The sequence below is a fragment of the Streptomyces sp. NPDC002851 genome, from assembly GCF_053591935.1.
The window spans coordinates 1-55,167 of sequence record NZ_JBSFUT010000022.1; the positions used below are offsets into that span (position 1 = coordinate 1).

The 55,167-nt window shown below is 71.2% G+C and carries 53 protein-coding genes (1 of these 53 only partly in view); 22 read left to right on the forward strand and 31 right to left on the reverse strand.

What is annotated here, in order from left to right:
* Positions 1 to 85: 85 nt before the first annotated feature.
* Positions 86 to 937 carry a hypothetical protein gene (locus ACWD10_RS22765; protein ID WP_451093770.1) on the reverse strand — a complete coding sequence of 284 codons (852 nt, stop codon included), beginning with the start codon at positions 935 to 937 and terminating at the stop codon, positions 86 to 88.
* Between the two features lie 171 nt (positions 938 to 1,108).
* Here ACWD10_RS22765 and ACWD10_RS22770 point away from each other — a divergent pair, with 171 nt between their 5' ends.
* The 6 genes from ACWD10_RS22770 to cseC all read left to right on the forward strand — a co-directional run bounded on the left by ACWD10_RS22770 (position 1,109) and on the right by cseC (position 6,361).
* The gene (locus ACWD10_RS22770) at positions 1,109 to 1,798 is read left to right on the forward strand and encodes a phosphatase PAP2 family protein (protein ID WP_451093772.1); all 690 of its coding nucleotides are present in this window, start codon (positions 1,109 to 1,111) and stop codon (positions 1,796 to 1,798) included.
* Between the two features lie 52 nt (positions 1,799 to 1,850).
* On the forward strand, positions 1,851 to 2,768 hold the full coding sequence (locus ACWD10_RS22775) for an A/G-specific adenine glycosylase (RefSeq protein ID WP_451093774.1): 918 nt from the start codon (positions 1,851 to 1,853) through the stop codon (positions 2,766 to 2,768).
* Positions 2,769 to 3,079: 311 nt separating this feature from the next.
* Positions 3,080 to 3,655 carry a SigE family RNA polymerase sigma factor gene (locus ACWD10_RS22780; RefSeq protein WP_451093776.1) on the forward strand — a complete coding sequence of 192 codons (576 nt, stop codon included), beginning with the start codon at positions 3,080 to 3,082 and terminating at the stop codon, positions 3,653 to 3,655.
* 8 nt (positions 3,656 to 3,663) lie between these two features.
* Complete coding sequence (locus tag ACWD10_RS22785; RefSeq protein ID WP_451093998.1) at positions 3,664 to 4,287, forward strand: hypothetical protein; 624 nt, start codon at positions 3,664 to 3,666, stop codon at positions 4,285 to 4,287.
* A 9-nt stretch (positions 4,288 to 4,296) separates the two neighbouring features.
* Entirely contained in the window at positions 4,297 to 5,016 is a 720-nt protein-coding gene (cseB, locus tag ACWD10_RS22790; RefSeq protein ID WP_451093778.1) for a two-component system response regulator CseB, read from the forward strand.
* Between the two features lie 13 nt (positions 5,017 to 5,029).
* Positions 5,030 to 6,361: a two-component system sensor histidine kinase CseC gene (gene cseC, locus ACWD10_RS22795; protein ID WP_451093780.1), complete on the forward strand. Its 1,332-nt coding sequence runs from the start codon at positions 5,030 to 5,032 to the stop codon at positions 6,359 to 6,361.
* Positions 6,362 to 6,389: 28 nt separating this feature from the next.
* Here the strand turns inward: cseC and ACWD10_RS22800 are convergent, their stop codons facing one another.
* The 3 genes from ACWD10_RS22800 to ACWD10_RS22810 all read right to left on the reverse strand — a co-directional run bounded on the left by ACWD10_RS22800 (position 6,390) and on the right by ACWD10_RS22810 (position 9,031).
* Complete coding sequence (locus ACWD10_RS22800) at positions 6,390 to 6,824, reverse strand: VOC family protein (RefSeq protein WP_451094000.1); 435 nt, start codon at positions 6,822 to 6,824, stop codon at positions 6,390 to 6,392.
* 62 nt (positions 6,825 to 6,886) lie between these two features.
* Positions 6,887 to 7,279 carry a helix-turn-helix transcriptional regulator gene (locus ACWD10_RS22805; RefSeq protein WP_451094002.1) on the reverse strand — a complete coding sequence of 131 codons (393 nt, stop codon included), beginning with the start codon at positions 7,277 to 7,279 and terminating at the stop codon, positions 6,887 to 6,889.
* Between the two features lie 159 nt (positions 7,280 to 7,438).
* Positions 7,439 to 9,031 carry an MDR family MFS transporter gene (locus ACWD10_RS22810; RefSeq protein ID WP_451093782.1) on the reverse strand — a complete coding sequence of 531 codons (1,593 nt, stop codon included), beginning with the start codon at positions 9,029 to 9,031 and terminating at the stop codon, positions 7,439 to 7,441.
* A 166-nt stretch (positions 9,032 to 9,197) separates the two neighbouring features.
* Between ACWD10_RS22810 and ACWD10_RS22815 the strand changes: the two genes are divergently transcribed.
* Positions 9,198 to 9,782, forward strand: a complete 585-nt coding sequence (locus ACWD10_RS22815) for a TetR/AcrR family transcriptional regulator (RefSeq protein WP_451093784.1) — start codon at positions 9,198 to 9,200, stop codon at positions 9,780 to 9,782.
* A gap of 56 nt (positions 9,783 to 9,838) precedes the next feature.
* On the opposite strand, the gene ACWD10_RS22820 is transcribed toward ACWD10_RS22815, so the two are convergent.
* On the reverse strand, positions 9,839 to 10,510 hold the full coding sequence (locus ACWD10_RS22820; protein WP_451093786.1) for a M23 family metallopeptidase: 672 nt from the start codon (positions 10,508 to 10,510) through the stop codon (positions 9,839 to 9,841).
* 538 nt (positions 10,511 to 11,048) lie between these two features.
* Entirely contained in the window at positions 11,049 to 13,568 is a 2,520-nt protein-coding gene (locus ACWD10_RS22825) for an ATP-dependent Clp protease ATP-binding subunit (RefSeq protein ID WP_451093788.1), read from the reverse strand.
* A 446-nt stretch (positions 13,569 to 14,014) separates the two neighbouring features.
* On the opposite strand from ACWD10_RS22825, the gene ACWD10_RS22830 reads away from it, so the two are divergent.
* Entirely contained in the window at positions 14,015 to 14,662 is a 648-nt protein-coding gene (locus ACWD10_RS22830; RefSeq protein ID WP_451093790.1) for an SCO3374 family protein, read from the forward strand.
* Here the strand turns inward: ACWD10_RS22830 and ACWD10_RS22835 are convergent.
* The 10 genes from ACWD10_RS22835 to ACWD10_RS22880 all read right to left on the reverse strand — a co-directional run bounded on the left by ACWD10_RS22835 (position 14,641) and on the right by ACWD10_RS22880 (position 23,292).
* Positions 14,641 to 14,973, reverse strand: a complete 333-nt coding sequence (locus tag ACWD10_RS22835; RefSeq protein ID WP_451093792.1) for a histone-like nucleoid-structuring protein Lsr2 — start codon at positions 14,971 to 14,973, stop codon at positions 14,641 to 14,643. The genes ACWD10_RS22830 and ACWD10_RS22835 overlap by 22 nt on opposite strands.
* 224 nt (positions 14,974 to 15,197) lie before the next feature.
* Positions 15,198 to 15,740 carry an amino-acid N-acetyltransferase gene (locus ACWD10_RS22840; RefSeq protein WP_451093793.1) on the reverse strand — a complete coding sequence of 181 codons (543 nt, stop codon included), beginning with the start codon at positions 15,738 to 15,740 and terminating at the stop codon, positions 15,198 to 15,200.
* 9 nt (positions 15,741 to 15,749) lie between these two features.
* The gene (locus ACWD10_RS22845; RefSeq protein WP_451093795.1) at positions 15,750 to 16,148 is read right to left on the reverse strand and encodes a BlaI/MecI/CopY family transcriptional regulator; all 399 of its coding nucleotides are present in this window, start codon (positions 16,146 to 16,148) and stop codon (positions 15,750 to 15,752) included.
* A gap of 97 nt (positions 16,149 to 16,245) precedes the next feature.
* A complete protein-coding gene (locus ACWD10_RS22850; protein WP_451093797.1) occupies positions 16,246 to 16,446 on the reverse strand; it encodes a hypothetical protein in 201 nt (66 codons plus the stop codon).
* Between the two features lie 14 nt (positions 16,447 to 16,460).
* Positions 16,461 to 17,150, reverse strand: a complete 690-nt coding sequence (locus ACWD10_RS22855; RefSeq protein ID WP_451093799.1) for a hypothetical protein — start codon at positions 17,148 to 17,150, stop codon at positions 16,461 to 16,463.
* A 158-nt stretch (positions 17,151 to 17,308) separates the two neighbouring features.
* Positions 17,309 to 18,106: a type III pantothenate kinase gene (locus ACWD10_RS22860; protein ID WP_451093801.1), complete on the reverse strand. Its 798-nt coding sequence runs from the start codon at positions 18,104 to 18,106 to the stop codon at positions 17,309 to 17,311.
* A complete protein-coding gene (gene nadC, locus ACWD10_RS22865; RefSeq protein ID WP_451093803.1) occupies positions 18,106 to 19,107 on the reverse strand; it encodes a carboxylating nicotinate-nucleotide diphosphorylase in 1,002 nt (333 codons plus the stop codon). The genes ACWD10_RS22860 and nadC overlap by 1 nt, the downstream gene beginning before the upstream one ends.
* 5 nt (positions 19,108 to 19,112) lie before the next feature.
* The gene (locus ACWD10_RS22870; RefSeq protein WP_451093805.1) at positions 19,113 to 20,990 is read right to left on the reverse strand and encodes an L-aspartate oxidase; all 1,878 of its coding nucleotides are present in this window, start codon (positions 20,988 to 20,990) and stop codon (positions 19,113 to 19,115) included.
* Positions 20,987 to 22,156, reverse strand: coding sequence for a pantoate--beta-alanine ligase (panC, locus tag ACWD10_RS22875; RefSeq protein WP_451093807.1), 1,170 nt, complete (start codon positions 22,154 to 22,156; stop codon positions 20,987 to 20,989). Before panC ends, ACWD10_RS22870 begins: the two co-directional genes overlap by 4 nt.
* The gene (locus ACWD10_RS22880) at positions 22,153 to 23,292 is read right to left on the reverse strand and encodes a Rossmann-like and DUF2520 domain-containing protein (protein WP_451093809.1); all 1,140 of its coding nucleotides are present in this window, start codon (positions 23,290 to 23,292) and stop codon (positions 22,153 to 22,155) included. Before ACWD10_RS22880 ends, panC begins: the two co-directional genes overlap by 4 nt.
* A gap of 146 nt (positions 23,293 to 23,438) precedes the next feature.
* On the opposite strand from ACWD10_RS22880, the gene ACWD10_RS22885 reads away from it, so the two are divergent.
* On the forward strand, positions 23,439 to 24,719 hold the full coding sequence (locus ACWD10_RS22885; RefSeq protein ID WP_451093811.1) for a threonine aldolase family protein: 1,281 nt from the start codon (positions 23,439 to 23,441) through the stop codon (positions 24,717 to 24,719).
* 186 nt (positions 24,720 to 24,905) lie between these two features.
* Here the strand turns inward: ACWD10_RS22885 and ACWD10_RS22890 are convergent, their stop codons facing one another.
* Positions 24,906 to 25,121, reverse strand: coding sequence for a hypothetical protein (locus ACWD10_RS22890; RefSeq protein ID WP_451093813.1), 216 nt, complete (start codon positions 25,119 to 25,121; stop codon positions 24,906 to 24,908).
* Between the two features lie 192 nt (positions 25,122 to 25,313).
* Between ACWD10_RS22890 and ACWD10_RS22895 the strand changes: the two genes are divergently transcribed.
* On the forward strand, positions 25,314 to 26,426 hold the full coding sequence (locus ACWD10_RS22895; RefSeq protein WP_451093815.1) for a DUF5937 family protein: 1,113 nt from the start codon (positions 25,314 to 25,316) through the stop codon (positions 26,424 to 26,426).
* Between the two features lie 31 nt (positions 26,427 to 26,457).
* Here ACWD10_RS22895 and ACWD10_RS22900 read toward each other — a convergent pair whose 3' ends face one another.
* Together ACWD10_RS22900 and ACWD10_RS22905 are read right to left on the reverse strand one after the other, a co-directional pair.
* Complete coding sequence (locus ACWD10_RS22900) at positions 26,458 to 27,129, reverse strand: response regulator transcription factor (protein ID WP_451093817.1); 672 nt, start codon at positions 27,127 to 27,129, stop codon at positions 26,458 to 26,460.
* 75 nt (positions 27,130 to 27,204) lie between these two features.
* Positions 27,205 to 28,407, reverse strand: a complete 1,203-nt coding sequence (locus ACWD10_RS22905) for a sensor histidine kinase (protein WP_451093819.1) — start codon at positions 28,405 to 28,407, stop codon at positions 27,205 to 27,207.
* Positions 28,408 to 28,577: 170 nt separating this feature from the next.
* Between ACWD10_RS22905 and ACWD10_RS22910 the strand changes: the two genes are divergently transcribed.
* The gene (locus ACWD10_RS22910; RefSeq protein ID WP_451093821.1) at positions 28,578 to 29,609 is read left to right on the forward strand and encodes an SAM-dependent methyltransferase; all 1,032 of its coding nucleotides are present in this window, start codon (positions 28,578 to 28,580) and stop codon (positions 29,607 to 29,609) included.
* A gap of 77 nt (positions 29,610 to 29,686) precedes the next feature.
* Here ACWD10_RS22910 and ACWD10_RS22915 read toward each other — a convergent pair whose 3' ends face one another.
* The gene (locus ACWD10_RS22915) at positions 29,687 to 30,838 is read right to left on the reverse strand and encodes an NADH-quinone oxidoreductase subunit D (protein WP_451093823.1); all 1,152 of its coding nucleotides are present in this window, start codon (positions 30,836 to 30,838) and stop codon (positions 29,687 to 29,689) included.
* 44 nt (positions 30,839 to 30,882) lie between these two features.
* Between ACWD10_RS22915 and ACWD10_RS22920 the strand changes: the two genes are divergently transcribed.
* Entirely contained in the window at positions 30,883 to 31,488 is a 606-nt protein-coding gene (locus ACWD10_RS22920) for a PH domain-containing protein (protein ID WP_451093825.1), read from the forward strand.
* Between the two features lie 2 nt (positions 31,489 to 31,490).
* Complete coding sequence (locus ACWD10_RS22925; RefSeq protein WP_451093827.1) at positions 31,491 to 32,981, forward strand: PH domain-containing protein; 1,491 nt, start codon at positions 31,491 to 31,493, stop codon at positions 32,979 to 32,981.
* 155 nt (positions 32,982 to 33,136) lie between these two features.
* On the opposite strand, the gene ACWD10_RS22930 is transcribed toward ACWD10_RS22925, so the two are convergent.
* The 4 genes from ACWD10_RS22930 to ACWD10_RS22945 all read right to left on the reverse strand — a co-directional run bounded on the left by ACWD10_RS22930 (position 33,137) and on the right by ACWD10_RS22945 (position 37,176).
* A complete protein-coding gene (locus ACWD10_RS22930) occupies positions 33,137 to 34,540 on the reverse strand; it encodes a hypothetical protein (RefSeq protein WP_451093829.1) in 1,404 nt (467 codons plus the stop codon).
* Positions 34,541 to 34,709: 169 nt separating this feature from the next.
* A complete protein-coding gene (locus ACWD10_RS22935) occupies positions 34,710 to 35,651 on the reverse strand; it encodes an ABC transporter substrate-binding protein (protein WP_451094004.1) in 942 nt (313 codons plus the stop codon).
* A gap of 125 nt (positions 35,652 to 35,776) precedes the next feature.
* Positions 35,777 to 36,454: an ABC transporter permease gene (locus ACWD10_RS22940; RefSeq protein WP_451093831.1), complete on the reverse strand. Its 678-nt coding sequence runs from the start codon at positions 36,452 to 36,454 to the stop codon at positions 35,777 to 35,779.
* Positions 36,451 to 37,176, reverse strand: coding sequence for an ABC transporter permease (locus ACWD10_RS22945; protein WP_451093833.1), 726 nt, complete (start codon positions 37,174 to 37,176; stop codon positions 36,451 to 36,453). Before ACWD10_RS22945 ends, ACWD10_RS22940 begins: the two co-directional genes overlap by 4 nt.
* Before the next feature lie 125 nt (positions 37,177 to 37,301).
* Between ACWD10_RS22945 and ACWD10_RS22950 the strand changes: the two genes are divergently transcribed.
* Entirely contained in the window at positions 37,302 to 38,489 is a 1,188-nt protein-coding gene (locus ACWD10_RS22950; RefSeq protein WP_451093835.1) for an ABC transporter ATP-binding protein, read from the forward strand.
* A 33-nt stretch (positions 38,490 to 38,522) separates the two neighbouring features.
* Here ACWD10_RS22950 and ACWD10_RS22955 read toward each other — a convergent pair whose 3' ends face one another.
* Positions 38,523 to 39,650 carry an alpha/beta hydrolase gene (locus ACWD10_RS22955; RefSeq protein WP_451093837.1) on the reverse strand — a complete coding sequence of 376 codons (1,128 nt, stop codon included), beginning with the start codon at positions 39,648 to 39,650 and terminating at the stop codon, positions 38,523 to 38,525.
* 223 nt (positions 39,651 to 39,873) lie between these two features.
* Here ACWD10_RS22955 and ACWD10_RS22960 point away from each other — a divergent pair, with 223 nt between their 5' ends.
* From ACWD10_RS22960 to ACWD10_RS22985, 6 genes are all read left to right on the forward strand, one after another.
* Complete coding sequence (locus ACWD10_RS22960; protein WP_451093839.1) at positions 39,874 to 41,706, forward strand: phosphatidylglycerol lysyltransferase domain-containing protein; 1,833 nt, start codon at positions 39,874 to 39,876, stop codon at positions 41,704 to 41,706.
* A gap of 67 nt (positions 41,707 to 41,773) precedes the next feature.
* Positions 41,774 to 42,730, forward strand: a complete 957-nt coding sequence (folP, locus tag ACWD10_RS22965; RefSeq protein WP_451093841.1) for a dihydropteroate synthase — start codon at positions 41,774 to 41,776, stop codon at positions 42,728 to 42,730.
* Entirely contained in the window at positions 42,727 to 43,227 is a 501-nt protein-coding gene (locus ACWD10_RS22970) for a nuclear transport factor 2 family protein (RefSeq protein WP_451093843.1), read from the forward strand. The genes folP and ACWD10_RS22970 overlap by 4 nt, the downstream gene beginning before the upstream one ends.
* A gap of 189 nt (positions 43,228 to 43,416) precedes the next feature.
* Positions 43,417 to 43,776, forward strand: a complete 360-nt coding sequence (gene folB / locus ACWD10_RS22975) for a dihydroneopterin aldolase (RefSeq protein WP_451093845.1) — start codon at positions 43,417 to 43,419, stop codon at positions 43,774 to 43,776.
* The gene (gene folK / locus ACWD10_RS22980) at positions 43,773 to 44,369 is read left to right on the forward strand and encodes a 2-amino-4-hydroxy-6-hydroxymethyldihydropteridine diphosphokinase (RefSeq protein WP_451093847.1); all 597 of its coding nucleotides are present in this window, start codon (positions 43,773 to 43,775) and stop codon (positions 44,367 to 44,369) included. The genes folB and folK overlap by 4 nt, the downstream gene beginning before the upstream one ends.
* Before the next feature lie 58 nt (positions 44,370 to 44,427).
* On the forward strand, positions 44,428 to 44,916 hold the full coding sequence (locus ACWD10_RS22985; protein WP_451093849.1) for a DUF3180 domain-containing protein: 489 nt from the start codon (positions 44,428 to 44,430) through the stop codon (positions 44,914 to 44,916).
* Between the two features lie 104 nt (positions 44,917 to 45,020).
* On the opposite strand, the gene folE is transcribed toward ACWD10_RS22985, so the two are convergent.
* From folE to dacB, 6 genes are all read right to left on the reverse strand, one after another.
* Positions 45,021 to 45,626 (reverse strand): GTP cyclohydrolase I FolE, encoded by a 606-nt coding sequence (gene folE, locus ACWD10_RS22990; protein WP_451093851.1) that lies wholly within the window; start codon positions 45,624 to 45,626, stop codon positions 45,021 to 45,023.
* 179 nt (positions 45,627 to 45,805) lie between these two features.
* Complete coding sequence (ftsH, locus tag ACWD10_RS22995) at positions 45,806 to 47,860, reverse strand: ATP-dependent zinc metalloprotease FtsH (protein ID WP_451094006.1); 2,055 nt, start codon at positions 47,858 to 47,860, stop codon at positions 45,806 to 45,808.
* A gap of 164 nt (positions 47,861 to 48,024) precedes the next feature.
* Positions 48,025 to 48,564, reverse strand: a complete 540-nt coding sequence (gene hpt, locus ACWD10_RS23000) for a hypoxanthine phosphoribosyltransferase (RefSeq protein ID WP_451094008.1) — start codon at positions 48,562 to 48,564, stop codon at positions 48,025 to 48,027.
* 43 nt (positions 48,565 to 48,607) lie between these two features.
* Positions 48,608 to 49,822: a tRNA lysidine(34) synthetase TilS gene (gene tilS, locus ACWD10_RS23005; protein WP_451093853.1), complete on the reverse strand. Its 1,215-nt coding sequence runs from the start codon at positions 49,820 to 49,822 to the stop codon at positions 48,608 to 48,610.
* A gap of 240 nt (positions 49,823 to 50,062) precedes the next feature.
* Entirely contained in the window at positions 50,063 to 51,193 is a 1,131-nt protein-coding gene (locus tag ACWD10_RS23010; protein WP_451093855.1) for a zinc-dependent metalloprotease, read from the reverse strand.
* A gap of 102 nt (positions 51,194 to 51,295) precedes the next feature.
* On the reverse strand, positions 51,296 to 52,750 hold the full coding sequence (dacB, locus tag ACWD10_RS23015) for a D-alanyl-D-alanine carboxypeptidase/D-alanyl-D-alanine endopeptidase (protein WP_451093857.1): 1,455 nt from the start codon (positions 52,748 to 52,750) through the stop codon (positions 51,296 to 51,298).
* Between the two features lie 184 nt (positions 52,751 to 52,934).
* On the opposite strand from dacB, the gene ACWD10_RS23020 reads away from it, so the two are divergent.
* Positions 52,935 to 53,426, forward strand: a complete 492-nt coding sequence (locus ACWD10_RS23020; protein WP_451093859.1) for an inorganic diphosphatase — start codon at positions 52,935 to 52,937, stop codon at positions 53,424 to 53,426.
* Between the two features lie 146 nt (positions 53,427 to 53,572).
* Positions 53,573 to 55,167: the 5' portion of a threonine/serine ThrE exporter family protein gene (locus ACWD10_RS23025; RefSeq protein ID WP_451093861.1), read on the forward strand. Its footprint extends 64 nt past the window's final position; only the first 1,595 of its 1,659 coding nucleotides appear in the window; the start codon lies at positions 53,573 to 53,575; its stop codon lies off the right edge, out of view.

The window sequence follows — 55,167 nt, forward strand, 5'->3', positions numbered from 1 at the left end:
AGGGACGGCGCCCAGGAGTGGTCGGGCTACCTTCCGGCCCGCGAAGACCCGGGAGACGGGCCCTAGGCCTGTCGGCCGGGCGCCGTCAGCTCTCCTCGAGGACGAACGACGCCTGCACCGCCGGGAACCCGGCGGCCTTCGCCTCGGCCAGATACGTACCGGGCTTCGCCGACCCCGGGGCGGGTGTGGCGCACTGCGGCTCGCTCGCCTTGCGGTCCCACTTCACGGGGTGCGTGATCTGCTCCCCGGCCGGAACCCGGAGCAGCAGGCTGCCGGGACCGCTCGGGCAGTCCTCGGAGGACCACATCTCGTCGTCCACTTCGGCCTGAGTGATCGTCAACACCGTTTTCTTCGGACCGAGATCGACCTTGCAGTCGGCGCCCGAGGTGTTCTCGGCGATCAGTTCCAGGGTGGGCTTCTCCCCGGGCTCGTACGCATTCTTCTTACTGCGCAGGCTCAACTTCACGCTGCTCGGGGTGCAGTTGGGGAGCGACGACCCGCTGGGCAGCCGCGTTCCGGAACCGGAACCGCCGTCGCCGGAGCCGCCACCGGCACCGGACCGGGAACCAGAACCAGAGCCAGAACCACTCGAACTCCCGCCGCTGGCACCGGAGTCCGCCCCGCCGCCCGAGCCACTGCCACCCCCGGCACCGCCGCCCGAACCCGAGCCGGAACCCGAACCGGAGCCCGCCTCGTCACGCCCGCCCGGCGCGTCACTGATCGCCGGACCGGAACCGGATTCTCCGGGAGTGATGGAGGGCGCGGGCCCCTTACCGTCGGAGCCCCCGGCGCTGTTGTCGCGCCCGCCGCTCCCCGGACCGGACAGGGCCCACGCGGCGAGCAGCGCCAACAGCGCGATCAGACACAGCACTACGGCCCTCCGACGCCAGTAGATGGAGGAGGGAAGCGGCCCGATCGGATTGCGCAGAGATCCCACGGCTCAAACCTTACGAGAGATCCGCCCCAACTCCCGCCCCCACCCACCGCCGTGGGCCGCAAACGTTACGGATCATCAGTTCCTACAACGCCTCGCACACGCCTCCCGCACCCCCCGGCCCCGTAAGGGGCCCGGACTCCGCACCCGTACTTATCCCGGATCATGGAAGGCATGGATGCGCACACGCCCGTCGACACCTCCGGCCTCTACCGCGACATCCTCGGCTTCGCGCACGACACCCCGACCTGGGTGCAGCACGTCGCCGAGGTATGGACGGAGCTGGGGCTCCTGCTCTTCGGAGTGCTCTTCGTCGTCGTGTGGTGGCGGGCCAGGGGCCAAGGTGCCCGGGCCATGGCGATAGCCGTGCTCGCCCCGCTCGCCACCGCCTTCGCCTATGTCTGCAGCGAGTTGATCAAGTCGGGGGTCGACGAGGAGCGTCCCTGCCGCGCCGTCGCGACCGCCGCCGCTCCGCTGACCGCCTGCCCGCCGCACGGCGACTGGTCGTTCCCCAGCAACCACTCCACCATCGCGGGCGCGGCCGCCGTCGCCCTGCTGCTCACCGCGCGCTCGCTCGCCTGGCTGACCGTGCCGATGGCCCTGCTCATGGCCTTCTCGCGGGTGTTCGTGGGCGTCCACTATCCGCATGACGTCGCGGCGGGCCTGCTGCTCGGCGCCGTACTCGCGTATGCGGTGGTCCGCCTGGCAACGCGGCCCATGACGCGCCTGACCGACACGATGCGCGGCTCGTCGACAGCGGCGGTCCGGTGGTGCGCGGGCCCGGGCCCGGGCGCGGACACGGGCCGCCCCGCCCCCGGCGTCAACTCGGCACCGGCCCCCGCACACCCCGGCTCCCGCCGGTGAACGGCACGGCGCCCCCACCGGGCCCGGCCACCGTGGGAGGATCGGCCCTGCCATGACTGCGACCGCACGCACCCCAGAATCCGACGCCCACGACTCGCTCCACAGCCTGCACACCCCGGTGATCGCGTGGTTCGACGAGAACGCGCGCGACCTGCCCTGGCGCCGCCCCGACGCCGGGCCCTGGGCCGTGATGGTGAGCGAGTTCATGCTGCAGCAGACCCCGGTGAGCCGGGTCCTGCCGGTGTACGAGCAGTGGCTGGCCCGCTGGCCACGCCCCGCCGACCTGGCCAAGGAGCCGCCCGGCGAGGCGGTCCGCGCCTGGGGCCGGCTCGGCTATCCGCGCCGCGCCCTGCGCCTGCACGGCGCCGCCCTCGCCATAACGGAGCGGCACGGCGGCGACGTACCGGAGCGCCACTCCCAGCTGCTCGCGCTGCCCGGCATCGGTGAGTACACCGCGGCCGCCGTGGCCTCGTTCGCGTACGGGCAGCGGCATGCGGTGCTCGACACGAATGTCCGCCGGGTGTTCGCCCGGGCGGTCACCGGCGCGCAGTACCCGCCGAACGCGACCACCGCCGCCGAGCGGAAGCTCGCCCGGGCGCTGCTGCCCGAGGACGAGAGCACCGCCGCCCGCTGGGCCGCGGCCTCCATGGAGCTGGGCGCCCTGGTCTGCACCGCCAAGAACGAGAACTGCGCGCGCTGCCCGATCGCCGCGCAGTGCGCCTGGCGCCTCGCCGGGAAGCCCGCGCACGAGGGGCCCGCGCGCCGCGGCCAGACGTACGCGGGCACCGACCGGCAGGTGCGCGGCAAGCTGCTCGCCGTCCTGCGGGATGCGGTCGCGCCGGTGCCGCAGGCCGTGCTCGACCGGGTGTGGGACGAGCCGGTGCAGCGGGCCCGGGCGCTCGACGGCCTGGTGGCCGACGGCCTGGTGGAACCGCTGCCGGGCGGCCGCTACCGGCTGCCGCTGAGCTGACGTACGAAGGACGGTCCGGGAGCCGCGCACAGCGGCTCCGTTCGGCGTCCGTGCCGCGTCCTTGCGGCGTCCGTGCGGCGCCCGTACGGCTTCCATACGCCGCCCCTACACCGCCCAAAACCCGCCTGATCAGGCAAAACGTAGGCCGTTCTTAGCCGTCCCTTACCTCTGTTACACAACCGAGGGACAGCCGTGCTCCGGCCGAAGGCTCCTTCGCAAAGCCCCGTTACACCGCCTCCGTAGCTTCTGGGATGTACCGGAGAGCACTCCGGCACCAGTTCTTATGCAGGTCAGGATCGGAGGCGGTGGAGATGGCGCACGGAGAGGTGCTCGAGTTCGAGGAGTACGTTCGGACCCGGCAGGACGCCCTCCTGCGCAGCGCCCGTCGTCTCGTACCGGACCCGGTCGATGCCCAGGATCTGCTGCAGACGGCGCTCGTGCGGACGTACCACCGCTGGGACGGGATAGCCGACAAGCGGCTCGCGGACGCCTATCTGCGCCGCGTCATGATCAACACGCGCACCGAGTGGTGGCGCTCCCGGCGGCTGGAGGAGGTGCCGACCGAGCAGCTCCCGGACGCCAGCGTCGAGGACTCCACCGAGCAGCACGCGGACCGCGCCCTCCTGATGGACGTACTGAAGGTGCTCGCCCCGAAGCAGCGCAGCGTAGTGGTGCTGCGACACTGGGAGCAGATGTCCACGGAGGAGACCGCCGCCGCGCTCGGCATGTCGGCCGGTACCGTCAAGAGCACACTGCACCGGGCACTCGCCCGGCTCCGCCAGGAGCTGGAGCACCGAACCGCCGAGGACGCGGCAGACGCCGCGGGCCACCGGGGCTCGGCCCGCCGGGTGCTTGAACGTGAGGAGCGGGAGCGTTGCGCGGCCTGAAAGGGCTCATGGGTTCGCGGGCGGCGAGTACGGCACTGACCGTACTCGCCGCCGTCGGCCTTTCCGTCGGCACTCTCGCCGCCTGTAGCACCGGCGGCACCGGCGCCCGCGACGAGGGGCCCGCACGGTCCTCCGGCGAGCCGCTGCCCTCGGCCGGCACGGCGTCGGCCTCGCCGACCCCGACCGAGATCGACGCGGTGCGTCTGGTCAAGGACGACCCGAAGGTCAGCAGGAGCGTCAAGGCCGATCTGAAGCCCTGCGCCGCCGACGAGTACCCGGTGGACGTGTCGTACGGCAACCTCACCGGCGGATCCCGCAGCGACCTCGTGGTCAACGTCCTGACCTGCGGAGACGCCATCGGCGTCGGAAGCTATGTGTATCGCGCCGAGGGCGGCAGGAAGTACCAGAATGTCTTCAGGGCGGAGGACACTCCGGTGTACGCGGAGATCGACCGCGGGGACCTGGTCGTCACCCGGCAGCTCTACGAGAAGAAGGACCCCGTGGCCTACCCGTCCGGCGAAGAAGTGATCACCTATCGCTGGCGGAACGACCGGTTCGCGGAGCAGTACCGGATGCAGAACAAGTACGGCAGCGCGGCGGACGGCGCCACCCCCGCGCCCGAGGAGAACTGAGAGCACCGGATGGCAGAGCAGACCCATGTCCTGTTCGTGGAGGACGACGACGTCATCCGCGAGGCCACGCAGCTCGCCCTGGAGCGCGACGGCTTCGTGGTCACCGCGATGCCCGACGGCCTGGCGGGCCTGGAGGCGTTCCGCGCCGACCAGCCGGATATCGCGCTGCTCGATGTGATGGTGCCGGGGCTCGACGGGGTCTCGCTGTGCCGCCGGATCCGGGACGAGTCCACCGTCCCGGTGATCATGCTGTCCGCGCGGGCCGACTCCATCGACGTCGTACTCGGCTTGGAGGCAGGCGCGGACGACTACGTGACCAAGCCGTTCGACGGGGCCGTCCTGGTGGCCCGGATCCGCGCGGTCCTGCGCCGCTTCGGGCATGCCGGAGGGCCGACGAGCGCCGCGGGCGGCGCGGCCGAGGGCGACGCCGAGCCGGTGAACAGCGGGGTGCTGCGCTTCGGTGACCTGGAGATCGACACCGAGGGCATGGAGGTACGCCGCGGCGGTGAGCCGGTGGCGCTCACGCCGACCGAGATGCGCCTGCTGCTCGAGTTCTCGCACGCGCCGGGCACCGTGCTCTCCCGCGACAAGCTGCTCGAACGCGTCTGGGACTACGGCTGGGGCGGCGACACCCGCGTCGTCGACGTCCACGTCCAGCGACTGCGTACGAAGATCGGCCAGGACCGGATCGAGACGGTCCGCGGCTTCGGCTACAAGCTCAAGGGATGAGACCCGGCCGAGAATGAGACTCAGCTTCCTGCCGAAGCGGCTGCGCACGGGGGTGCGCTGGAAGATCAGCGCCGCGATCGCTCTCGTCGGCGCCCTGGTGGCGCTCTCCCTCAGCCTGGTCGTGCACAATGCCGCACGCGTCTCGATGCTGGACAACGCGCGTGACGTCCAGGACGAACGGGTCCAGTTCGCCTCGCGCTACTACGAGTCCACCGGACAGATCCGGTTCGGCACCAAGCTCGACGACCCGGAGCTGCCGCCCGAGCTGAAGGCCAAGGCCGAGCACGGCCGCCGCGCGTCCTACGTCATGGAGAACGAGAACGGGGTGCCGGACATCTGGGCCGCGACCCCGGTGAGCGGCGGCCATGTGCTCTCCCTGCACAGCCGGTTCACCGATCGCAGCGCCACCGTGATGCGCGACCTCGACCAGGCCCTGCTGATCGGCTCGATCGCGGCCGTCTTCGGCGGCTGCACGCTCGGCGTGCTGATCGGCGGCCAGCTCTCCCGGCGGCTGCGCAAGGCCGCGGCCGCCGCGAATCTGGTCGCACAGGGCCAGACCGAGGTACGGGTCGGCGAGTCCGTCGGCGGGGTCGTACGCGACGAGACCGACGAGCTGGCGCAGGCCGTGGACGCCATGGGCGATGCGCTCAAGCAGCGGTACGAGGCCGAGCGCCGGGTCACCGCCGATATCGCGCACGAGCTGCGCACCCCGGTGACCGGGCTGCTCACGGCCGCCGAGCTGCTTCCGCCCGGGCGGCCGAGCGAGCTGGTCAAGGACCGGGCGCAGGCGATGCGCACCCTCGTCGAGGACGTGCTCGAAGTGGCCCGGCTCGACGGCGCCTCGGAACGGGCGGAGCTGCAGGACATCAACCTCGGCGAGTTCATCACCCGCCGGGTCGCCGCCGCCTGGCCGGACGTCGAGGTGCGGGTGGTGCACGAGTCCGAGGTCACCACGGATCCGCGCCGCCTGGAGCGGGTCGTCGGCAACCTGATCACCAATGCCGCGAAGCACGGCGGGGCCCCGATCGAGATCTCCGTCGAGGGCCGGGTGATCCGGGTACGGGACCACGGCACCGGCTTCCCCGAGGATCTGCTCGCCGACGGTCCGCGCCGGTTCCGCACCGGCAGCACCGACCGCGCGGGGCACGGCCACGGGCTCGGCCTCACCATCGCCGCGGGCCAGGCCCGGGTCCTCGGCGCCCGGCTCACCTTCCGCAACGTAGGTCCGGAGCAGGGCGACGGCCCGGCCGAGGGCGCGGTCGCGGTCCTCTGGCTCCCGGAACACGCCCCGACGAACACGGGCAGCTACCCGATGCCGGACCTGCCGCCGCTGCCGGACGCATAAGCGGTCACATCAGCGGTCACGCGGCAGCTCACGACCACGGCTTGGAGAAGTCCAGCTCCTTGTTCGGCTCGGTCAGCGAGTACCAATTGCCGTTGTCGTCCCGGAAGATCGCCTCGACGCCGTACGGCCGCTCCTGCGGGTCCTGCAGGAACTCCACGCCCTTGGCCTTGAACGTCTCGTAGTCCCCGCGGCAGTCGTCCGTGGTCAGCGCGCAGGCGCCGATGACGCCCTTGGTGACCAGCTCCGTGAGCGCCTTCGCGGACTCCGGGTCGGTGCCGAGCCTGTCGGGCCGCATCAGGGCGATCTGCACCTCCGGCTGGTCCTTGGCGCCGACGGTGATCCAGCGCATGTCGCCCATGGGCATGTCCGTACGGACCTCCATGCCCAGCTTCTCGGTGAAGAACTGCTTGGTCCGCTCCTGGTCGAGAGTCCAGACGGTGGTGATGCCGACGCCCTTGATCATGAGGTGCTCCCGGTGTGTGGTGGTGGGAAGGGCTTGCCCGGCCACCGTAGGCAGCCCGCTGCTCACCTGGCTTCTTCAGAATTGCGGACCTGGTAGCGCTCTTTGCCGGGGAAACCTCCGGCCCACAGCAGGGCGTAGCACCCGGGTATCAGGGCGGCGCCGCGGCCCACGTGCTTGTCCCGGTACTGCTTCGGCGTCAGGCCGGTCTGTCGCTTGAAGCGGGTGGAGAACGTGCCCAGGCTGCTGAAGCCGACCAGGCCGCAGATCTCGGTCACCGACAGGTCGGCCGAGCGGAGCAGCTCCTCGGCGCGTTCTATTCGGCGGTGCGACAGATAGTGGCCGGGCGTCTCGCCGTACACCGCCTTGAAGGCGCGTACGAAGTGAAAGCGCGAATACCCTGCCCGGGCCGCCACCGCGTCCAGGTCGAGGCCGGGGTCGGCCCAGTCACGGTCCATGGCGTCCTTGGCCAGGCGCAGCTGCCGCAGATGGGCGAGGTGCGCCGTGACGGGGGTGCTGGTGCCGCCGTCGTGCCTTTCGGTCCTGCCGTTCCTTTCCACGTCATCGATGCTGACACGCACCACTGACAACGGCCCCCGGTCCACCGAACCACCAGGTCAGACGGGCTCCGCCACGGCCGCGCCCGCGCGAGAGCCGTCCCCGCCCTCCGCGGCGGCGGGCGGCTTCGGGCCCGCCCCCTTGAGCGGGACCTCCCGTACGAACAGCGCCGCGAGGAAGGCGACGACCGCGACCGCGGACCCGGTCAGGAACGCCGCGTGCGTGCCCGAGGAGACCGCGTACTGGTAGGCGTCGCGCAGCGCGGCCGGCAGCTTCTGCAGGCTCGCGGCGTCCAGCTGCGGGCTGGGCAGCCCGGGACCGCCCTGGGTCCGCTCGGCCATCACGTCGGTGACCCGGGAGTTGAAGACCGCGCCCATGATCGCGACGCCGAAGGAGCTGCCGAGCGTACGGAAGAGCGTGGTCGTGGAGGACGCGACGCCCATGTCCTTCATCTCGACGCTGTTCTGCGCGACGAGCATGGTGATCTGCATCAGGAAGCCCATACCGGCGCCGAGCACCGCCATATAGATCCCGGAGGTGAGGCGCGAGGTGCCGGTGTCCATCTGCGCGAGCAGATAGAGCCCGACGACCATCAGGGCGCCGCCCAGGATCGGGAAGATCTTGTACCGGCCGCTACTGGTGGTGACCCGCCCCGCGACCAGCGAGACGACCATCATGGCGAGCAGCATCGGCAGGAGCAGCAGCCCGGAGTTGGTGGCCGAGGCGCCCTGCACCGACTGCTGGTAGAGCGGCAGGAAGAGGACCGCGCCGAACATCACGAAGCCGGTGAGAAAGCCGATCACCGACATCAGCGAGAAGTTGCGGCTCCGGAAGATGTGCAGCGGCATGATCGGCTCGGGCACCCGGGTCTGCGACCAGAGGAAGGCGCCGAGCGCGGCCACCCCGAGGACGCTCAGGCCCACGATCGTGCCGGACCCCCAGGCGTACTCCGTACCGCCCCAGGTCGTGACGAGCACGATGGCGGTGATGCCGAGGGTGAGCAGCGCCGCGCCGAGGAAGTCGATCCGCGTCTTCGCCTGCTTCTTCGGCAGCTGCAGTACGACGGTGACCATCGCGAGGGCGATCGCGCCGAGCGGCAGGTTGATGTAGAAAGACCAGCGCCAGCCCCAGTTGTCGGTGATGGTGCCGCCGACGAGCGGCCCGCCGATCATGGCGAGCGCCATCACACCGGCCATCATGCCCTGGTACTTGCCGCGCTCCCGCGGCGGTATCAGATCACCGATGATCGCCATGACACCGACCATCAGGCCGCCCGCGCCCAGGCCCTGCACGGCCCGGAAACCGATCAACTGGCCCATGTCCTGGGCCATTCCACTGAGCGCGGAGCCGATCAGGAACAGCACGATCGAGGTGAGGAAGGTGCCCTTCCGCCCGTACATGTCGCCGAGCTTGCCCCAGATCGGGGTGGACGCGGCGGTGGCGAGCGTATAGGCCGTGACCACCCAGGAGAGGTGCTCGAGCCCGCCCAGCTCGCCGACGATCGTCGGCATCGCGGTGCCAATGATCATGTTGTCCAGCATCGCGAGCAGCATCGCGATCATCAGCGCGAGCAGCACCACCCGCACGCTGCGCTGGGGCGGCTGCCCCGTGCTCTCCCGTTCGGCCACCCCTGCGGCTTCGGCCGTCGCCATCCGCACCACTTCCCTGCCCCGTTTTCCCGCCCCGGCACTTACTTGCCGCCCGGCTAGTTGACTACACTGGAAGAAAGTAGACCGCTAACTTGCCGGGCGTCAAGTAAGTTTGGGTGCACCCGGCCCGGACCGCGGCACCCGGCGGGCGAGCGCAGGAGAGAGAACGATGAGCACCAGCCAGCGGCAGCCCCGCCGGGGCAATACCCGCCAGCGCATCCAGGACGTCGCCCTCGAACTCTTCGCCGAGCAGGGGTACGAGAAGACCTCACTGCGCGAGATCGCCGAGCGGCTCGAGGTCACGAAGGCGGCGCTCTACTACCACTTCAAGACCAAGGAAGACATCCTGATCAGCGCCTTCGAGGACCTGACCAGGCCGATGGACGAGCTGATCGAGTGGGCCAAGGAGGCACCGCACTCCTTGGAGACCAAGTGGGAGCTGCTCCGCCGCTACAACGACGTACTCGCCGCCGGTGACCATCTCTTCCGCTTCATGCAGGAGAACCAGGCGACGGTACGGGAGCTGAGCATCGGGCAGTCCTTCAAGGACCGGATGCTCGCCATGATGGATTTCATGGTGGAGCCCAAGGCCCCGCTGGTCGACCAGGTCCGCTGCGCCAGCGCCCTGTCCACCATGCACACCGGGCAGCACGTCCTCAGAAACGTCGAAGGCGACCCCGAGGAGAAGCGCAGGGCCATCCTCGAAGTCGCCATCGACCTGGTCACACGGGCCCACACCGGGCCGCGTGACTGACCGGTTTTCGCGACTGACCGGTCTTTACGGGACCGTCGGTTGCCACGGGCCGTCGGTCAGAGCTTCACGCCCACACCGCGCAGGAAGTTGACCGGGTTGATCGCGCTGCCGTAGTTCGGCGTCGTACGGATCTCGAAGTGCAGGTGCGGGCCGCTCGAGTTACCGGTGTTGCCGGAGAGGGCGATCCGCTGGCCGGTCTTGACCTGCTGGCCGGCCTTGACCTGGATCTTCGACAGGTGCGCGTACTGCGAGAACTGGCCGTTGGCGTGCTTGATCACCACGGCATTGCCGTACGCGGGGCCGTCGCCGCCACCGTTCGGGCCCGCCTTGACGACGGTGCCGCCGTGCGTGGCCTTGACCGGGGTGCCGACCGGAACGGCGAAGTCCTGGCCGGAGTGCTTCTGGGACCACATGTTGCCGCCAAGGCCGAAGCTCGCGGACAGCTTGTAGTGGTCGACCGGGTTGCTCCAGGCGGCGGCCTTCTTGGCCGCGGCCTTCTTCGCGTCCGCCTGCTTGGCGGCGGCCGCGTCGGCCGCCTTCGCGACGGCCTGGGCCTGCGCCTCCACGGAGGCCGCGGTGCCTTCCTTGGGTGCGTTCGCCCCGGCTTCGGCGGCCACCGCGACCCCGGCCCCCAGGACCGCCGACGCTCCCAGGCCGGCGGCCAGGACGGCGGCCCTCGTGCGGAGCGGGGACGACTGGAAGAGGTGGGACTTGGCGCGCTGCGACATCGAGATGAACCTCCGTGGCCGCGTTGCGGCCGGAACGAGTGCGGATCAGACATGAACCGACCCGGCCGCGATGACCCAGCGACCGGGATGGCCTCACCTTGGTAACCCGGACCCCAGGCCCACCCAAAACGCCCCAAGTACTACCGAAGCTCGTACGCCGCCCCACGTGTTCCAGTCGCTTGACAGCCCCGGAAACCCCTCGACACCCCTGCGCCGAGTGACCTGAATCATTTGATTCTGTCCGATTTAACCGCAGTTCAGGGCATGCGTTCCGCTCTGACCTGCGAGGCGGCAGGGCCGCCGGACACGGCCCGGGACGAAGGTCCCGGGGGTTGCCCGCCGAAGGACCCGGGCCAGAAGTCCCTCTGTCCCACTATTCCGCGTAGTAACGGACAAATCGCCTGTGCGTCATATCACCGAGTCGCCCACCCCTGGGCGGAACGAGACCGCGGAAACCGCCGTCCCCCGGGACGCAAAAAGGGGCTGCCCCGGACCGGATGAACCGGTCCGGGGCAGCCCCTTGCGGGTTGCGCCGTGCTTACTTCGTGAGGTCGGGCCCGGAGCCGCCCGTGGCGGACTCCACCGGCGGCACGTCCGGCAGCGCCGACTTCTCCTCACCGCGGAAGGTGAACTTCTTCTCCTCACCCTCGCCCTCGGTGTCCACGACCACGATGTGCCCGGGCCGCAGCTCACCGAAGAGGATCTTCTCGGAGAGCGAGTCCTCGACCTCGCGCTGGATCGTCCGGCGCAGCGGCCGGGCGCCCAGAACCGGGTCGTAACCCTTCTTGGCGAGGAGCTCCTTGGCGCTCTGCGAGAGCTCGATGCCCATGTCACGGTCCTTCAGGCGGTTGTCCACCTGAGTGATCATGAGGTCGACGATCTTGAGGATGTCGTCCTGGCTGAGCTGCGGGAAGACCACGACATCGTCGACACGGTTGAGGAACTCGGGGCGGAAGTGCTGCTTCAGCTCGTCCGAGACCTTGTTCTTCATCCGCTCGTAGTTGGTCTTCGTGTCGCCCTGGGCGGCGAAGCCCAGGTTGAAGCCCTTGGAGATGTCCCGGGTGCCGAGGTTGGTCGTCATGATGATGACCGTGTTCTTGAAGTCCACGACCCGGCCCTGGGAGTCGGTCAGGCGACCGTCCTCCAGGATCTGCAGGAGCGAGTTGAAGATGTCCGGGTGGGCCTTCTCGACCTCGTCGAAGAGGACGACGGAGAACGGCTTGCGGCGCACCTTCTCGGTGAGCTGACCGCCCTCCTCGTACCCGACGTAGCCGGGAGGCGAGCCGAAGAGCCGCGAGACGGTGTGCTTCTCGCTGAACTCCGACATGTCGAGGGAGATCATCGCGTCCTCGTCGCCGAACAGGAACTCGGCGAGCGCACGCGACAGCTCGGTCTTACCGACACCGGACGGACCGGCGAAGATGAACGAACCACCGGGGCGCTTCGGGTCCTTCAGGCCCGCACGCGTACGCCGGATCGCCTTGGAGAGCGCCTTGACGGCGTCGTCCTGGCCGATGACGCGCTTGTGGAGCTCGTCCTCCATGCGCAGCAGTCGGCTGGACTCCTCCTCGGTCAGCTTGAAGACCGGGATGCCGGTGGCGGTCGCGAGGACCTCGGCGATCAGCTCGCCGTCGACCTCGGCGACGACGTCCATGTCGCCGGCCTTCCACTCCTTCTCGCGCTTCGCCTTGGCGGCCAGGAGCTGCTTCTCCTTGTCCCGCAGGGACGCGGCCTTCTCGAAGTCCTGCGAGTCGATCGCGGACTCCTTGTCCCGGCGGACACCGGCGATCTTCTCGTCGAACTCGCGCAGGTCCGGCGGCGCGGTCATCCGGCGGATGCGCATCCGCGATCCGGCCTCGTCGATCAGGTCGATCGCCTTGTCCGGCAGGAAGCGGTCCGAGATGTACCGGTCGGCCAGGGTGGCGGCCTGGACCAGCGCCTCGTCCGTGATGGAGACGCGGTGGTGCGCCTCGTACCGGTCGCGCAGGCCCTTGAGGATCTCGATGGTGTGCGGAAGCGACGGCTCCGCGACCTGGATGGGCTGGAAGCGGCGCTCGAGCGCGGCGTCCTTCTCCAGGTACTTGCGGTACTCGTCCAGCGTCGTGGCACCGATGGTCTGCAGCTCGCCGCGGGCCAGCATCGGCTTGAGGATGCTCGCCGCGTCGATCGCGCCCTCGGCGGCGCCCGCGCCGACCAGGGTGTGCAGCTCGTCGATGAACAGGATGATGTCGCCGCGGGTGCGGATCTCCTTGAGTACCTTCTTCAGGCGCTCCTCGAAGTCACCGCGGTAGCGGGAGCCCGCGACCAGGGCGCCCAGGTCGAGGGTGTAGAGGTGCTTGTCCTTGAGGGTCTCGGGCACCTCGCCCTTGACGATGGCCTGAGCGAGGCCCTCGACGACGGCGGTCTTGCCGACGCCGGGCTCACCGATCAGAACCGGGTTGTTCTTCGTACGGCGGGACAGCACCTGCATGACCCGCTCGATCTCCTTCTCGCGCCCGATGACCGGGTCGAGCTTGGACTCACGAGCGGCCTGGGTGAGGTTCCGGCCGAACTGGTCGAGGACCAGGGACGTGGAGGGGGTGCCCTCGGCAGGACCACCGGCTGCGGCGGTCTCCTTGCCCTGGTAGCCGGAGAGCAACTGGATGACCTGCTGCCGCACCCGGTTGAGGTCTGCGCCCAGCTTGACCAGGACCTGGGCGGCGACACCCTCGCCCTCCCGGATCAAGCCGAGCAGGATGTGCTCCGTGCCGATGTAGTTGTGGCCCAGCTGAAGGGCCTCGCGGAGCGACAGCTCCAGGACCTTCTTGGCACGGGGGGTGAAGGGAATGTGCCCGGACGGGGCCTGCTGGCCCTGACCGATGATCTCCTCCACCTGCTGGCGGACCGCCTCGAGCGAAATCCCGAGGCTCTCCAGGGCCTTAGCGGCGACACCCTCGCCCTCGTGGATCAAGCCCAGGAGGATGTGCTCGGTGCCGATGTAGTTGTGGTTGAGCATCCGGGCTTCTTCCTGAGCCAGGACGACAACCCGCCGCGCGCGGTCGGTGAACCTCTCGAACATCGTTAATCGCTCCTCAGAGCGGTCAGGCAGTAAAGGGGTCGGTCCCCTCCCTGTCCTTCCGCAGCTTAGTCCCGCAAGCGGGGACCGCTCATTCCAACTGCCGACACCCGGCCGAGTACCTGGGGATCTCCTGCCCTCGAACGCCGACATCTGCTCCAACCCGATGGTGCGAGACGATGTTCCCGCAGGCCAGGCAGTTAGCCCCTTCACCAGTACGCCGATGGCGAACGGGAGCCGCCGAAACCTGCGTGTCGCCCCTCCCCACTAGGAATGTCTTACCCGTACGTACTGACACTCCATGCAGCACGCACCGGTTCCCTCCGCTACGGGCGAACACCCTTGCGCCCTCGGATGCGCCCCAGCACCCCGAGATTCGCATACGCACCGCAGCGGAACGGTCACGGAGAGCTCCGTAACTTGTCGAGTGTCCGACCGGTTCTTCTCATATGGTCCACCCGTCGCCCGATCGCCGCGCCCCGCAGGGGAGCGTGGCACCGCCCCGGCCCCTCTCGGTGCCGCCGCCGCGCGCACCACTGCCGCAGGGCGGCGATCCGGTGCGGAGTTGGTACGCGCGTGAGCTCGGCTGGGCGACGGCGCCCGGGCCGCCGGTCCATCTGCTCACGGGGCTGCGGTTCGACGTGCTTGAGCTGCCCTCCGACGCCGGCTTCGCCCTGCTGCGGCACCTGGGAACGGCGGTCCCCACCGGGCCGGTGGCGCTCGACGGGGGGACGATGCGGCTCGTGGTGGCCGCGGGCAGTGCGGACGAACTACCGGGGCTGCTCGACTGGCTCGAGTGGGGCGGCCTGACGCTGGAACTGACCGCCGTAGGGGCGGGCGGCCGGATTCCGGCTCCACTCCCGCCCGGCTGGTCCGGCCCCCGGGAAGCCGCCATGTGGCTGCGACCCCCCGGGCCGGGAGGTGAGGTGGAGCCGACGCTTCCGGCCCTCACCGCTCTCGGGGAGCCACCGGCCCGGGCTCACGGCGGCGCCGCGCAGGCGACTCCCGATCTCGTACGCATCGTGGCCGCGGCGGCAACGCAGTGCCACCGGTTCCGGTTGCTGCGCGGGTGCGCTCAGGCGTTGGCCTTCTCGTAGGCCTCGCGGATCGACGCCGGAACGCGGCCGCGGTCGTTGACCTCGTAGCCGTTCTCCTTGGCCCAGGCGCGGATCTGCGCGGTGTCCTGGCTGGAACCGGCCGCGGGGACCGACTTTCCACGGCCGCGCGAGCGGCCTCCGGTACGCCGCGCGTTCTTCACGTACCCCTCGAGCGCGCCACGGAGCTTGTCGGCGTTCGCGGTGCTGAGGTCAATCTCGTACGTCTTGCCGTCCAGAGCAAACGTCACGGTCTCGTCCGCCTCGCCGCCGTCGAGGTCATCGACAAGAAGGACCTGAACCTTCTGTGCCACCGGATTTCCTTTCATCGATAACTTCAGGGCCCGGTGGTCACGACGCGTCCGCCGCTGTTTCCCAGGCCCCGGTTATATGGAGTACGTCGGAAAGCAAACCGCTTTTGCCGGAAAAACACAAACCCCTGGGGAGAGCTCAGGGGCTCAAGAACCCTTGAAACATGCGCGTTTCGGACATAGCCACCCGGTTGACCGGGCGCCCCTTGGATAAACGCGCGAACCGATCACAGGTGCAGAAGCATCCGGCTGTTGCCCAAGGTGTTCGGTTTCACTCGTTCGAGACCGAGGAACTCGGCGACGCCTTCGTCATAGGAACGCAGCAGCTCGCTGTAGACATCTGTGCCGACCGGCGTCTCGCCGATCTCCACGAAGCCGTGCTTGGCGAAGAAGTCGACTTCGAAGGTGAGACAGAAAACCCGGCGCACGCCGAGCCAGCGGGCGGTCTGCAGCAACTTACCCAGAAGTTGATGCCCCACACCCGCGCCCTTGAGCGCGGGGTTCACGGCGAGAGTGCGCACTTCGGCAAGGTCTTCCCACATGACGTGGAGTGCGCCGCAGCCGACCACCTGCGCGTTGTCGTCGCGTTCCGCGACCCAGAACTCTTGGATGTCCTCGTAAAGCGTCACGGTCGCTTTGTCGAGCAGGATCCCGCCGCGTACGTACGAGTCGAGGAGCCGGCGCACGGCGGGAACATCGCTCGTCCGCGCCCGGCGGATGGTGACGGCTTTAGCCGGAGGTTCGGCATACGGCGGGATCTCTTCGGGCATGACCGGACGCTATCGCCCCGGGCCGCCCTCGGCCCCGCCGGGGTTCTCGGGGCCTTGCACCATGCGCATCGCGTCATTGAGGGCTTCACGTTGTTCCGGCGACATCATGCCGAAGAAGGCGACGAGGGCGGCCGCGGCGTTGTCGCTCTGCGACCACGCCTCCTTCATCAGTGCGGCGGCGTACACGGCCCGCGTGGAGACCGCCTCATAGCGATAGGCGCGGCCTTCAGCTTCGCGACGCACCCAGCCCTTCTGGTGGAGATTGTCCAATACGGTCATGACCGTCGTGTAGGCGATGGACCGTTCCCTCTGAAGGTCTTCCAGGACTTCTCGAACCGTGACCGGGCGGTTCCACTTCCAAACCCGCGTCATGACGGCGTCTTCGAGTTCTCCCAAGGGACGAGGCACACCTGAACAATAAGCCGAGTTGTCCCGTTTTTGGGAACAAAAAGGGCGTACGGCTCGAAATAGCGTGAGCCGCACGCGGGGTCGGGCGTAGGGAAGGTCAGGCGTCGCCGGTCTTCGGCTCGCCGGAGGTCTCCGTGCGGGCACTCGCCGAAGACTCCGCGCGGGCCACGGCCGCGTCGACGGCGGCGTCCTCCTTCGCCTTGTTGGCGCCGCCCTGGGTCTTGACGATCGTGACGATCAGGGCGGTGAAGAACACCGCCATCACTACGGGGGGCAGGAGCGCGGAGACGTAGTCCATGCCCCCCAGAGTAGCTATCCGGCGGCGAGCTGCTGCGGCGGGTCGGCCGGCTTGTCCGGACTTTCGGGGGCGGCCGGGCGGCGGCGCTTCGGCGGGAACACCTCGGCGGGCGTCGGCACCGGGCGGGACGGGGCCGGGCCGGAGGGGGCCGGGCGGCGCGGCTCGGACTCGGGTTTCGGCTCGGGCTTCTCGCCGGGCTTCGGCTCCTCGGCGCGGCCGCCGGGCAGGGCAAGTAGCCGGGCACGGGGCGGCGGCTCGCGGCGGCCTGCGCGCCTGGTGCGTACCGACTTCTCGGCGAGGGTCTGGCAGCGGTCCAGGAGGGCGGCGGCCGCCGGGTTGCCGCGCAGGGCGCGCAGCGCCGCGAGGTCGTCGGGCTCTGGCCGGTGACCGGCGGCGAGGGCCTCGGGAAGGAGCTCGAGATAGCTCGCGGCGGTGCCGGGCAGGGCGGCGCGGTAGCGGCCGAGGTCCTCGATCAGGAAGGCCCGCGACCGGGCGGCCTCACGGACGGCCTCGTCGACGGAGTCGGCGAGGCGGAGGCAGTCGCGGACCAGGGCCGCGTCGGCCTCGGCCTGGTCGGCACCGCTTTCGATCGCGGTGCGGTCCTGGCTGCTTGGGCGGAGGGCGACGGCCAGGGCGCGGCGGAGCACACGCAGTTCGTCCGCGCTGAACGCCATGCCGCCTCGGGATCCGTATGGCGTGGGCATGAGCCGACGATACGCGCTAATCCGACAAAATTCGCCAAACGGACACCGGGTGGGCGCGGCGCTTCCTCTGGCGCTTCTTCTGGTGCTTCTTTCTTGTGCTTCTTCTGTAGCGAGCGATCCGGTGCGGCGGGGTGCGGTGCGCCGTGCCGCGGTGGGTGTCAGGCCCGCGAGATGTTCCGCTCGTACACCAGGCGCAGGCCGATCAGCGTGAGCCAGGGCTCGTGCTCGTCGAGGGCCGACGCCTCGCCGAGCACGAGCGGGGCCAGGCCGCCGGTGGCGATCACCGTGACGTCGTCCGGGTCGTCGGCGAGCTCCCTGGCCATCCGGCTGACTATGCCGTCGACCTGCCCGGCGAAGCCGAACAGGATGCCGGACTGCATGGCCTCGACGGTGCTCTTGCCGATCACCCGGCGCGGGCGGGCCAGTTCGATCTTGCGGAGCTGGGCGCCGCGTACGCCGAGCGCGTCCACGGAGATCTCGATGCCGGGGGCGATGGAGCCGCCGACGTACTCGCCGCGGGCCGAGATCGCGTCGAACGTCGTGGCCGTGCCGAAGTCGACCACGATGGCGGGGCCGCCGTAGAGCTCGACCGCCGCGACCGCGTTGATGATGCGGTCGGCGCCGACCTCCTTGGGGTTGTCCATCAGGATCGGCACGCCGGTCTTGATGCCGGGCTCGACCAGGACGGCCGGGACGTCGCCGTAGTAGCGGCGGGTGACCTCGCGCATCTCGTGCAGCACCGAGGGGACGGTGGCGCAGATGGCGATGCCGTCGATGCCGTCGCCGAGCTCCTCGCCGAGCAGCGGGTGCATGCCCATCAGGCCGTTGAGGAGCACCGCGAGTTCGTCGGCGGTGCGGCGGGCGTCGGTGGAGATGCGCCAGTGCTCGACGATGTCCGCGCCGTCGAAGAGGCCGAGGACGGTGTGGGTGTTGCCGACGTCGATCGTGAGCAGCATCAGACGTCGCCCGCCTCGCGGCCGGAACCGGCCTCGCGCAGGTCGAGGCCGATGTCCAGGATCGGCGACGAGTGCGTGAGGGCGCCCACGGCCAGGTAGTCGACGCCCTTCTCGGCGTACGCGCGGGCGTTGTCCAGGGCCAGACGGCCGGAGGACTCCAGGGCCGCGCGGCCGTCCGCGAGGGTGACGGCCTCCTCCGTCTCGGCGGGCGTGAAGTTGTCCAGGAGGATCAGGTCGGCGCCCGCGTCCAGGACCTCGCGCAGCTGGTGCAGGGTGTCGACCTCCACCTCGATCGGCACGTCCGGGAACTCCTCCCGTACGGCCTTGAACGCCTGGGACACGCCACCGGCTGCCACTACGTGGTTGTCCTTGACCAGGGCCGCGTCCGACAGAGACATGCGGTGGTTGACGCCGCCGCCGCAGCGGACCGCGTACTTCTCCAGGGCGCGCAGGCCGGGCGTGGTCTTGCGGGTGTCGCGGACCTTCGTCTTCGTACCGTCCAGAAGATCCACCCACGCGCGCGTGGCGGTGGCGATGCCGGAGAGGCGGCACAGGATGTTCAGGGCGCTGCGCTCGCCGGTGAGCAGGTCTCGGGTGCGGGTGGTGACGCTGAGCAGCTTCTGGCCGGGCTCGACGCGGTCGCCGTCCAAGACGTGCCGCTCGACCTCGAACGCGTCGGTGCAGACGATCGACAGGACCGCCTCGGCGACCCTGAGGCCCGCCACGACGCCCGCCTCGCGGGCCGTGAAGTCGCCGGTCGCGTAGGCGTCCTCGGGGATCGTGGCGACCGTCGTGACGTCCACGCCGCCGTCGAGATCCTCGGCGATGGCCATATGGGCGATGTCCTCTACGAGTACGGGGTCGAGGCCCCCGTCGGCGAGGAGCTGGGTGAGTGCGGGGTCGAGGCCGCACTCCATGGGGTCGGTGTCGGTGTCGGCCGCGCAGCCGCAGCCGTCGCCACAGCCGCCGCTGGTCTCGAGGGGGAGGTCGGGGGTGCTCACGTCGGTCACTGCTCCTGGTGGGCGGCCACGGACGGCCTGGTGGGCGATGGGGCGGATGCGGGTGCGGGTGCGGGTGCGGTTTCAGGGAACCGCAGGGTGGGCGGGAACGCGGCCGTCACCGTGGCGTGCACGGCCAGGCTGCGGTCCGGGTTCAGGCGTACGACGAGATGGCGGCGCCAGTCCGTGTCGTCGCGGTCGTCGTGGTCCTCGCGCCAGTGGCAGCCGCGGGTCTCCGCGCGGCGCTGCGCGGCGGCCACGAGCACGCGCGCGACGCAGAGGAGATTCGTGGTCTCCCAGGTGTCGGTGGACGGCTCCGCGGTGGTGCCGTGCTCGGTGAGGGCGCCGCGCGCGTCCGCGTGGATCTCGTCCAGCTCCTTGGCGGCGCGGGCCAGGCTGGCGGCGGAGCGAAGCACTCCGGCGCCGTCGGTCATGATCCGCTGGATGGTGGCGCGGGCCTCGGCCGGGAGCAGCGGGTGCGCGGGGACCTCGGGGGGTTCGGGGCGGGGCAGGGGCGCGGGCTCGCGGGGCGCGCGGGTGTGCGCCGCGATGTCGTCGGCGATCCGCTCCGCGTAGACCAGGCCCTCCAGAAGGGAGTTGGAGGCGAGCCGGTTGGCGCCGTGCACGCCCGTGCAGGCCACCTCGCCGCAGGCGTAGAGGCCCGGGACGGTGGTGCGGCCGCGGCGGTCGGTGCGTACCCCGCCGGAGGCGTAGTGGGCGGCCGGGGCGACCGGGATCGGCTCGGTCACCGGGTCGATCCCGTGGGCGCGGCAGGCCGCCAGGATGGTCGGGAAGCGGTGCTCCCACATGGCGGCGCCGAAGTGGCGGGCGTCCAAGTACATGTGCTCGGTGCCCCGTTCGCGCATGCGGCGCATGATGCCCTTGGCCACGATGTCGCGCGGGGCCAGCTCGGCGAGCTCGTGCTGCCCCACCATGAAGCGCACGCCGTCGGCGTCCACGAGGTGGGCGCCCTCGCCGCGTACCGCCTCGGAGACCAGCGGCTGCTGGCCCTGGGCGTCCGGTCCGAGGAAGAGCACGGTCGGGTGGAACTGGACGAACTCCAGGTCGCTGACCTCGGCACCGGCGCGCAGCGCGAGGGCGACGCCGTCGCCCGTGGAGACGGCGGGGTTGGTGGTGGCCGAGAAGACCTGGCCCATGCCGCCGGTCGCGAGCACCACGTTGGGCGCGTGCACGGCGCCGACGCCGTCGATCTGGCCCTCGCCCATGACGTGCAGGGTGACGCCCGCGGCATGGCCGTCGGCGCCCGTCAACAGGTCGAGTACCAGAGCGTTTTCGATGGTCTCGATGGTTCCTGCGGATCCGGGGGTTCCGGGGGCCACTGTGTTTTCGGTGTGTTCGGCGCCACGCGCGTGTACCGCGTCGACCAGGGCGCGGGAGATCTCGGCCCCGGTGGCGTCGCCGCCCGCGTGCGCGATGCGACGCCGGTGGTGGCCGCCCTCGCGGGTCAGCTCGATGGTGCCCGCGGCGTCCTCGTCGAACCGGGCTCCGGTGGCGATGAGGCGGCGGACCGCGTCGGGGCCCTCGGTGACGAGGGTGCGCACGGCGTCCTCGTCGCACAGGCCCGCACCCGCCACCAGGGTGTCGTCCAGGTGCTGTGCGGGGGTGTCGCCGTCGCCGAGGGCCGCGGCGATGCCGCCCTGCGCCCAGCGCGTGGAGCCGTCGTCCAGGCGGGCCTTGGTGACGACGACGGTACGCAGGCCGCTCGCCGCGCAGCGCAGGGCCGCGGTCAGTCCGGCCACACCGGAGCCGACGACGACCACGTCGGCCTCGCGGGCCCAGCCGGGGGCGGGGGCGTGCAGCCGTATCCCGGTCGCGGTGGCCGGTCCGGCCGCGGTCGTCCGGCGGACAGGGCCTGGGGCGGTCATACGGGGGCTCCGGGGGTCGCGGGCCGCTGGTGGTGCGGGCCGAAGGCGATCGGGACGTTGTCGATCAGGCGGGTGGTGCCGACGCGTGCGGCGACGGCGAGCACCGCCTCGCCGGTGAAGTCGTCCGGGACCTCGGTGAAGTCGGCCGGGTCGACCAGGGCCAAATAGTCCAGGACGAGCGGGGGTCGGGCCGCGGCCGCCTCGTCCAGGACGGCGCCCGCGGCGGCGCGGACCGCGGCGGGGCCGCCGAGCCCGGCCTGCGCCACGGCGTGCGTGTCGGCTGCGGCGCGGGCCTCGCCAAGGGCGGTCAGGGCCTCGGCACGCGCGCGTGAGGCGGGCGCGGCCTGGGCGCGCGCGTGCAGCGCGGCCTGCGCGGCGAGCCGGTCGCAGCCCGCGAACAGGGCCTGGGACAGGGCGAGCGCGGTGCGCCGCTCGGCGGCCGACAGGTAGCGGTTACGGCTGGACAGGGCGAGGCCGTCCTCCTCCCGCACCGTGGGGACGCCGACGACCTCGACGCCGAAGTTCAGGTCCCGCACCATGCGGCGGATCAGGGCGAGTTGCTGGGCGTCCTTCTGGCCGTAGAGCGCCAGGTCGGGGGCGGTGAGGTGGAGCAGCTTGGCGACGACGGTGAGCATGCCGTCGAAGTGCCCGGGGCGCGCGGCCCCTTCCAGGCGCTCCCCCATGGGGCCCGCGCTCAGCGTCACTTCAGGACGGCCGCCGGGGTAGACCTCCTCCACTGAAGGAGCGAACACCACGTCCGCACCGGCCTGTTCGGCCACCTTCAGGTCGGCCTCCAGGGTGCGCGGATAGCGGTCGAGGTCCTCTCCCTCACCGAACTGGAGCGGGTTCACGAAGACGGTGACGACGACCTGCTCGGCCAGATCGCGGGCGGTGCGGATCAGGGTGGCGTGGCCCTCGTGCAGGGCCCCCATCGTCATGACGACGGCACGGCGTCCGTGACGGCCGAGGTCGCGCAGCTCCGCGGCGGTGTGCAGCAGGTGGGGGGTCCTGAGGGTGGAGGGCTTGGCGGGGGTGGGCGCGTCGGTGGAGGGCCCTGGGGTGGGGGTGCCCGTGGCGGGTGTGCCGGTGGCGGGGGTACTGGTGGCTGGCTGGGGCGTGTTCCCGCGCGGGGTCCCGTGGCCCGGGGTGCTCGTGGTCGTGCTCATCGGGGGTCTCCGTCCGTGCCTTGTCCGCCGCTGCCTCCCGGGGCGCCGTCGGGGCCTTCGGTGTCGCCCTTGCCACTCGCCCCGGACGCGCCGCCGCCCGCGTCTTCGGAGTCGCCGGTGCCTGCCGTACCGCCAGCGCCACCCTCGCCGCCGGAACCGCCGCTGCCCGGCGCGCTGCTGGCGCCGTTCGCCAGGACGCCGAGGAGGTCCTCGGCCAGCTCCGGCTTGAGCAGTCCGTGCGCCAGGGCGCGGTCGGCCGTGGCGCGGGCCATGGCCAGATACCCGGCGACGGTGCCGGGCGCGTGCTTGCGCAGCTCGGCCACGTGCGCGGCGACCGTGCCCGCGTCCCCGCGCGCGACGGGGCCGGTGAGGGCCGCGTCGCCGGAGCGCAGGGCGTTGTCGAGGGCGGCGCCGAGCAGCGGCCCGAGCATCCGGTCGGGGGCGGAGACGCCCGCGTCCCGGAGTAGTTCCATGGCCTCGGCGACCAGGGTGACCAGATGGTTCGCGCCGAGGGCGAGCGCCGCGTGGTAGAGCGGGCGGGCCTCCTCGGCGATCCACTCGGGCTCCCCGCCCATCTCGATGACCAGGGCCTCGGCGGCGAGCCGCAGCTCCTCGGGCGCGGTCACGCCGAACGCGCACCCGGCGAGCCGCTGCACGTCGACGGGCGTGCCGGTGAACGTCATGGCCGGGTGCAGGGCGAGCGGCAGCGCACCGGCGCGCAGCGCGGGTTCCAGGACCCCGGTGCCGTACCGCCCGGAGGTGTGCACCAGGAGCTGGCCGGGGCGCACGGCGCCGGTCGCGGCGAGGCCCTCGACGAGGCCGGGCAGCGCGTCGTCCGGGACGGTGAGCAGGACCAGCTCGGCACGCGCGAGGACCTCGGCGGGCGTCACGATCGGGACGTCCGGCAGCAGCGTGGCCGCGCGGCGCACGGAGGCGTCCGAGACCCCGGAGACGGCCACCGGGCGGTGCCCGGCCAGCTGCAGGGATGCCGCAAGGGCGGGGCCCACGCGGCCCGCTCCCACGACGCCGACCGTGAGCCGGGCCGGTCGGTCCTTCGGATCCGGTTGCGGTGTGTTCACTTCGACGACGGCCTTCCGTTCCAGTCCGCTCAGGGGTACCGGACGATTTCTCGTCATGCTAACGCGACCCGGAGACGCGGTCCTCGCCCGTCCACAGGCCCCGTTGTCCACAACCCGACAAGTTGTCCACAGGCTGTGGGAATTCGGGCGGGTGCACGAGAAAAGCTGTGGGAATCCCGACGGGCCTACGCGAAAATCTGTGGATGAGCCAGAGCGAGCAGGTTCGGGGAGAGCAGGTTCGGCAGGGGGATCCGGCGGGGGGTGACGACGCCGACGGTTCAGGAGTGGACTCGGCCGGTACGGGCGCGGAATCGGGCAGTACGGGGGCAGATTCAGGCGGTACGGGGGCGGAGTCGGCCGAAGAGCGGGCGCGGGCACGGCGGCTCGCCGCGCTGCGGGCGGCCCCTCGGGTGCTGAGCCGACCGCACTTCGAGGCCACGCTCGGGGAGTCCCTGGCGCAGCTCGCCGGGGCCGCTGCCGAGACGTACGACCTGACGGAGAGCGTCGACATGTACGGCGGTGGGGTCGTCACCGCCCTTGAGGAGAAGGTCGCGGGCCTGCTCGGTACAGAAGGGGCGGTCTTCTTCCCGACCGGCACCATGGCGCAGCAAGTGGCACTGCGCAGCTGGGCGGGGCGTACCGGGAACGCGACGGTGGCGCTGCACCCGCTCGCCCACCCCGAGCTGCACGAGCGCGGAGCGTTCGGCGCGGTCAGCGGGCTGCGCTCGGTGCACCCGACGGACGCGCCACGGCTGCCGACCGCCGACGAAGTACGGCACTTCGAGGAGCCCTTCGGCGCCCTGATGCTCGAACTGCCGCTCAGAGAGGCCGGGTTCGTGCTCCCCACCTGGGAGGAGCTGACGGCCACGGTCGAGGCGGCGCGGGAGCGGGACGCCGTGGTGCACTTCGACGGGGCCCGCCTGTGGGAGTGCCCGACGCACTTCGGCCGCCCTCTGGAGGAGATAGCGGGGCTCGCGGACAGCGTGTACGTGTCGTTCTACAAGTCGCTCGGCGGCATCGGCGGTGCCGCGCTCGCCGGGCCGGAGTCCCTGGTGGCGGAGGCGCGGACCTGGCGGCATCGGTACGGCGGTCTGGTCTTCCAGCAGTTCCCGGCCGCCCTCGCGGCGCTCGCGGGCCTGGAGCGCGAGCTGCCGCGGCTGCCGTCGTACGTGGCCCACGCGCGCGTGGTCGCGGAGGCGCTGCGCGAGGGGCTCGCCAAGTCCGGGGTCCCGTGGTCGCGGGTGCACCCGGAGGCGCCGCACACCCACCAGTTCCAGGTCTGGCTGCCGTACGACGCCGACATACTGAACGAGGCGGTGACGGCCCAGGCCGAGGAGTCCGGAACGGCGCTGTTCCGGGCCTGGTGGTCCCGCGGCGGCCCACCGGGAACGGCGGTCGCCGAGGTGACCGTGACGGGCCCCGGCCTGAACTGGACGGCGGCGGACGTGACGGCGGCGGTGCGGGACTTCGCGACACGGCTCTGAGGGGCGTGTCTTCCGGAGCACGTATCCGACCGTCGGCTCGGTGGCCGCATCTGGGGGCAGCGCCCCCAGACCCCTGCTATTCGGCCAAGGGGGTACCTCCCTGCTCGAACGAAGCTGAGGGCTTGGGGGAGGCCTCGTCCTCAAACGCCGGACGGGCTGGTTTCGGCCCCGCGCGGCATCGGTGGATCAATGGGCCGCCCTGCCCGCGTGCAGGAAGCGGGACAGGGCCAGGCGGAGTCGGCCGCCGCGGGCGGGGCGTTCGTGCGTGACGGCCACGAAGCGGCGGTATGCGCGCAGCTCGCCCACGGTCCGCCAGTCGCCGCGCCCGGGGGCGGGCGGCTGCGGGTCGCCGTGCTGAGCGGCGCGGTAGGCGTCGAGCAGATACTGCTGCGTGATGCTCATGAAGGTCCCCTCCCAAGGGTTCCGGCGACCGGCTCGCGGCCGGTGCTGCCAGGTGGGTCGGTTCTGGTGAGAGGGCCCCGCGGAAAGCCCGATGACTCAAGACTGCGTCGGCCGCACCCGTAAGTCCCGTCGATTGACGGGAGCCGTCAATCGACCGGGGCGTTGTCGGACCCGACGTGCACCATGGGGTCTGTGAGCGTGAGCATCGACATCACCGGACTGCCGCACGAGCGGGTCACGGCCGCGCCCTCGCCCTTGGCGGAGCTGGGCATGGCCCTGCACGCCATGGCCGAGCCCGGGCACCACCCGGGCCTGCAGGGCTGGGCGGCCGCCACCGCCGCCTCGCTCGACCCGTGCCTGGCCGACCGCCTCTGCGAGGCGGACTTCCTGTGGCGCACCTCGTTCTCGGACGTCTTCATGCCGTTCGCCGGGCAGCCCGGCGCCGCGGAGCTGCCCGCGGGCACCCTGGCCGGTGAGCTCGACCAGCTCGACCGGATCACGGACCGGCAGTTCGTGGACGCCGCCCTGGAGTTCACCTGCGACATCACCTACGGCACGGACGGCACCCCCGACCCGCTGACCGACCCCGCCTCGCGCCGTCGCGCCCTGGAGCTCGCGGCGGCCCGTGGCCCGCGGCAGGTGACCTTCACGCAGCGGCTGCTCGACGACCCGCCGGTGGTACGCGCGTGGTTCCGCAGGCTCGTGGAGGACTGTGCGGAGGCGTTCTTCGGCGACACCTGGGCCCGGCTCCGTCTGGAGCTGGCCGCGGACGCCCGGCACAAGAACGAGCTCCTGCGGCACAAGGGACTCCGCGAGGCCCTGGCCGACGCCTCGCGGGCCATCGCGTACGACGAGACGGCCGCGCTGATCACCATCGACAAGCTCAGCGACGGCCGCACCGCCACCGGCACCGGCGGCGGCCGCCTCACGCTGGTGCCGACCAGCCTGGGCCGCCCCCACGTCATGGTCCTGCACCGGCAGGGCTGGCAGCCGGTGATCCACTACCCGCTCGCGGCGGGCGGCCTCAACGCCTCGTCCGTGCAGGACCTGACCCGGCGCATCGAGGCCCTGGCCCACCCGGTACGGATCCGGCTCTGCCGGCACCTGGCGCGCGGGTCGTACACGACCGGGGAGCTGGCGGACGCGCACGGAATGACGGCGCCGGAGATATCCCGACATCTGGCGGTACTGAAGAAGGCGGGCCTACTGAGCACCCAGCGGCGCGGCCGGTATGTGCTGCACCAGCTGGACCTGGCGAAGGTGGTGCGTCTGGGCAGCGACTTCGTGGAGGGGGTGCTGCGCTGAGCCGGGCGCGGGGGGGGGCGTCAGCGCGGGTTCAGTGGTTGCCGCCCGCCCGGACCAGCCCCGTCTCGTACGCCAGGACCACCACCTGGACCCGGTCGCGCAGCCCGAGCTTGGTCAGGATGCGGCCGACGTGGGTCTTCACGGTGGCCTCGGAGAGGACGAGTCGGGCGGCGATCTCGCCGTTGGACAGGCCCTGGGCGACCAGGACCATGACCTCGCGCTCGCGGTCGGTGAGCCGCTCGAGTTCCTTCTGTGGCGGCGTCTTGCCGGTCTGCGGCAGCATCGGCGCGAAGCGGTCGAGCAGCCGCCGCGTGGTGGACGGCGCGACGACCGCGTCACCGCTGTGCACGGCCCGGATGGCGCCGAGCAGTTCGCCGGGCGGCACGTCCTTGAGCATGAACCCGGACGCACCGGCTTTCAGGGCGGAGAAGGCGTACTCGTCGAGGTCGAAGGTGGTCAGGATGAGCACCTTCGGCGGGTTGGGGGCGGAGCAGATCCGGCCGGTCGCCTCCACGCCGTCGAGCCGCGGCATACGGACGTCCATCAGGACCACGTCGACCGCCGTGGACCGCAGCACCTCAAGGGCCTCGACGCCGTCGCCCGCCTCCGCGACCACCTCCATGTCCGGCTGTGCGGCGAGGACCATCCGGAACCCGGTGCGCAGCAGCACCTGGTCGTCGACGAGCATCACGCGAATCGGCATTTCCGGTTCCCTCCAGCGGGGACAGAGCGGGGACAGAGCGGGGACGAGGCAGGGACCCGCGGGCCCCGGCGAGCATCATGGGGCGGGCTTGAGCGGCAGCAGTGCACTGATCCGGAAGCCGCCGCCCGGCCGCGGCCCCGCGTCCAGGGTGCCGCCGACCATGCCGACGCGCTCGCGCATCCCGATGAGGCCGTGGCCGCTGCCGTCGGCGCCGCCGTCCTCGTACAGCTCGTGCGGGGCGCCCTTGCCGTCGTCCTCGACGAGCAGGCCGAGCCCGTCGTCGAAGTAGACGATGCGCACGCTCGCCCCGGCGTTCTCGCCGCCGTGCTTACGGGTGTTGGTGAGCGCCTCCTGCACGATGCGGTAGGCGGTCAGCTCGACGCCGCTGGGCAGCGGCCGCGGGGTGCCCTCGATCTTGAAGTCGATGGTGAGCCCGGAGCCGCGAACCTGCTCGACCAGGGCCGCGATCTGTTCGACATCGGGCTGCGGGACGTACTCCCCGCTCTCCGGCTGTTCCCCGGTACGCAGCACGCCGAGCAGCCTGCGCATCTCGGCGAGCGCCTGCCGCCCGGTGCCGGAGATGGTCTCCAGGGCCTTCTTGGCCTGGTCGGGCGCGGTGTCCAGGACGTATGCGGCGCCGTCGGCCTGCACCACCATCACCGAGACGTTGTGCGCGACGACGTCGTGCAGCTCGCGGGCGATCCGGGCGCGCTCGGCCGCCACCGCGACCTTGGCCTGCGCCTCGCGCTCCTTCTCAAGGCGGTTGGCGCGCTCCTCGACCTGGGCGAAGTACGCGCGCCGGGTCCGGATGGAGTCGCCGAGCACCCAGGCGAGCGCGAACGGCACCATCGAGAAACCGGCGAACAGGATGTTCCCCCAGGCCGAGACCTCCACGGGCCAGCGCAGCTGCGCGATCGGGGCCGCGAGCAGCCCGCCGACCAGCGCGAATCTCCGCGCCCAGGCAGCGCCTTCGGCCGCCACCGTGTAGATGGCCACCAGCATCGCGAAGTCGGCCGGCATCGTCCGCACATCCGCGAAGAGCTGGAAGACGCCGAGCCCGGCGGCGAGCAGCAGCATCTTCTCCGGCGCCTTGCGGCGCAGCGCGACGACCACGCTCATGCCGCCGACGACCAGCCAGGTGACAACGCGCAGGTCCCGCAGCTCGTCGCCCGGCCCGGACGACGCCATGCCCACCAGGGACACCAGCAACAGGACGGCAGCCCAGAAGCTGTCGACGCCCGTCGGGTGTCTGCGGAGGAAGTCATAGAGACGCTGCACGTAACCCAGCGTAGGTAAGCGGTGCTCGTGCAGGGGTCAGCCGCAGGATCGATCCGTGACCCCCGCAGCTACTCCCCAAGGTGGAGGCCGCTTAGCCTTCTGAGCGCCCGTCCCACAGGGGATGTCGTCCTGTGCGGGCTCTGTACCGGAATGTGCGTACGAGGAGCGATGTGACCGAAGCAGCCGACGGCGCGGCCCGGCCCTGGCGGGAGGCGGCCGAGGAGGCGCTCTACGGGCCTGGCGGCTTCTACCTGGGGGCCGCGGGCCCGGCCGGGCACTTCCGCACCTCTGTGCACGCCTCACCGCTGTTCGCGGGGGCAGTGGCGCGGCTCCTGTGCCGGGTCGACACGGCGCTCGGGCATCCGGCGGAGCTCGCCTTCGTGGACGTCGGCGCGGGCCGCGGCGAACTGACGGCCGGGGTCCTCGCGGCGCTGCCCGACGACGTGGCGGCACGCGCGCGTGCGTACGCCGTGGAGCGGGCCGCCCGCCCCGAAGGGCTCGACGATCCCCGGATCGAGTGGACGGCACAGCCGCCGCAGGGCACGACCGGGCTGCTCTTCGCCAACGAGTGGCTGGACAACGTCCCGCTGGACATCGTCGAGGTGGACGCCGACGGCTCGCCCCGCCTGGTGCTTGTACGCGACGACGGCACCGAAGAACTCGGGCCCGAGCTGCCGGAAGGACCGGACGCCGACTGGCTCGCCGCCTGGTGGCCGCTCGCCCCCGAGCCGGGCCTGCGCGCGGAGCTCGGCCGCCCCCGGGACGAGGCGTGGGCAACCGCCGTGGCCACCTTGGAACGAGGACTCGCGGTCGCCGTGGACTACGGCCACACGCGCGAGGCGCGCCCGCCGTTCGGCACCCTGACGGGGTTCCGGGAAGGTCGCGAGTGCCATCCGGTGCCGGACGGGTCCTGCGACCTCACCGCCCATGTGGCCCTGGACGCCTGCGCTGCGGCGGGTTCGACGGCAGCGACGCGGGACGCCGGTGCCCGGGAGGCCGTGCTGCGCAGCCAGCGGGAGGCGCTGCGCGCACTCGGCGTCTCGGGCGAGCGCCCGCCGCTCTCGCTCGCCTCCAGCGACCCGACGGCGTATGTCCGCGCGTTGGCGAGCGCCGGTGAGGCCGCCGAGCTGACGGCACCGGGCGGGCTCGGGGACTTCGGGTGGCTGGTGCAGCGGGTGGGGCTGGAGGCCGTACTTCTGTAGCGCCGGATTCCGTCGCCGTCGCTACTTCTGTAGAGCCGGAAAACCCTCGCCGTCCCTACCTGGCCCCTACTTGTCGATTACTTGTCGATGTCTCCGACCACGAAGAACAGCGACCCCAGAATCGCCACCATGTCCGCGACGAGCGTGCCGGGCAGCAGCTCCGTCAGGGCCTGGATGTTGTTGTACGAGGCGGAGCGGAGCTTCAGGCGGTACGGGGTCTTCTCGCCCTTGGAGACCAGGTAGTAGCCGTTGATGCCGAGCGGGTTCTCGGTCCAGGCGTACGTGTGGCCCTCGGGGGCCTTGAGGACCTTGGGCAGGCGCTGGTTGATCGGGCCCGGCGGGAGCTCCGTGATCCGGTCGAGGCAGGCGTCCGCCAGGTCGAGCGCGTTGTGGCTCTGCTCCAGAAGGCACTCGAAGCGGGCCAGGCAGTCGCCCTCCTGCCGCGTCACGACCTTCAGGACGTCCTGGAGCTCCCCGTACGCCAGATACGGCTCGTCGCGCCGCAGGTCGAAGTCGACGCCGGAGGCGCGGGCGATCGGGCCGCTGACGCCGTACGCGTGCACGGTCTCCGGCTTCAGGACGCCCACGTTCCGCGTGCGCCCCCGGAAGATCTCATTCCCGAGCACCAACCGGTCGTAGATGTCCATGCGCGAGCGCACCGAGGCAACCGCATCCCGGGCCCGCGACGTCCAACCGAGCGGCAGATCCTCCTTGAGGCCCCCGACCCGGTTGAACATGTAGTGCATCCGGCCGCCGGAGACCTCCTCCATGACGGCCTGGAGCTCTTCGCGCTCCCGGAAGGCGTGGAAGACCGGGGTGATTCCGCCCAGCTCGAGCGGGTACGAACCTAGGAACATCAGGTGGTTGAGCACACGATTCAGCTCGGCGAGCAGCGTGCGCGTCCAGACCGCGCGCTCGGGAACCTCCATGCCGAGCATCCGCTCGACGGCGAGGACCACGCCCAGCTCGTTCGAGAAGGCGGAGAGCCAGTCGTGGCGGTTGGCCAGCATCACGATCTGCCGGTAGTCGCGCGCCTCGAAGAGTTTCTCGGCGCCGCGGTGCATATAGCCGATCACCGGCTCCGCGTGCTGGATGCGCTCGCCGTCGAGGACGAGGCGCAGGCGCAGGACTCCGTGCGTGGACGGATGCTGGGGACCGATGTTGAGCACCATGTCGGTGCTCTCCGCGGCGCCGCCGATACCGACCATGGTCTCCGTCTTGGGACTCATGGCACACAGTCTCTCGTACCGTGGGCGGATCTATGGAGACGGGGATGGCGGGGGATGACGACATGAGCGGGATCGAGCGGACCAGCGGCCCGGACGGGACGGCGGAAACAGGCCCTGAGGCGGCAGAACAGGCAGAAGCCCTGGAAGCGACAGGGCGCCTGGACGGTGCGGAAACGGGCGCCGAAGCCGAACCGTCCTGGGTCGGGCTGCCGCGGGACATGCTCCGGCTGCGGCGGCTGCTGCTCGTGCTGTGGATGGTGCCGCTGACCGTCGCCACGGGGGTGCTGCTCGCCGTCTTCGTCGGCCCCATGTGGGCGCTCTTCGCCCTCGTGCCGTTCGGGCTCGCCCTGTGGGGCTGGCCGCTGCTCGCCCGCAACTGGCGCTCCTGGCGGTACGCCGAGCGCGCCGACGACCTGCTGATCCAGCGCGGCGTGCTGTGGCGCGAGGAGACGGTGGTGCCGTACGGCCGGATGCAACTGGTCGAGGTGGAGTCGGGGCCGCTCCAGCGCAGGTTCGGCCTGGCGGGACTGACCCTGCACACCGCCGCGGCCGCCACGGACGCCACGATTCCGGGGCTTCTCCCCGAAGAGGCGGAACGCCTGCGCGACCGGCTCACGGAACTGGGCGAGGCCCGATCGGCGGGGCTGTGAGCATGGCGGCGGACGAGAAGGACGTACGGAACGGCCAGAAGGACGTACAGAACGGTCAGAAGGACATACGGAACGGCCAGGGTGATCCGGAGGCGCACGCGTCCGCCCGCGAGCGGCGTCTGCACCCCGTCACGCCGCTGCGTCGCGCCTGGGCGCCGGTCGCCGTGGCTGCGGGCTGGGCGGTGCACGACCCGGACTCGGCGTACCGGCGGGCGTCCGACCTGGCGACGGAGACGCTGCTCGCCGGGGCCGCGGCGCTGGTCCTGGTCGGCGCCCTCTACGGCTTTCTGAGCTGGTGGTTCACGCACTTCTCGGTGACCGACACGGAGCTGCGGATCCGCACCGGCCTGCTCTTCCGGCGGACCGCGCACATCCGGCTCGACCGGCTCCAGGCGGTCGATGTGAACCAGCCGTTCCTGGCCCGCCTCCTCGGCGTCGCCAAGCTGAAGATGGACGTCATAGGCACGGACTCCAAGGACGAACTGGCGTATCTGAGCCAGCCGGACGCGAGCGCGCTGCGCGCCGAACTCCTCGCCCGCGCCGCCGGGTTCGCGCCCGAGACGGCCCACGAGGTCGGCGAGGCACCGGTGCAGAACCTGCTGCACGTCGCCCCGTCCCGGCTCGCCGTCGCGCTCGTGCTCACCGGCACGACCTGGGGTCTGCTGATCGCCGCGGCCGTCGTACTGCCGCTGCTCTGGCTGGCCACGCACAGCTGGGGGCTGCTCATCGGCGCCGGGCTTCCGCTGCTGGGCGCGGCGGGGGCGAGCAGCGTGGGGCGGTTCATCCAGGAGTACGACTGGACGGTCGGCACCTCGCCGGACGGGCTCCGGATCGACCACGGGCTGCTCGACCGTGCGCACGAGACGGTGCCACCGGGGCGGGTGCAGACGGTACGCATCGTGGAACCGCTGCTGTGGCGGCGGCTCGGCTGGGTGCGGGTCGAGCTGGACGTCGCCGGGACGTCCAACAGCGTCCTGGTGCCGGTCGCGCCGCGCGAGCTCGCCGAGTCCATGATCGCCCGGGTGCTGCCCGGGGTGACGGTGCCCACGCACGCGGAGCTGTCCCGGCCGCCGTCGCGGTCGGCCTGGTGCGTGCCGGTGTGGTGGCGGGGGCACGGCCTCGCCGTGACGGACGCCGTGTTCGCCGCCCGGCACGGCCTGTTGAGCCGCCGCGTCTCGCTGGTGCCGCACGCGAAGGTGCAGAGCGTACGGCTCACGCAGGGGCCCTGGGAGCGGTTCAAGCGCGTGGCCGACGTGCACGTGGAGACCGGCGCGAACACGTCGGTCGCGGCCCGCATCCGGGACGCCGACGAGGCGGCGGAACTCCTGCAGTCCCAGGCGGACCGCTCCCGAACGGGACGCCGGACGGCACGGCCGGACCGGTGGATGGCCGATACCGGAGCCAGTTCGTCCGGCAGTTCCGGGTCGGCCTCTTCCGGCAGTTCCGGGTCGGCCTCTTCCGGCAGTTCCGGGTCGGCCTCTTCCGGGAGTTGAGGGCTCGCCCGTGGGGCGGGGGTCGCAGGGCGACTCGGCTCGCGGGCACAAAGCCCCGTTACGAGGTCCGACTACGAGGCACGATTACGAGCAAGGTCCGATTACGAGGTCCGACTAAACGAGACCCGATTACGAGGTCCGATTACGGGACCCAGTTACGAGATCGCGGTACGCAGCTCCGCCACGTCGAGCTGCTCCGTCTCGTCGTGCGCCGTGAGGTCGATGACCTCGCCGACGGCGCGGTCCTGCGTACGGCCGATCGGCGCGGTCCGAGCACCGTCTCCGCCCGTGGAGCCCTCGCTCTCGTCCTCGGCTTCGGCTTCGGCCGCCGGGGCGTCGGCGTCCGTGTCGGTGCGGGTGCCGGACTCCGCCTCGGCCCGGTGTGCGGCCAGCGCCTCCGCGCCCACCACGTCCGCGAGGTCCTCGTCCTGCACCGCCCGTACGGCCTCGATCGCGGCCGGGGCGGGTGCCGCGGACACGGCCTTACGTTCTCCCGTACCGAAGAAGTCGAAGCCGCCCTGAACCGGCTTCCGCATCGGAGCGTGCGGCACCACGGCCGCCGCGGCGGGCACCGAGTAGTGCCGCGGACCCGCGGCCGCGCTCTGCGTGTCCTCGTCCGGCACCGTGGCCGGAGCCGGGGAGGCCGAAGACTTCGCCACCGCGCTCTCCGGAGCCCGGTCCGCACCCGCGTCCTGCCCGCCACTCGGGACGCCCCCGCCACCCGGCCCGGAAGGCCCAGAAGGCCCAGAAGGACCGGAGGACCCAGAAGGCCCGGAGGACCCGGAAGGCCCGGAGGACCCAGAGGGACCGGAGGGGCCAGACGGATCGGACGGGCCGGACGGGCCGGACGACCCAGAAGGTCCGGAAGGCGCCGAACTGTCCGCAGACCGCCCCAACTTGTCGAGCGCCCGACCGGCCCGTGCGTACAGCCGGGGGCTCGGCACGACCCGAGGCGCCGCACCGGCATCACCCGCGGTACCGGTACCGTCAGCAGCGCCGGACCCGGCCGAAGCCGCCTTCTCCAGCTGACCGGCACCGCCCGCGTCCGCCACGGCCGTGCGCGTCCCGGCCGACCCACCAGGCATCAGTTCCCGCGTCGGCATGGCCGCCTCGAGGGCAAGCCGACGACGCCCCTCGAGCGCGCTCGCACGCTCCGTCTCCGCGGTGGCGTACCGGCGGAGCAGCGCCGCGTGCTCGCCGCGCAGGGCGGCGAGTTCGGTGCGCTTGGTGCGGAGCTTGGCCTCCAGCTTGCCCCGCAGCTCGCGGGACTCCTCGAGGTCGGACTCCAGCTCGGCTATGCGCTCGTCGTGCCGCCATTCGTCGCTGGCCCGCGCCCGCGTGAGCTCGGCGACGCGCTTCCCGGCGACCCGGTCCCAGCGCCGCATCACGCACGCGCCCACGACGGCGACGACCGCGGTGCCCGCGACCAGGCCGCGGAGCACCACGGGTTCCGCGACCAGCCAGGCGCCGGCGGCGCAGACGAGCGCTCCGCCCGCGATCAGCGAGGGCGGCAGCAGCCTGTGCAAGGGTGGGGAATGGCGGTGACGTCCACGTGGCATGGCCAGAAACTTACCGCGCGTGCGCAAGGGACGGGGCCCCGCCCGGCAATCTGTTCCCTTGTGGTTACGAACACCCGTCCCGTTCACACCACAACCATCCCTCCCCCAGGGCAAGTTGACCTTCAGGCCCTCTGGAGCGGCCACTTGACCGAAGATCGGCCTCGCCGAATCAGTTCTTCAGCAGCCCCTTGGACTTGAGGTACTCGCGCGCGGCGTCCGCTTCCTTCACCCGCTCCGCGTCGACCTTGCGATTGAGTTCCACGAGATCGTCGGTGGTGAGCGTCTTGGTCAGCTTTCCGAGAGCGTCGGCTATCGCCTTGTCGCCCGCCTCCTTGGCGTTGACGACCGGAAGGACGTTGTCCGCGTTCTGGAGCTTCTTGTCGTCCTCGAGCAGGACCAGGTCGTAGTTCTCCAGGGTCGCGTCCGTCGTGGTGGTCAGGACCAACTGGTCCTCGCCGTCCTTGACGGCCTGCTTGGCCTGGGGGGTGCCGACACCCTTCGGGTCGACGCCCGCCACGTCGATTCCGTACGTCTCCTTCAGACCGGGGGCGCAGAAGGGCCGCACCTCGCATTCGTCCCCGGCGGCAATGGTGACCTTCAGCTTGGCCCGGCCCAGGTCCGAAAGCGTCTTGAGCTTGTTCTTCTTGGCGTATTCCTTGCTCACCGCGAAAGCGTTCTGGTCGACCGCTTCTCCGGGCGGCAGCACCTTCAGTCCGCGCGTCTCGGCGAGCTTCTTCAGGGCGGTGACGGTGGCCTCTATGTCGCTCGACGCCACGGGCTTCGCCTTGGGGCCGTTCTCCTTGGCGTTGAGGAATTCCGCGAGCGTTGCGGCATATTCCGGTACGACGTCGATCTCGCCCTTCTCCAGGGACGGTTCGTAAAGCTCGCGGTTCTCGACCGTCTTGATCGACGCGCTGTATCCGGCGTCCGTGAGCAGCTGTTTGTAGAGCTCGGCGAGAACCTTGGATTCGGTGAATCCGGCGGCGCCCACGACCAGGCTGCCCTTCTTGCCGTCACCAGCGCCGCCGGAGCCCTTTTCCTCCAGGCTGTCGCCACCGCAGGCGGTCAGGCCCGCGGTGAGGCCGAGGACGGCGGCCGCCGCCGCGGCCATGCGCATGCCGCGCGGGTACGAGTTCATGGGAACCACCGTTCGCTGTCGTTACGCCAGTACGTCATCGTCATCGTCGCCATCACACGGAACGCCGCCCGCGCCATCCCGCGGACCGCCGCCCCGGCTCACGCGGCAAGGACCCGCCGCCGCATGGGATCGAACCACTTCCCCACCCCGATGAGAACCCCCTCCACCAGCAGGGCGAGCCCCGCCACGAGCAGGGCGCCCGCGACCACTTGGGGGGTGTCCTGGAGGTTGAACCCCGCCGTGATGATCCGGCCCAGGCCGCCCTCGCCCGCCATCGCGGCGAGCGTCGCGGTCGCCACCACCTGCACCGCCGAGGACCGCAGTCCGGTGATGATCAGCGGGTAGGCGAGGGGCAGTTCGACCCGCAGGAAGAGTTGCCCGCCGCTCATCCCCATGCCCCGCGCGGCCTCCACCACCGACCGGTCGACCTCGCGCATCCCCACGTACGCGTTGGTGAGCAGCGGCGGCACGGCGAACAGCACCAGCGCGATCAGCGTCGGCAGATCCCCGTACCGGGCGAGCGGGGTGAGCGAGAGCAGCACCAGGATCGCCAGGGTGGGCACCGCACGCCCCACGTTGGAGAGGTTCACCGCGAGCGCACCCCCCTTGCCGAGGTGCCCGAGCACCAGGGCGAGGGGCAGCGCGATCAGGCAGGCCACGGCGAGACAGGTGCCACTGAAGTACAGGTGCTCCCCGAGCCGGTTCCAGATGCCCTTCTCGCCCTGCCAGTTGGCGCCGGTGGTCAGCCAGGTGAAGGCTCCCGTGATCGCGTTCATGCTGGTTCCGTCGCCTTCGCGAGGGTGCGCGGGCGCGCGCTGCGCGGCCCGCGGGTGCGTATTCGGGTCCAGGGCGTCAGCCACCGCTGCAGGCCGAGCAGGAGCAGGTCGGCGGCGATCGCGAGCAGCACGCAAAGAGCCGAGGCCGCGAGCACCTGGGCCTTGAAGTCCCGACGGAGCCCGTCCATGATCAGGCCGCCCAGGCCGCCGTAGTCCACGATGGCGCCGACCGTGGTCAGGGCGACCGTCGACACCGTCGCGATCCGTACCCCGGCGAGCAACGCGGGCAGCGCGAGCGGGAGTTCGACCTCCCAGAACTGCCGCCCCGGCCCGTACCCCATCCCGCGCGCCGCCTCCCGCGCCTCCTCGGGCACGGCCTCGAGCCCCGCCAGGATGTTCCGCACGAGCACGGTCAGGGAGTAGAGCACCAGGCCCGTCACGACCAGGGCCACGGAGAGCCCGAAGACCGGCAGGAGCAGCGAGAACATGGCGAGCGACGGCACCGAGTAGAGCGCCGTCGTCAGGCCGAGTACCGGACCGGCGAAGACCCGGCCGCGGCGCGCGAGCAGCGCGAGCGGAAGGGCCACGGCGAGCCCGAGCGCGACCGACACGGCCGTGATGCCCACGTGCTGCACCAAGGCGTCGGTCAACTCCGGGCCGCGGGTGCGCAGATACTCCCCGCACACCCAGTCATTGGTCACCAGGCAGCTCTGCTCGGCCATCCTCGGCCCACCTCCCCCGAACATCCGTATGTCTGGCGACCCTAAACCCCGGCACTGACAATCGCGGAGACCAGTCGTCCTGCCGCAACATGAGGTTCACAGAACGCCCACCACAATGGGGAGCCATGATCCGGTTCGAGCACGTCACCAAGCGGTACGCGGACGGCACGACGGCCGTCGACGACCTGTCCTTCGAGGTCGCCGAGGGTGAACTGGTCACGCTCGTCGGCCCGTCCGGCTGCGGCAAGACCACGACGATGAAGATGGTGAACCGGCTCATCGAACCCACCTCGGGCCGGATCTTCCTGGACGGTGCGGACATATCCACCGTCGATCCGGTCGAGTTGAGGCGCCGTATCGGCTATGTCATCCAGCAGGTCGGCCTGTTCCCGCACAAGACGGTCCTGGACAACACGGCGACCGTCCCACACCTGCTCGGCGTCAAGCGCGCCAAGGCCCGCGAGCGCGCCGCCGAACTCCTCGACCTGGTCGGCCTCGACCCGTCCGTGCACGGCGGCCGCTACCCCGAGCAGCTCTCCGGCGGCCAGCGCCAGCGCGTCGGCGTGGCCCGCGCCCTGGCCGCCGACCCGCCCGTGCTGCTCATGGACGAGCCGTTCGGGGCCGTGGACCCGGTGGTCCGCGAGCATCTGCAGAGCGAGTTCCTGAAGCTCCAGTCGGCGGTCCGCAAGACGGTCCTGTTCGTGACGCACGACATCGAGGAGGCGGTCCGCCTCGGCGACCGCATCGCCGTCTACGGCTCCGGCCGCATCGAGCAGTACGACGCACCCGCCGCCGTCCTGGGCGCCCCCGCCACCGACTACGTCGCCGAATTCGTGGGCGCCGACCGGGGGTTGAAGCGGCTTTCGGTCACCCCGATCGAGGAGGGGGACCTGGAACAGCCGCCGGTCGTCCGGCTCGACGACCCGCTGCCGAGGGCCGCCGAACAGCTGCGCGCGGACGGCGGCGGCGCCCCATGGGCGGTCGTACTGGACGCGCAGGGCCATCTGCACGGCTGGATCTCGGCCGAACACGCCGAGCGGGACGGCACGGTGCGCGACCAGGCACGCCGCATGGAGGCATGGCTTCCGGTCGGTGCGTCCCTGAAACAGGCGTTCTCGACGATGCTGCAGCACGACGCGGGCTGGATCGCGGTGATCGACGACGAGGACAGGTATCCCGAGGGCCGGTTCCTGGGCGTCCTGACCCCCGCGACCCTGCACGAGGCGCTGCGCCGTTCCACGGCCGCCGACGCCCGCGCGATCAGCCGGGCGGAGGTCGACCTGGAGACGGTCGCGGTCGCCATCCGGCCGTAACGGTCGCGGTCTCCATCCGGCAGGAGGGGTACGTCAGTTCGCGGAGATCCGCCCACTCAGCCACACCATCGCGGGCGGGATCTCGCGGCGCCACGTGTTGAAGTTGTGCCCACCGCTGTCGAGGATGATCGACGAGACCCGGGTCGGCGCCTTGGCCTTGTCGATGAACCTCAGGGTGTCCCCGTAGTTGCCCTCGCCCTCCTTGCTGCTGGTGGCGAGGAGCGAGACCTTCGGCGGGGGCCGGTGGTCGAGGAGCCAGTGCAGATCGGCCTCCCGCTCCAGCTGCTTGTCACCGTGGAAGAGGTCACCGGTGTCGGAGTCGAGGGGCGCCTTGTAGTTGGCGGACAGGCCGGCGCCCGCGGCGAACCGGTCGGGATGCTTCATGGCGATCTTCAACGCGCAGTAGCCGCCGGTGGAGTTGCCGATCACGCCCCAGTTCTCGGGCTTCGTGCCGACGCGGTAGCGGCCGGAGATCGCGGTGGGCAGGTCCTTCGCGAAGAACGTCTCGGTCTTCGGGCCGTTCGGCACGTCCACGCACTCGGTGTCGCGCGGCGGCGCCACCGTGGGCCGCAGCATGACCAGGACCATCGGCTGCATCTTCCCCTTCTTGGCCTGTGCGTGGGCGGTGGCCGGATAGCGCAGGCCGTTCAGGAGGTTCTCGGCGGTGCCGGGGAAGCCGGTGATGACCACGGCCGCGGGGAAGACGCGGTCCTTCTCCTTGAAGTACTCGGGCGGCAGATAGACGTAGGCGGGCGAGCGTATGCCGGACTCCGCGCCGGTGACCTCGATCTTCTGGACCCGGCCGCCCGAGGTGCGGCTGCCGCCGCCGGGCACGTGCGGCACGCTCTGGCTGTCAAGGACCTTGACCGGACCGCCCGGACCACCGGGACCGTCGGCCTTGTCGTGGTCCACGACCACGCCCATGTCCTGTTCCTGGCCGAAGAGATCGGCCCAGGAGGCGTAGAACTCGAAGGAGCGATTGGCGGCGAGGCCGATCGTCGCGAACACCATCACCTGGGTCGCCGCGAGCACGCCGACCCGGCCGAGCACCGCGCGCCAATTGCGCCCCGCGAGCCGCGGCCAGAGCCAGACCGTGCCGAAGAACAGCAACACGGCCAGCAACGCGGTCAGCGCGAGGACGAGATTGCTCTTGAGACCCATGGGGTTTCCTGCCTGTGCTTTCTACCTGGGCCGTCGACCGGCCGAACGGTGCGCCGGGTGCCCTGCCGTTACGACGGTTCCGGCCTCCTGCACCGGATTTCCGGCTCAGAGAGTGAACCCGTTTCCCGAATGTGCCGTCCTAGAGAGCGCAATTGTCCGGCGTAACGCACATATCGCGCGTATCACGCCGGACTTCGACTCTCTCGCAGAACTACGGGATGCGATGTCTGTCAGGATAGATGGGGAAACTTCGGGTGGCGTTGCAGCAGCTTCACGCAGAATCCGCCACATACTGCGCGGGCCGCGGCCCGAGAAGGTGCCCTCCCTCGTCGCCACCCTCTGCACCCTGGTCGGCCTCCTGGACATCGCCGCCGGTGTGTTCCCGCGCTTCCGGCACAGCCGCATCCACACCCTCGCCGAGGTGCTGCCCGGCGCGCTCGGCCCGTTCGCGGCCGCCGCGGCGCTCAGCGCGGGCGTGCTCCTCCTGCTGCTCGCACACGGCCTGAGGCGCCGCAAGCGGCGGGCCTGGCGGGCCGCCGTGGTGCTGCTCCCGGCCGGTGCCGTCGCCCAGTTCGCGTACCGGCACTCGATCGTCGGCGTCCTGATCGCCGCCCTGCTGCTCGCGCTCCTGCTGCGCCACCGGAGTGAGTTCGCCGCCCTGCCCGACCCGCGCAGCCGCTGGCGGGCACTGACCAACTTCTTCCTGATGGGCACCTTCTCGCTCGGCCTCGGCACGGTGATCGTCGGCACCCATCCGCACAAGGTGGTCGGCGATCCGAGCATCGCGGACTACCTCACCCATGTCGTGTACGGCCTGTTCGGCGTCGAGGGCCCGATCGACTACACCGGGCGTACGTCCTGGACCGTCGGCTACTCGCTCGGCGCCCTCGGCATGCTGACCGCCCTGACCACCATCTACCTGGCCTTCCGCCCCGAGCACCCGGCCGCCCGGCTCACCGAGGACGACGAGACCCGGCTGCGCGAGCTGCTCGCCAAGCACGGCGCCCGCGACTCCCTCGGCCACTTCGCGCTCCGCCGCGACAAAGGCGTGGTCTTCTCGCCCAGTGGCAAGGCCGCCGTCTGCTACCGCGTCGTCTCCGGCGTGATGCTCGCGAGCGGCGACCCCGTAGGCGATGTGGAGGCCTGGCCCGGCGCCATCGAACGCTTCATGGACGAGGCCAAGAAGCACTCCTGGACCCCCGCCGTCATGGGCTGCTCCGAGACCGGCGGCGAGGTCTGGACCCGCGAGACCGGCCTCGACGCCCTGGAACTCGGGGACGAGGCGGTGGTGGACGTCGCGGATTTCTCCCTGGCCGGGCGCGCGATGCGCAACGTGCGCCAAATGGTCAAACGCATCGAGCGCAATGGCTACGAGACCCGGGTACGGCGGGTACGTGACCTGAACCCCACCGAGCTGGCCCGGATCCAGCGCGCCGCCGCCGACTGGCGCGGCACCGACACCGAGCGCGGCTTCTCCATGGCCCTCGGCCGCATCGGCGACCCGCGCGACGGTGACTGCCTGATCGCCACCGCCCACAAGCAGGAAGAAAATCCGGGCCCTTATGGCGACCTCAAGGCCGTCCTGCACTTCGTGCCCTGGGGACCCGACGGCGTCTCCCTCGACCTGATGCGCCGCGACCGCTCGGCCGACCCCGGCATGAACGAGCTGCTCATCGTGGCCGCCCTGCAGGCCGCCCCGAAGCTCGGCATCGCGCGCGCGTCCCTGAACTTCGCGATGTTCCGCTCCGCCCTGGCGCGCGGCGAGAAGCTCGGCGCGGGCCCGGTCCTGCGCACCTGGCGGGGGCTGCTCGTGTTCCTGTCCCGCTGGTTCCAGATCGAGTCCCTGTACAAGTTCAACGCCAAGTTCCGGCCACGCTGGGAGCCCCGCTTCGTGGTCTTCCGCGCCACCCGTGACCTGCCCCGCATCGGCCTGGCCGCGATGCAGGCCGAGGGCTTCGTGACCTTCGCCCTGCCGCGCTTCCTGCGCCCGGGACCGCGCCCGCAGCGGCCGTGCCCGCACGGCACGGAGAGCAACCCGAGCCCGTCCGGCGTCTGAGCTGGGCAAGAAGCCCGCCGCAGGCCCGCGAACCTCCCCCTGCCGCACGGGCGCCTAGGCTGGGGGCATGAGGACGTTGCATGGCCGGGGCTCGGTCGTAGGACTACCGGAGTGGGACCGCTGTGCGGTGATGGGGGTCGTCAATGTGACGCCCGACTCCTTCTCCGACGGCGGCCGCTGGTTCGACACCACGACGGCCATCAAACATGGCCTCGCCCTGGTCACCGAGGGCGCCGACCTGGTCGACGTGGGCGGTGAGTCGACCCGCCCCGGCGCCACCCGCGTGGACGAGGCCGAGGAGCTGCGCCGCGTCGTGCCCGTCGTGCGCGGCCTGGTCTCCGAGGGCGTCACCGTCTCGGTGGACACCATGCGCGCCTCCGTCGCCGAGCAGGCCCTGGCCGCAGGCGCCCGCCTGGTCAACGACGTCAGCGGCGGCCTGGCCGACCCCGCCATGGTCCCGGTCGTCGCCGCGGCCGGCGCGCCCTTCGTGGTGATGCACTGGCGCGGCTTCAGCGAGGACATGAACAGCCGCGCGGTCTACGACGACGTGGTCACCGAGGTCGTGAACGAGCTCCACGCGCGCGTGGCGGCGGTCATAGCGGGCGGCATCGCCCCCGAGCAGATCGTCGTCGACCCCGGCCTCGGCTTCGCCAAGCAGGCCGAGCACGACCTCGGCCTCCTCGCCCACATGAAGGAGCTGCGCGCCCTGGGCCACCCGGTCCTGGTCGCCGCCTCCCGCAAGCGGTTCCTCGGCCGCGTACTCGCCGGACCCGAGGGCTCCCCGCCGCCCGCGCGCGAGCGGGACGCCGCCACCGCCGCGGTCTCCGCCATCGCCGCGCACGAGGGCGCCTGGGCGGTCCGCGTGCACGAGGTGCGGGCCACCGCCGACGCCGTCCGCGTCGCCCGCGCGGTCGAGCGCTTTTCCGACTCCGGCACGGCCGACGGCACCGCCACCGACGCCGCACCCGCCACCTCAGCCACACCGGCCACCGGCGCCGCGAGCCGGACCGAGGGAGCCCAGTGACGTCGCGTACCGACATCGAAGCGGTCGAGGCGGCCAACACCGCCTTCTACGAGGCCATGGAGCGCGGCGACTTCGAGGCGGTCTCCGAGCTCTGGCTCACCGCCGACGAGGGCGGCCCCGCGGCACAGGTCTCCTGCGTCCACCCCGGCTGGCCGGTGCTCACCGGCCGCGGCGAGGTCCTCAGGTCGTACGCCCTGATCATGGCGAACACCGAGTACATCCAGTTCTTCCTGACCGATGTGAAGATCGACATCGGCGGCGACACCGCCCTGGTGACCTGCACCGAGAACATCCTCAGCGGCGGCCCGGCCGAGGACGGCGGCGAGCTCGGCCCGCTCGTCGGCCAGCTCGTGGTCGCCAGCAATGTGTTCCGCCGCACCCCGGACGGCTGGAAGCTCTGGTCCCACCACGCCTCGCCGGTCCTCGCCGAGTCCGACGAGGAGAACGGGCCGGGCGGCGGCATCGTCGACGAATCGGACGGCCCGGCACCCGCGTGAGTAGGCACCCTCCCCGAGTGGATTGAGGCCCGACCGCCTTGGGTATGGGCGGCTACCAGCCATGAACCGGATTGTCCATAGCCCCCGTGGGCAACCGGTGTCAGTGCCCGAAGGTAGATTCGAATGGGCTCTCCTACCGACCGCACTCGGGGCGGGGCCGCCGAACCGACGATTGCAGGAGTGATTCGCGTGGATCGTGTCGCGCTGCGCGGCCTCAAGGCCCGTGGACACCACGGTGTCTTTCCCCGTGAACGCGAAGAGGGCCAGACCTTCATCGTGGACCTGGTACTGAGCCTGGACACCAGGGCGGCCGCGGCCGACGACGACCTGGCGAAGACCGTGCACTACGGCGTCGTGGCCGAGGAGGTCGTGGCGGTCGTCGAGGGCGAGCCCGTCGACCTGATCGAGACCCTCGCCGAACGCATCGCACAGCAGTGCCTCAAGCACGCCGGCGTCCAGGAGGTAGAGGTGGTGGTGCACAAGCCGGACGCGCCCATCACCGTGCCCTTCGACGACGTCACCATCACCATCACCCGGAGCCGAGCATGAACACTCAGAGCGACCCCACGGTCCAGCCGGTGCCCGCCTCCGTGGTGGAACAGGTGGACGCCGCAGACATCACCCTCAACAACCCGAAGTTCGCCGTCCTCTCCCTCGGCAGCAACCTCGGCAACCGCCTGGAGACCCTCCAGGGCGCCGTCGACGCCCTCGAGGACACCCCCGGCCTGCGCGTCAAAGCCGTCTCCCCGGTCTACGAGACCGCGCCCTGGGGCGTCGAACCGGGCACTCAACCCACGTACTTCAACGCCGTCGTGGTGATCCGGACGACGCTCCCCCCGTCCTCGCTCCTGGAGCGCGCGCAGGCGGTCGAGGAGGCCTTCCACCGCGTACGCCACGAACGCTGGGCCCCTCGCACCATCGACGTCGACATCGTGTCCTACCAGGGCGTCGTCTCCGACGACCCGGAACTCACCCTCCCGCACCCCCGCGCCCACGAGCGGGCCTTCGTCCTCGCCCCCTGGCACGACGTCGACCCGGAAGCCCAGCTGCCCGGCCGCGGCCCCGTCGCCGAGCTCCTGCGCCAGGTCACACGCGAAGGCGTCACGCCGCGCGCCGATCTGGAACTCCGGCTGCCTGAATAGTCGTTAGGGTCAGGGACGGTACGAGGACGAGACTCCGAGAGAGAAGGTCGACGCCCGCGTGAAACAGCTGCGTATCAGGACCCTGCTCGGGCTCTTCGTGGTGGCCGGGGTGCTGTCCTGGGCGGGCGCGCGCCTCTGGGACTCGTTCGGCACCCTGCCGAGCGTGCCGCTTGCCGCGCCCATCGTCCTGGCCCTGATCGCCGCCGTCCTCTTCGCCACGGCCCTCTCGCTGCGCTCCCGGCTCCGCGCCCAGCGCGAGCGGCGGCCGGGCGCGAAGGGCGTGGACCCGATGATGGCGGCCCGCGCCGTGGTCTTCGGCCAGGCCAGTGCCCTGGTCGCGTCGATCGTCGCCGGGATGTACGGCGGCACGGGCGTCTTCCTGCTCACCCAGCTCGAGATCCCGGCCCGCCGCGACCAGGCCATCTACGCAGGCGGCTCGGTCCTCGCGGGCGCGGCCGTGGTGGTGGCGGCGATCTTCCTGGAGCGCGTCTGCAAGCTCCCCGAGGGCCCGGAGGACGAGGACGAGGGCACGGCCCCGATCGCGTAACACCGGACGGACCGCGGCCCAAGGCCGCCGCGCAGACTCCCGGGCCCGCGCAGACTTCCGGGTCTGCGAAGACTTCCCGCGCCGACTTCCGGGTCCGCGAAGAATCAGTTCCCCAGTATCAGGCTCATCGCCTCGGCCCGCGTCGTCGCGTCCCGCAGCTGCCCGCGCACCGCCGACGTTGTCGTCTTCGCGCCCGGCTTGCGCACGCCGCGCATCGACATGCACATGTGCTCGGCCTGGATCACCACGATCGCCCCGCGCGCCTCCAGGATCTTCACCAGCGAATCGGCGATCTGCGTGGTGAGTCGTTCCTGCACCTGCGGCCGCCGCGCGAACACCTCGACGAGACGGGCCAGCTTCGACAGGCCGGTGATCTTGCCGCTCTCCGCCGGGATGTAGCCGACGTGCGCCACCCCGTGGAACGGCAGCAGGTGGTGCTCACAGAAAGAGACGATCTCGATGTCCTTCACGAGCACCATCTCGTCGTGCCCGAGGTCGAACGTTGTCGTCAGCACGTCCTCGGGGGCCTGCCACAGACCGGCGAGCAGCTCCCGGTACGCCCGGGCCACCCGGGCCGGCGTCTCGCGCAGGCCCTCTCGGTCCGGGTCCTCTCCGACCGCGATCAGAAGTTCGCGTACGGCGTTCTCGGCCCGCTTCTCGTCGAACTCGCCGATCGAACCCTCGCCGTCCAGCGTCACCGGGTCGGTCATGTGTGCCTCGTTCCTGTTACGTACGGCGACGATCGCGCCGTACGTCCTTCCTGCGGCGCCGCCCGGCGCCTTGTGGCTGCATGGCTTGGCGGCGTACGGAAAAGCCGCGCCCCCCAGGCTAGAACCAGGGGGGCGCGGCATCCATTCCGGGCCTGGTGAGGTTCCCGGAGAACCGGCGGTCAGCTCTCCGGGTGCTCCTCGGGCGTCTGCTGCGACTTGGTCAGATCCGGCTGCTGCGGCGCGTCCGTCGCGGAGGCGGCGATCGCGGGCGTCACGCCGTTCGCACCGTTCGTCAGCGACAGCTCCTTGGGGGAGAGCACCGGCGGGCGGGTCGAGGGCGTACGCCGCGAGGAACCGGTCCACGCCGGGCGGGCCGGGCGCTTCACGATCGGCGCGAAGATCTCGGCGACCTCCTCCTTGCCCAGGGTCTCCTTCTCCAGGAGCGCCAGGACCAGGTTGTCGAGGACGTCACGGTTCTCGACGAGGATCTCCCACGCCTCGTTGTGCGCGGTCTCGATGAGCTTCTTGACCTCTTCGTCGACCAGGGCCGCGACCTCTTCCGAGTAGTCGCGCTGGTGCGCCATCTCCCGGCCGAGGAACGGCTCCGAGTTGTCGCCGCCGAACTTGATGGCGCCGAGCCGCTCGGTCATGCCGTACTGCGTGACCATGGCGCGGGCCGTGGTGGTGGCCTTCTCGATGTCGTTGGCCGCGCCCGTCGTCGGATCGTGGAAGACCAGCTCCTCGGCCGCACGGCCGCCCAGCATGTACGCGAGCTGGTCGAGCATCTCGTTCCGCGTGGTCGAGTACTTGTCCTCGTCCGGGAGCACCATGGTGTAGCCCAGAGCCCGGCCGCGGGACAGGATCGTGATCTTGTGCACCGGGTCGGAGTTCGGGGAGGCCGCCGCGACCAGGGCGTGACCGCCCTCGTGGTACGCGGTGATCTTCTTTTCCTTGTCCGACATGATCCGGGTCCGCTTCTGCGGACCGGCCACGACGCGGTCGATCGCCTCGTCCAGGAACTTGTTGTCGATCAGCTTCGCGTCGCTGCGGGCGGTGAGCAGCGCGGCCTCGTTGAGGACGTTGCTCAGGTCCGCGCCGGTGAAGCCGGGGGTACGGCGCGCGACCGCGGACAGGTCCACGTCCGGCGCGACCGGCTTGCCCTTCTGGTGAACCTTGAGGATCTCCAGACGGCCCTGCATGTCCGGGCGGTCGACCGCGATCTGCCGGTCGAAGCGGCCCGGGCGGAGCAGTGCCGGGTCGAGGATGTCGGGCCGGTTGGTGGCGGCGATCAGGATGACGCCGCCCTTCACGTCGAAGCCGTCCATCTCGACGAGCAGCTGGTTCAGGGTCTGCTCACGCTCGTCGTGACCGCCACCGAGGCCCGCGCCACGGTGACGTCCCACCGCGTCGATCTCGTCGACGAAGACGATCGCCGGGGCGTTCGCCTTGGCCTGCTCGAAGAGGTCGCGGACACGCGACGCACCGACACCGACGAACATCTCGACGAAGTCGGAACCGGAGATCGAGTAGAACGGCACCCCGGCCTCACCGGCGACGGCGCGCGCGAGCAGCGTCTTACCGGTACCGGGCGGGCCGTAGAGCAGCACACCCTTGGGGATCTTCGCGCCGACGGCCTGGAACTTCGCAGGCTCCTGGAGGAACTCCTTGATCTCGTGGAGCTCCTCGACAGCCTCGTCCGACCCGGCGACGTCCGTGAAGGTCGTCTTCGGGGTGTCCTTGGTGATCAGTTTGGCCTTGGACTTCCCGAAGTTCATGACTCGGGAGCCGCCGCCCTGCATCTGATTCATCAGGAACAGGAAGACGAGCACGATCAGGACGAAGGGCAGCAGGGAGAGCAGGATGCCGACGAACGGGTTCTGCTTCGACGGCGTGATCGTGTAGCCGTCCTTCAGGTCGCCGTTGTCGTAGTTCTCCTGCAGCTTGGCGGCGAGGCGGTCGCCCTGCTCGCCGATGTAGCTGGCCTGGATCTTGGCGCTGCCGCCGTACTTCTTCTCGTCGGCGCCCTTCTTCAGTTCGACCTTGATGGTCTGCTCGTCACCGGTGGTGAGCTTGGCGGTCTGTGCCTGCTTGTCGTTGATGGCCTTGACGACCTCGCCGGTGTCCACCGTCTTGTAGCCGCCGGACGAGCCGACGACCTGCATCAACACGACCACGGCGAGGACGGCCAGCACGATCCACATGACCGGCCCACGGAAGTATCGCTTCACGTCCATCCATACGGAGCGGTGCCGCCCCGTCCCTCCTGCCATAGTGAGTTTGATAAAGGCTGTTCTTCGGACGGTACCCCAGCATTGTCACCCGAAGTCGCAGGGGACGGTGGGCAAACCCGTCTTCCCATGTTCCAACGTCGGGGACGCGTCAAGGGTTCCCGGCGGGCTCAGCCGCCGTAAACGTGCGGTGCCAGGGTGCCGACGAACGGCAGGTTCCGGTACTTCTCCGCGTAGTCGAGGCCGTACCCGACGACGAACTCGTTCGGGATGTCGAAGCCGACCCACTGCACGTCGATCGCGACCTTGGCCGCGTCCGGCTTGCGCAGCAGCGTGCAGACCTCGAGCGAGGCGGGCTCGCGGGAGCCCAGGTTGGAGATCAGCCAGGAAAGGGTCAGGCCGGAGTCGATGATGTCCTCGACGATCAGGACGTGCTTGCCCTTGATGTCGGTGTCGAGGTCCTTGAGGATGCGGACGACGCCGGACGACTGGGTGCCCGCGCCGTACGAGGACACCGCCATCCAGTCCATCGTGACGGGGGTGGACAGCGCGCGCGCCAGGTCCGCCATCACCATCACGGCGCCCTTGAGGACGCCGACGATCAGCAGGTCCTTGCCCGCGTACTCCGCATCGATCTTCGCGGCCAGCTCGGCCAGCTTCGCGTCGATCTGTTCCTTGGTGATGAGCACCTTCTCCAGGTCGGTGCCCATGTCTTTCGCGTCCACCCGCACATCACTTTCGGTTCGCCGTGGGTCAGCCCTGCCGAAGGACAAGTCTGCCACCCTGCCGCCGGGCCTCCACCCGGCCGGGCAGGTTGATGGCTCCCTGGCCGCGCCAGCTGGTGATCAGACGGTCGACTTCCTCGATGTGCCGGGCGAAGAGCGAACCGGCCGGAGAGCCCGCGGCGATGGCCGCGCGGCGCAGTACGCGACGGCGCACGGCGGGCGGCAGGGCGTACAGCTTGGCGCACTCCAGGAGCCCGGACTCGTCGCGCACGGTCTGGTCGGCCTGGGCCGCCCAGGTGTCCAGCGCGTCGGCGTCGTCCCGGGAGAGCTGAGCCGTACGGGCGAGCGCCTCGACGACGCCCTTGCCGAGCGCCTTCTCGAGCGCGGGCAGCCCTTCGTGGCGCAGCCGGGATCGGGTGTACGCGGGGTCGGCGTTGTGCGGGTCGTCCCAGACCGGCAGGGACTGGACCATGCAGGCCTTGCGGGCGGTCTGCCGGTCAAGGTGCAGGAAGGGCCGCCAGTAGCGGGCGGCGGTGCCGGGGCCGCCGGAGACGGAGGCCATGCCGGAGAGCGAGCGGATGCCGGAGCCGCGGGCGAGCCCGAGCAGCACGGTCTCCGCCTGGTCGTCGCGGGTGTGGCCGAGCAGGATGGCGTCGGCGCCGTGCCGCTCGGCGACGGCGTCCAGGGCGGCGTACCGCGCGTCGCGGGCGGCGGCCTCCGGGCCGCCGTCGCGGCCGACGGAGACCGTGACGCATTCGACGGGGTCGAGCCGCAGTGCGGTCATGCGCGCGGCGACCTCGGCGGCGCGCAGCTCGGAACCGGCCTGGAGGCCGTGGTCGACGGTGACGCCGCCGGCCCGGATACCGAGCTTGGGCGCCTCGAAGGCGAGGGCCGAGGCGAGCGCCATGGAGTCGGCGCCGCCGGAGCAGGCCACGAGGACGAGGGGTGCCCGGTCCGGCTCGCGCGCGGGCGTGTGTGGGGCGTCCTGCGGGGAGCGTGCGGCCGGGGCGGTGGGCGGCGTGGCGGGCGCGGCAGGGGCGGGAGGTGCCGGGGACGGCGCGGCCGCGGTGGAGGGGGCACGGGACGGCGAAGGGGCTGTGAGGGGGGCAGCAGTACGCACGGCGTTTGCGGCCTGCGCCGCGTAGTCGCGTACTGCCGGCTCTTGGGCCAGGTCGGTCAGGACGTCGTGGAGTACGCGGCGGACCGCCAGGCGTATCGCTGCGACCGCAGGATGGGGACCCATGTGTCCGGTTCCCTTCGTGAAATTGGGGGTGTGCCTCGGATCAGGTCACTGGTCGGGTCACTTCGAGCGGGTGGACCGTCGTGGCGAGTACAAGATCGCTTCACCCCAGTCCAGTCACTCAGAGTGTGATGATGGTGACAGAGCCGAGCCGATACCCGAGCATTGCACGCCTACCAAGGGCTCACGGTCCCTCGGACGGGTGATTGCGATGGCTTCGTTGTGCCGACGGCGGCACGCCGTTCACGACTCTGTCTTACGGTGCACCCTCGCGACCCAGTCCGCGGGTTTGGCGATCTCCGCCTTGGTGGGGAGCGTATTCGGCGAGGTCCAGACCCGATTGAACCCGGCCATCCCGACCTCGTCGACGACGGCCCGGACGAACCGCTCGCCGTCGCGGTACTGGCGCAGTTTGGCGTCGAGGCCGAGCAGCTTGCGCAGGGCCTGGTCGAGGCGCGACGCACCACGGGCCCGGCGCTCCTTGAACTTCTCGCGGATCTCGGTGACGGACGGCACGACGTCCGGGCCCACGCCGTCCATGACGTAGTCCGCATGCCCTTCGAGCAGGGACATCACGGCGGTGAGGCGGGCGAGGATCTCGCGCTGAGCGGGCGTCTGGACCAGCTCCACAAGAGAACGGCCGCTGTCGTCCTCACCCTCCTGACGGCTCCCGGAGAGCGAGGCCGCGGCCTCCCTGAACCGCTCGAGAACGGTCATAGGGTCGATCTCGGTCTCGCCGAGGAATGACTGGATCTCGCCCTCGAGATGGTCGCGGAGCCAGGGCACGGCGGTGAACTGGGTGCGGTGCGTCTCCTCGTGCAGGCACACCCAGAGCCTGAAGTCGTGCGGATCGACGTCGAGTTCGCGCTCCACGTGCACGATGTTCGGCGCGACGAGCAGCAGCCGACCGCCGCCGTTGGACCCGGCGGGCAGATCGCGGGTGGCGGGGGCGAACGTCTCGTACTGCCCGAGCACCCGGGAGGCGAGGAACGACAGGAGCATCCCGAGCTCCACACCGGTGACCTTGCCGCCGACCGCGCCGAGCACGGCGCCGCCCGGCGTGCCGCTGCGCCGCTCCTGCATCTTGTCCAGAAGCGGTTTGAGGACCTGCCGGAACCCGGCGACGTTCGCCCGCACCCATCCGGCCCGGTCGACCACGAGCACCGGCGTGTCATGGGTCCCGTCCGCGTCCTGAGGCCCCATCCGCGTAAAGGAACGGACATGCTCCTCCGAGGACTTGGCATGCCGACGCAGCTCCGAGACCACGGCGCGTGCCTCGTCCCGGCTCACCTCAGGGCCCGGCCGTACGAGCCGGGTCGCGGTCGCCACCGCGAGATTCCAGTCGACCATCTCCGCACCACCGATGCTCGTCATGCGTCAACGGTACGTTGCCGAGGCCCCTCACGGAGCGGCTTGAGCGGGCAGGTCTCCGCACCCGCACCTGGGGGCGCCGCGATCGCGCACCCCCGGCAGGGCTCAGCGGCAGCCGCAGTTCGCGACCGTGGCGGCCAGCTGGTCGAGCGTGGACTGGGCCGCATGGGGGTCGGCCGTCCCGGAGGCCGTGAAGGCGAAGACGAGCAGGCGGCCGTCGGCGTCGACGACCGAACCGGCGAGGGTGTTCACACCGGTCAGGGTGCCGGTCTTGGCGCGGACCAGGCCGGTGCCGGGCGAGTCCTCGGCGTACCGGTTCCGCAGCGTGCCCGTGAAGCCCGCGACCGCCAGGCCGGTGAGGACCGGGCGGAGCTCGGGGTGGTCGGGGTCGGCGGCGCGGGCGAGCATCTCGGTGAGCAGCGCCGCGGTGACCTTGTCGGCCCGGTCGAGGCCACTGCCGTCGGCGAACTTGGCCTTGCCCACGGGCAGTCCGAGCTTCTTCAGCTGCTTCTTGACCGCCTTGGCCGCCCCGTCGAAGCTCGCGGGTTCACCGGTCGCGCGGGCGGTGTGCCGCGCCAGGGCCTCGGCGATGTCGTTGTCGCTGTTCATCAGCATCCGCTCGACCAGGGCGGACAGCGGCGGCGAGGCCACCTGCGCCAGCTTCTCCGCGCGGTCGGACGCGGTCGCCGGATCCACCTTGCCGTCGATCTTGATGCCGCGGTCGCGGAGCAGGTCGGCGAAGGTGCGGGCCGCGTCCTTGGCGGGCTCGGCGGTACGCGGCGCGGGGCCCCGTTCGGAGTCGTCCAGGCGGCCCTCGTCGGCCATCAGCGGGACGACCGGCGAAATGTTCTCATTCGGGCTGATGGGGTGCAGGTCAGGGCCCGAGTACAGGCTGACGTCGTACGCGAGCCGGACCTTGTCCTTGCCGCGCTCGCGCAGCTCCCGCGCGGTGGCGTCGGCGAGCGTGTGCAGGCTGGCGTTGCCTTCGGCGGCCTTGCGGGCGGTCAGTGTCGGGTCGCCGCCGCCGACCAGGGCGAGGTCCGCGGAGTCCGGCTCCAGGACGGTCCGCGTGGCGATGCGGTGGTCGGCGCCGAGCGCGGAGAGCGCCGCCGCGGCGGTGGCCAGCTTGACCGTCGACGCGGGCGTGACGGCCTTGTCCGCCCCGGTCGCGTACAACTGCTTCCCGGTGGCCACATCGCGCACCGACGCGGTGTGGCCGCGGCCCAGCGAGCGGTCCTTCAGGAGCGGGTCGAGCACGTCGGCGAGTGCCGCCTTCGTCGGGGCGGGCGCGGAATCCGCGTGCGCCCCCAGGCCGGTGAGCACCTCGGGCGCCCGCGGCGCGGTGCCGGGTACCGGGTCGCCTCCCGGGCCGCGGCCCCGGCCGTGATCTGCACCACCGTCCTGCGCTACGGAGGCCGCCCAGTGCCGCTCGGCCGTACGCTGACCGGAGTCCCAGGGGCCGGCTGCGGTGATCGCCACGGCCGCGAGGGCCAGGCCGACCGAGGCCGCGCCCACCGTGAGATGCGAGGTCCGCAGCGCCGCGAGCGTCCGCGGCCGCACGGGCCGAGGGCGGGGCGGGCGCGGAAGCCTCGCCGCTCGCCGGAGGCTCCGCAGCAGCCCGGTCAGCTGTCGGACCTTCAGCTCGGGCACCTCGGACCAGCCCCTTTCGCGATCACACAGTGGCGTGAGGGACACTTAATCACTGCGTCTTGCAAAGTATGTGCTGATCATGGAGGAGCCACCGGTGGAGTTCGACGTCGTAATCGAGATTCCGAAGGGTTCGCGGAACAAGTACGAGGTGGACCACGAGACCGGTCGGATCCGTCTGGACCGTCGCCTCTTCACGTCCACCAGCTACCCGGCCGACTACGGCTTCGTCGAGAACACCCTCGGTGAGGACGGCGACCCGCTGGACGCCCTGGTCATCCTGGACGAGCCGACGTTCCCGGGCTGCCTCATCAGCTGCCGCGCGATCGGCATGTTCCGGATGACCGACGAGGCGGGCGGCGACGACAAGCTGCTCTGCGTCCCGGCCCACGACCCCCGGGTGGAGCACCTGCGCGACATTCACCACGTCTCGGAGTTCGACCGCCTGGAGATCCAGCACTTCTTCGAGGTCTACAAGGACCTGGAGCCCGGCAAGTCCGTCGAGGGCGCCAACTGGGTGGGCCGCACCGACGCCGAGACCGAGATCGAGCGCTCGTACAAGCGCTTCAAGGAGTCGGGCGGTCACTGACCCCGGCCCCTACTGAAGAAGCGAAGAGGCCGCGCGACCCTTTAACCGGGGCCCGCGCGGCCTCTTCGCGTGTCCATGCTCATACTGAGCCTAAGAACCCGGCGGAAAGGTGACGGGACAGACGTAAGGAGCGAGGCGGATCACAGGTGGCTGACACGCCAGCGGAGGAGGAAGACCGCAAACCCCAGTCGGACGAGGCACACAGCGCCTTCGCCCCGGTAGGCGGCGTCGATGCCCCCGGGACGCCCGAAGACGAGCACCCCAGCTCGGAGTTCACCATCCCGGAGGGCCTGCGGATACCGCCGCCCCCCGAGGAACACGAGAGCTCGGCCTTCAAGCCGCCGCCCAGTTACGACGCCCGCCACGCCCCGGCGTTCACGCCCCCCGAGGGCATCCCGATCGTCCGGCTCACCAAGGAGTCGCCCTGGCAGGACCGGATGCGCACGATGCTGCGCACCCCGGTGGCGGAGCGGCCCGCGCCCGAGCCGACCCAGGTCCACGAGGACGAGACCGGACCCGCGGTGCCGCGCGTGCTCGACCTGACGCTGCGTATCGGCGAGCTGCTGCTCGCGGGCGGCGAAGGGGCCGAGGACGTCGAGGCGGCGATGCTCGCCGTGTCGCACGCGTACGGCCTGGACCGGTGCGAGCCGAACGTCACCTTCACGCTGATCGCGATCTCGTACCAGCCTTCGCTTGTGGACGACCCGGTGTCGGCCTCGCGGACGGTACGCCGCCGCGGCACCGACTACACCCGGCTCTCGGCGGTCTACCGCCTCGTCGACGACATCGGCTCCGAGGACATCGAGGTCACCCTCGAAGAGGCGTACCGGCGGCTCGCCGAGATCCGCCGCAACCGGCACCCGTACCCCGGCTGGGCGCTCACCGCGGCGGCCGGGCTGCTCGCCGGGGCGGCGTCGACGCTGGTGGGCGGCACCGTGGTGGTGTTCTTCGCGGCCGCGATCGGGGCGATGCTCGGTGACCGGCTTGCCTGGGTGTGCGCGGGGCGCGGGCTGCCGGAGTTCTACCAGTTCGTGGTCGCGGCGATGCCGCCTGCCGCGATGGGCGTGGCCATCAGCCTGCTCGAACTGCCGGGGGTACGGGCCGGTGCGGTGATCACCGGTGGCCTGTTCGCGCTGATCCCGGGGCGGGCCATGGTGGCCGGTGTGCAGGACGGCCTGACCGGCTACTACATCACCGCGGCGGCGCGGCTCCTGGAGATCGGCTATCTGGTCGTCGGCATCGTCATCGGCGTTCTGCTCGTGCTCTACCTGGGCGTGTACCTGGACGCGGGGCTCGAACCGGAGACGTCCGTGTCCGGCGCCCACGAGCCGCTGATCCAGATCGCGTCGGCGATGACGCTGAGCTTCTCTTTCTGCGTGCTGCTCCAGCAGGAACGTGCCACCGTACTGCTCGCGACCCTGAACGGCGGCGTCGCCTGGGTGATGTTCGGCGCGGTCGCGCACGCCGGGCGGCTCTCGGCGGTCGCGGCGACGGCGCTTGCGGCCGGGCTCGTGGGCCTGTTCGGGCAGCTGCTCTCGCGCTACCGGTTCGCGTCGGCGCTGCCGTACACGACGGCCGCGATCGGGCCGCTGCTTCCTGGTAGCGCGATCTACTTCGGGCTGCTCGAGATCGCGCGGAACGACCTGAACGACGGCCTCGCACAGCTCTCCAAGGCGGCGGCGCTCGCCCTCGCCATCGCGATCGGCGTGAACCTGGGCGGCGAGCTGTCCCGGCTGTTCCT

What these genes read in the sequence shown, in the direction of transcription:
- ACWD10_RS22770 (WP_451093772.1), top strand. Translation starts at nt 1,109, where the DNA reads ATGGATGCGCACACGCCCGTCGACACCTCCGGCCTCTACCGCGACATC.
- ACWD10_RS22775 (WP_451093774.1), top strand. Translation starts at nt 1,851, where the DNA reads ATGACTGCGACCGCACGCACCCCAGAATCCGACGCCCACGACTCGCTC.
- ACWD10_RS22780 (WP_451093776.1), top strand. Translation starts at nt 3,080, where the DNA reads ATGGCGCACGGAGAGGTGCTCGAGTTCGAGGAGTACGTTCGGACCCGG.
- ACWD10_RS22785 (WP_451093998.1), top strand. Translation starts at nt 3,664, where the DNA reads ATGGGTTCGCGGGCGGCGAGTACGGCACTGACCGTACTCGCCGCCGTC.
- cseB (WP_451093778.1), top strand. Translation starts at nt 4,297, where the DNA reads ATGGCAGAGCAGACCCATGTCCTGTTCGTGGAGGACGACGACGTCATC.
- cseC (WP_451093780.1), top strand. Translation starts at nt 5,030, where the DNA reads ATGAGACTCAGCTTCCTGCCGAAGCGGCTGCGCACGGGGGTGCGCTGG.
- ACWD10_RS22800 (WP_451094000.1), bottom strand. Translation starts at nt 6,824, where the DNA reads ATGATCAAGGGCGTCGGCATCACCACCGTCTGGACTCTCGACCAGGAG.
- ACWD10_RS22805 (WP_451094002.1), bottom strand. Translation starts at nt 7,279, where the DNA reads ATGGACCGTGACTGGGCCGACCCCGGCCTCGACCTGGACGCGGTGGCG.
- ACWD10_RS22810 (WP_451093782.1), bottom strand. Translation starts at nt 9,031, where the DNA reads ATGGCGACGGCCGAAGCCGCAGGGGTGGCCGAACGGGAGAGCACGGGG.
- ACWD10_RS22815 (WP_451093784.1), top strand. Translation starts at nt 9,198, where the DNA reads ATGAGCACCAGCCAGCGGCAGCCCCGCCGGGGCAATACCCGCCAGCGC.
- ACWD10_RS22820 (WP_451093786.1), bottom strand. Translation starts at nt 10,510, where the DNA reads ATGTCGCAGCGCGCCAAGTCCCACCTCTTCCAGTCGTCCCCGCTCCGC.
- ACWD10_RS22825 (WP_451093788.1), bottom strand. Translation starts at nt 13,568, where the DNA reads ATGTTCGAGAGGTTCACCGACCGCGCGCGGCGGGTTGTCGTCCTGGCT.
- ACWD10_RS22830 (WP_451093790.1), top strand. Translation starts at nt 14,015, where the DNA reads ATGGTCCACCCGTCGCCCGATCGCCGCGCCCCGCAGGGGAGCGTGGCA.
- ACWD10_RS22840 (WP_451093793.1), bottom strand. Translation starts at nt 15,740, where the DNA reads ATGCCCGAAGAGATCCCGCCGTATGCCGAACCTCCGGCTAAAGCCGTC.
- ACWD10_RS22850 (WP_451093797.1), bottom strand. Translation starts at nt 16,446, where the DNA reads ATGGACTACGTCTCCGCGCTCCTGCCCCCCGTAGTGATGGCGGTGTTC.
- ACWD10_RS22855 (WP_451093799.1), bottom strand. Translation starts at nt 17,150, where the DNA reads ATGCCCACGCCATACGGATCCCGAGGCGGCATGGCGTTCAGCGCGGAC.
- ACWD10_RS22860 (WP_451093801.1), bottom strand. Translation starts at nt 18,106, where the DNA reads ATGCTGCTCACGATCGACGTCGGCAACACCCACACCGTCCTCGGCCTC.
- ACWD10_RS22870 (WP_451093805.1), bottom strand. Translation starts at nt 20,990, where the DNA reads ATGACCGCCCCAGGCCCTGTCCGCCGGACGACCGCGGCCGGACCGGCC.
- panC (WP_451093807.1), bottom strand. Translation starts at nt 22,156, where the DNA reads ATGAGCACGACCACGAGCACCCCGGGCCACGGGACCCCGCGCGGGAAC.
- ACWD10_RS22880 (WP_451093809.1), bottom strand. Translation starts at nt 23,292, where the DNA reads ATGACGAGAAATCGTCCGGTACCCCTGAGCGGACTGGAACGGAAGGCC.
- ACWD10_RS22885 (WP_451093811.1), top strand. Translation starts at nt 23,439, where the DNA reads ATGAGCCAGAGCGAGCAGGTTCGGGGAGAGCAGGTTCGGCAGGGGGAT.
- ACWD10_RS22890 (WP_451093813.1), bottom strand. Translation starts at nt 25,121, where the DNA reads ATGAGCATCACGCAGCAGTATCTGCTCGACGCCTACCGCGCCGCTCAG.
- ACWD10_RS22900 (WP_451093817.1), bottom strand. Translation starts at nt 27,129, where the DNA reads ATGCCGATTCGCGTGATGCTCGTCGACGACCAGGTGCTGCTGCGCACC.
- ACWD10_RS22915 (WP_451093823.1), bottom strand. Translation starts at nt 30,838, where the DNA reads ATGAGTCCCAAGACGGAGACCATGGTCGGTATCGGCGGCGCCGCGGAG.
- ACWD10_RS22920 (WP_451093825.1), top strand. Translation starts at nt 30,883, where the DNA reads ATGGCGGGGGATGACGACATGAGCGGGATCGAGCGGACCAGCGGCCCG.
- ACWD10_RS22925 (WP_451093827.1), top strand. Translation starts at nt 31,491, where the DNA reads ATGGCGGCGGACGAGAAGGACGTACGGAACGGCCAGAAGGACGTACAG.
- ACWD10_RS22930 (WP_451093829.1), bottom strand. Translation starts at nt 34,540, where the DNA reads ATGCCACGTGGACGTCACCGCCATTCCCCACCCTTGCACAGGCTGCTG.
- ACWD10_RS22935 (WP_451094004.1), bottom strand. Translation starts at nt 35,651, where the DNA reads ATGGCCGCGGCGGCGGCCGCCGTCCTCGGCCTCACCGCGGGCCTGACC.
- ACWD10_RS22940 (WP_451093831.1), bottom strand. Translation starts at nt 36,454, where the DNA reads ATGAACGCGATCACGGGAGCCTTCACCTGGCTGACCACCGGCGCCAAC.
- ACWD10_RS22945 (WP_451093833.1), bottom strand. Translation starts at nt 37,176, where the DNA reads ATGGCCGAGCAGAGCTGCCTGGTGACCAATGACTGGGTGTGCGGGGAG.
- ACWD10_RS22950 (WP_451093835.1), top strand. Translation starts at nt 37,302, where the DNA reads ATGATCCGGTTCGAGCACGTCACCAAGCGGTACGCGGACGGCACGACG.
- ACWD10_RS22955 (WP_451093837.1), bottom strand. Translation starts at nt 39,650, where the DNA reads ATGGGTCTCAAGAGCAATCTCGTCCTCGCGCTGACCGCGTTGCTGGCC.
- ACWD10_RS22960 (WP_451093839.1), top strand. Translation starts at nt 39,874, where the DNA reads ATGTCTGTCAGGATAGATGGGGAAACTTCGGGTGGCGTTGCAGCAGCT.
- folP (WP_451093841.1), top strand. Translation starts at nt 41,774, where the DNA reads ATGAGGACGTTGCATGGCCGGGGCTCGGTCGTAGGACTACCGGAGTGG.
- folK (WP_451093847.1), top strand. Translation starts at nt 43,773, where the DNA reads ATGAACACTCAGAGCGACCCCACGGTCCAGCCGGTGCCCGCCTCCGTG.
- folE (WP_451093851.1), bottom strand. Translation starts at nt 45,626, where the DNA reads ATGACCGACCCGGTGACGCTGGACGGCGAGGGTTCGATCGGCGAGTTC.
- ftsH (WP_451094006.1), bottom strand. Translation starts at nt 47,860, where the DNA reads ATGGACGTGAAGCGATACTTCCGTGGGCCGGTCATGTGGATCGTGCTG.
- hpt (WP_451094008.1), bottom strand. Translation starts at nt 48,564, where the DNA reads ATGGGCACCGACCTGGAGAAGGTGCTCATCACCAAGGAACAGATCGAC.
- tilS (WP_451093853.1), bottom strand. Translation starts at nt 49,822, where the DNA reads ATGGGTCCCCATCCTGCGGTCGCAGCGATACGCCTGGCGGTCCGCCGC.
- ACWD10_RS23010 (WP_451093855.1), bottom strand. Translation starts at nt 51,193, where the DNA reads ATGACGAGCATCGGTGGTGCGGAGATGGTCGACTGGAATCTCGCGGTG.